This is a genomic window from Cyclobacterium lianum (assembly GCF_900143075.1).
Classification (GTDB): Bacteria; Bacteroidota; Bacteroidia; order Cytophagales; family Cyclobacteriaceae; genus Cyclobacterium; species Cyclobacterium lianum.
Genome location: NZ_FRCY01000010.1, coordinates 1 through 57,247, shown reverse-complemented (window position 1 = coordinate 57,247; position 57,247 = coordinate 1). Strand labels below are relative to the sequence as shown.

The 57,247-nt window shown below is 46.1% G+C and carries 59 protein-coding genes and 1 pseudogene (1 of these 60 cut by a window edge); 27 read left to right on the top strand and 33 right to left on the bottom strand.

Annotated features, from left to right (window positions below; all coding sequences use genetic code 11):
* The 14 genes from BUB19_RS15890 to rnhA form a co-directional block, all read right to left on the bottom strand.
* Nucleotides 1-262 carry the start of an SDR family NAD(P)-dependent oxidoreductase gene (locus BUB19_RS15890; protein ID WP_073095560.1) on the bottom strand. Its footprint begins 518 nt before the window's first position, so 262 of the gene's 780 nt are visible here — the first part of the coding sequence; the start codon lies at nt 260-262; its stop codon lies beyond the left edge, outside the window.
* 142 nt (nt 263-404) lie between these two features.
* Nucleotides 405-1,832 carry an SDR family oxidoreductase gene (locus tag BUB19_RS15885; protein WP_073095559.1) on the bottom strand — a complete coding sequence of 476 codons (1,428 nt, stop codon included), beginning with the start codon at nt 1,830-1,832 and terminating at the stop codon, nt 405-407.
* 216 nt (nt 1,833-2,048) lie between these two features.
* Entirely contained in the window at nt 2,049-3,008 is a 960-nt protein-coding gene (locus tag BUB19_RS15880; RefSeq protein WP_143156067.1) for a hypothetical protein, read from the bottom strand.
* A gap of 40 nt (nt 3,009-3,048) precedes the next feature.
* Nucleotides 3,049-5,826, bottom strand: a complete 2,778-nt coding sequence (locus tag BUB19_RS15875) for a hypothetical protein (RefSeq protein ID WP_073095557.1) — start codon at nt 5,824-5,826, stop codon at nt 3,049-3,051.
* A 493-nt stretch (nt 5,827-6,319) separates the two neighbouring features.
* Nucleotides 6,320-6,706 carry a group I truncated hemoglobin gene (locus tag BUB19_RS15870; RefSeq protein ID WP_073095556.1) on the bottom strand — a complete coding sequence of 129 codons (387 nt, stop codon included), beginning with the start codon at nt 6,704-6,706 and terminating at the stop codon, nt 6,320-6,322.
* Nucleotides 6,707-6,822: 116 nt separating this feature from the next.
* The gene (locus BUB19_RS15865) at nt 6,823-7,908 is read right to left on the bottom strand and encodes a nickel-binding protein (RefSeq protein ID WP_073095555.1); all 1,086 of its coding nucleotides are present in this window, start codon (nt 7,906-7,908) and stop codon (nt 6,823-6,825) included.
* Nucleotides 7,909-8,018: 110 nt separating this feature from the next.
* Nucleotides 8,019-8,753: a hypothetical protein gene (locus BUB19_RS15860; protein ID WP_143156066.1), complete on the bottom strand. Its 735-nt coding sequence runs from the start codon at nt 8,751-8,753 to the stop codon at nt 8,019-8,021.
* A 63-nt stretch (nt 8,754-8,816) separates the two neighbouring features.
* Entirely contained in the window at nt 8,817-9,431 is a 615-nt protein-coding gene (locus BUB19_RS15855) for a hypothetical protein (protein ID WP_143156065.1), read from the bottom strand.
* Nucleotides 9,428-10,639: a hypothetical protein gene (locus BUB19_RS15850; RefSeq protein ID WP_143156064.1), complete on the bottom strand. Its 1,212-nt coding sequence runs from the start codon at nt 10,637-10,639 to the stop codon at nt 9,428-9,430. The genes BUB19_RS15855 and BUB19_RS15850 overlap by 4 nt, the downstream gene beginning before the upstream one ends.
* Nucleotides 10,640-10,879: 240 nt before the next feature.
* A complete protein-coding gene (pncA, locus tag BUB19_RS15845) occupies nt 10,880-11,488 on the bottom strand; it encodes a bifunctional nicotinamidase/pyrazinamidase (protein WP_073095551.1) in 609 nt (202 codons plus the stop codon).
* 22 nt (nt 11,489-11,510) lie between these two features.
* On the bottom strand, nt 11,511-12,050 hold the full coding sequence (locus BUB19_RS15840) for a macro domain-containing protein (protein ID WP_178371512.1): 540 nt from the start codon (nt 12,048-12,050) through the stop codon (nt 11,511-11,513).
* A 45-nt stretch (nt 12,051-12,095) separates the two neighbouring features.
* A complete protein-coding gene (locus tag BUB19_RS15835; protein ID WP_178371511.1) occupies nt 12,096-12,992 on the bottom strand; it encodes an endonuclease/exonuclease/phosphatase family protein in 897 nt (298 codons plus the stop codon).
* A gap of 216 nt (nt 12,993-13,208) precedes the next feature.
* Nucleotides 13,209-13,958, bottom strand: coding sequence for a tRNA1(Val) (adenine(37)-N6)-methyltransferase (locus BUB19_RS15830; RefSeq protein ID WP_178371510.1), 750 nt, complete (start codon nt 13,956-13,958; stop codon nt 13,209-13,211).
* On the bottom strand, nt 13,927-14,394 hold the full coding sequence (rnhA, locus tag BUB19_RS15825; protein WP_073095548.1) for a ribonuclease HI: 468 nt from the start codon (nt 14,392-14,394) through the stop codon (nt 13,927-13,929). The genes BUB19_RS15830 and rnhA overlap by 32 nt, the downstream gene beginning before the upstream one ends.
* 264 nt (nt 14,395-14,658) lie before the next feature.
* On the opposite strand from rnhA, the gene BUB19_RS15820 reads away from it, so the two are divergent.
* Both BUB19_RS15820 and BUB19_RS15815 read left to right on the top strand, forming a co-directional pair.
* On the top strand, nt 14,659-15,774 hold the full coding sequence (locus tag BUB19_RS15820; protein ID WP_073095547.1) for an amidohydrolase family protein: 1,116 nt from the start codon (nt 14,659-14,661) through the stop codon (nt 15,772-15,774).
* A 310-nt stretch (nt 15,775-16,084) separates the two neighbouring features.
* Nucleotides 16,085-16,858: a hypothetical protein gene (locus BUB19_RS15815; RefSeq protein ID WP_073095546.1), complete on the top strand. Its 774-nt coding sequence runs from the start codon at nt 16,085-16,087 to the stop codon at nt 16,856-16,858.
* A 127-nt stretch (nt 16,859-16,985) separates the two neighbouring features.
* Here BUB19_RS15815 and BUB19_RS15810 read toward each other — a convergent pair whose 3' ends face one another.
* Genes BUB19_RS15810 through ubiE form a run of 5 tightly spaced genes read right to left on the bottom strand, consistent with a single transcriptional unit; the run spans nt 16,986 to nt 20,821 of the window.
* Nucleotides 16,986-17,756: a ThuA domain-containing protein gene (locus tag BUB19_RS15810; RefSeq protein ID WP_073095545.1), complete on the bottom strand. Its 771-nt coding sequence runs from the start codon at nt 17,754-17,756 to the stop codon at nt 16,986-16,988.
* Between the two features lie 39 nt (nt 17,757-17,795).
* Nucleotides 17,796-18,557 (bottom strand): M15 family metallopeptidase, encoded by a 762-nt coding sequence (locus BUB19_RS15805; protein WP_073095544.1) that lies wholly within the window; start codon nt 18,555-18,557, stop codon nt 17,796-17,798.
* Entirely contained in the window at nt 18,550-19,311 is a 762-nt protein-coding gene (locus BUB19_RS15800) for an SDR family NAD(P)-dependent oxidoreductase (protein ID WP_073095543.1), read from the bottom strand. The genes BUB19_RS15805 and BUB19_RS15800 overlap by 8 nt, the downstream gene beginning before the upstream one ends.
* 59 nt (nt 19,312-19,370) lie before the next feature.
* Nucleotides 19,371-20,150 (bottom strand): type IX secretion/gliding motility protein PorT/SprT, encoded by a 780-nt coding sequence (gene porT, locus BUB19_RS15795; protein WP_073095542.1) that lies wholly within the window; start codon nt 20,148-20,150, stop codon nt 19,371-19,373.
* Complete coding sequence (gene ubiE, locus BUB19_RS15790) at nt 20,099-20,821, bottom strand: bifunctional demethylmenaquinone methyltransferase/2-methoxy-6-polyprenyl-1,4-benzoquinol methylase UbiE (RefSeq protein ID WP_073095541.1); 723 nt, start codon at nt 20,819-20,821, stop codon at nt 20,099-20,101. Before ubiE ends, porT begins: the two co-directional genes overlap by 52 nt.
* A gap of 116 nt (nt 20,822-20,937) precedes the next feature.
* On the opposite strand from ubiE, the gene yihA reads away from it, so the two are divergent.
* From yihA to BUB19_RS15775, 3 genes are read left to right on the top strand one after another with little or no spacing between them, the layout of a single operon-like run.
* Nucleotides 20,938-21,543, top strand: a complete 606-nt coding sequence (gene yihA / locus BUB19_RS15785; RefSeq protein WP_073095540.1) for a ribosome biogenesis GTP-binding protein YihA/YsxC — start codon at nt 20,938-20,940, stop codon at nt 21,541-21,543.
* 58 nt (nt 21,544-21,601) lie between these two features.
* Nucleotides 21,602-22,063, top strand: coding sequence for a DUF5606 family protein (locus BUB19_RS15780; protein WP_073095539.1), 462 nt, complete (start codon nt 21,602-21,604; stop codon nt 22,061-22,063).
* Nucleotides 22,060-22,371 carry a hypothetical protein gene (locus BUB19_RS15775; RefSeq protein ID WP_245802871.1) on the top strand — a complete coding sequence of 104 codons (312 nt, stop codon included), beginning with the start codon at nt 22,060-22,062 and terminating at the stop codon, nt 22,369-22,371. The genes BUB19_RS15780 and BUB19_RS15775 overlap by 4 nt, the downstream gene beginning before the upstream one ends.
* 12 nt (nt 22,372-22,383) lie before the next feature.
* On the opposite strand, the gene fbp is transcribed toward BUB19_RS15775, so the two are convergent.
* Nucleotides 22,384-23,400 (bottom strand): class 1 fructose-bisphosphatase, encoded by a 1,017-nt coding sequence (gene fbp, locus BUB19_RS15770; RefSeq protein WP_073095538.1) that lies wholly within the window; start codon nt 23,398-23,400, stop codon nt 22,384-22,386.
* Between the two features lie 55 nt (nt 23,401-23,455).
* Here fbp and BUB19_RS15765 point away from each other — a divergent pair, with 55 nt between their 5' ends.
* The gene (locus BUB19_RS15765) at nt 23,456-24,739 is read left to right on the top strand and encodes an aspartate kinase (RefSeq protein ID WP_073095537.1); all 1,284 of its coding nucleotides are present in this window, start codon (nt 23,456-23,458) and stop codon (nt 24,737-24,739) included.
* Here BUB19_RS15765 and BUB19_RS15760 read toward each other — a convergent pair.
* Complete coding sequence (locus BUB19_RS15760) at nt 24,736-25,611, bottom strand: fructosamine kinase family protein (RefSeq protein ID WP_073095536.1); 876 nt, start codon at nt 25,609-25,611, stop codon at nt 24,736-24,738. The genes BUB19_RS15765 and BUB19_RS15760 overlap by 4 nt on opposite strands.
* Nucleotides 25,598-26,089, bottom strand: a complete 492-nt coding sequence (locus BUB19_RS15755) for a low molecular weight protein-tyrosine-phosphatase (RefSeq protein WP_073095535.1) — start codon at nt 26,087-26,089, stop codon at nt 25,598-25,600. Before BUB19_RS15755 ends, BUB19_RS15760 begins: the two co-directional genes overlap by 14 nt.
* A gap of 262 nt (nt 26,090-26,351) precedes the next feature.
* On the opposite strand from BUB19_RS15755, the gene BUB19_RS15750 reads away from it, so the two are divergent.
* From BUB19_RS15750 to BUB19_RS15730, 5 genes are all read left to right on the top strand, one after another.
* Entirely contained in the window at nt 26,352-26,981 is a 630-nt protein-coding gene (locus BUB19_RS15750; RefSeq protein ID WP_073095534.1) for a peroxiredoxin, read from the top strand.
* Nucleotides 26,982-27,081: 100 nt separating this feature from the next.
* The gene (locus BUB19_RS15745; RefSeq protein WP_245802870.1) at nt 27,082-27,768 is read left to right on the top strand and encodes a glycosyltransferase family 2 protein; all 687 of its coding nucleotides are present in this window, start codon (nt 27,082-27,084) and stop codon (nt 27,766-27,768) included.
* 89 nt (nt 27,769-27,857) lie between these two features.
* Nucleotides 27,858-29,792, top strand: a complete 1,935-nt coding sequence (locus BUB19_RS15740) for a heavy metal translocating P-type ATPase (RefSeq protein ID WP_073095532.1) — start codon at nt 27,858-27,860, stop codon at nt 29,790-29,792.
* Nucleotides 29,789-30,376 (top strand): pyridoxamine 5'-phosphate oxidase family protein, encoded by a 588-nt coding sequence (locus tag BUB19_RS15735; RefSeq protein ID WP_084097363.1) that lies wholly within the window; start codon nt 29,789-29,791, stop codon nt 30,374-30,376. Before BUB19_RS15740 ends, BUB19_RS15735 begins: the two co-directional genes overlap by 4 nt.
* A gap of 90 nt (nt 30,377-30,466) precedes the next feature.
* Nucleotides 30,467-31,420, top strand: a complete 954-nt coding sequence (locus BUB19_RS15730) for a sugar phosphate isomerase/epimerase family protein (protein ID WP_073095531.1) — start codon at nt 30,467-30,469, stop codon at nt 31,418-31,420.
* On the opposite strand, the gene BUB19_RS15725 is transcribed toward BUB19_RS15730, so the two are convergent.
* The 5 genes from BUB19_RS15725 to BUB19_RS15705 all read right to left on the bottom strand — a co-directional run bounded on the left by BUB19_RS15725 (nt 31,417) and on the right by BUB19_RS15705 (nt 35,444).
* A complete protein-coding gene (locus BUB19_RS15725) occupies nt 31,417-31,995 on the bottom strand; it encodes a LutC/YkgG family protein (RefSeq protein WP_073095530.1) in 579 nt (192 codons plus the stop codon). The two genes, BUB19_RS15730 and BUB19_RS15725, sit on opposite strands and share 4 nt — an antisense overlap.
* Nucleotides 31,992-33,368, bottom strand: a complete 1,377-nt coding sequence (locus BUB19_RS15720; RefSeq protein WP_073095730.1) for a lactate utilization protein B — start codon at nt 33,366-33,368, stop codon at nt 31,992-31,994. The genes BUB19_RS15725 and BUB19_RS15720 overlap by 4 nt, the downstream gene beginning before the upstream one ends.
* Before the next feature lie 13 nt (nt 33,369-33,381).
* Nucleotides 33,382-34,110, bottom strand: coding sequence for a (Fe-S)-binding protein (locus tag BUB19_RS15715; protein WP_073095529.1), 729 nt, complete (start codon nt 34,108-34,110; stop codon nt 33,382-33,384).
* A 739-nt stretch (nt 34,111-34,849) separates the two neighbouring features.
* Complete coding sequence (locus tag BUB19_RS15710) at nt 34,850-35,149, bottom strand: HigA family addiction module antitoxin (RefSeq protein WP_073095528.1); 300 nt, start codon at nt 35,147-35,149, stop codon at nt 34,850-34,852.
* A 13-nt stretch (nt 35,150-35,162) separates the two neighbouring features.
* Nucleotides 35,163-35,444, bottom strand: a complete 282-nt coding sequence (locus BUB19_RS15705) for a type II toxin-antitoxin system RelE/ParE family toxin (RefSeq protein ID WP_073095527.1) — start codon at nt 35,442-35,444, stop codon at nt 35,163-35,165.
* Between the two features lie 1,033 nt (nt 35,445-36,477).
* Between BUB19_RS15705 and BUB19_RS24375 the strand changes: the two genes are divergently transcribed.
* Entirely contained in the window at nt 36,478-36,753 is a 276-nt protein-coding gene (locus BUB19_RS24375) for a hypothetical protein (RefSeq protein ID WP_073095526.1), read from the top strand.
* 126 nt (nt 36,754-36,879) lie between these two features.
* Nucleotides 36,880-37,113 carry a hypothetical protein gene (locus tag BUB19_RS24370; RefSeq protein ID WP_073095525.1) on the top strand — a complete coding sequence of 78 codons (234 nt, stop codon included), beginning with the start codon at nt 36,880-36,882 and terminating at the stop codon, nt 37,111-37,113.
* Nucleotides 37,114-37,403: 290 nt separating this feature from the next.
* On the opposite strand, the gene BUB19_RS15685 is transcribed toward BUB19_RS24370, so the two are convergent.
* Nucleotides 37,404-38,129 carry an SAM-dependent methyltransferase gene (locus BUB19_RS15685; protein WP_073095523.1) on the bottom strand — a complete coding sequence of 242 codons (726 nt, stop codon included), beginning with the start codon at nt 38,127-38,129 and terminating at the stop codon, nt 37,404-37,406.
* Between BUB19_RS15685 and BUB19_RS15680 the strand changes: the two genes are divergently transcribed.
* Nucleotides 38,130-38,363, top strand: coding sequence for a DUF2905 family protein (locus BUB19_RS15680; RefSeq protein WP_073095522.1), 234 nt, complete (start codon nt 38,130-38,132; stop codon nt 38,361-38,363).
* 565 nt (nt 38,364-38,928) lie between these two features.
* On the opposite strand, the gene BUB19_RS15675 is transcribed toward BUB19_RS15680, so the two are convergent.
* Both BUB19_RS15675 and BUB19_RS15670 read right to left on the bottom strand, forming a co-directional pair.
* On the bottom strand, nt 38,929-39,690 hold the full coding sequence (locus BUB19_RS15675) for an alpha/beta fold hydrolase (RefSeq protein WP_073095521.1): 762 nt from the start codon (nt 39,688-39,690) through the stop codon (nt 38,929-38,931).
* 6 nt (nt 39,691-39,696) lie between these two features.
* Nucleotides 39,697-40,419, bottom strand: a complete 723-nt coding sequence (locus BUB19_RS15670; RefSeq protein ID WP_073095520.1) for a pyridoxine 5'-phosphate synthase — start codon at nt 40,417-40,419, stop codon at nt 39,697-39,699.
* Between the two features lie 136 nt (nt 40,420-40,555).
* Between BUB19_RS15670 and BUB19_RS15665 the strand changes: the two genes are divergently transcribed.
* From BUB19_RS15665 to BUB19_RS15610, 11 genes and pseudogenes are all read left to right on the top strand, one after another.
* Nucleotides 40,556-41,005: a GatB/YqeY domain-containing protein gene (locus BUB19_RS15665; protein WP_073095519.1), complete on the top strand. Its 450-nt coding sequence runs from the start codon at nt 40,556-40,558 to the stop codon at nt 41,003-41,005.
* Between the two features lie 13 nt (nt 41,006-41,018).
* A complete protein-coding gene (locus BUB19_RS15660; protein ID WP_073095518.1) occupies nt 41,019-41,564 on the top strand; it encodes a CvpA family protein in 546 nt (181 codons plus the stop codon).
* Complete coding sequence (locus BUB19_RS15655; protein WP_073095517.1) at nt 41,548-42,150, top strand: anthranilate synthase component II; 603 nt, start codon at nt 41,548-41,550, stop codon at nt 42,148-42,150. The genes BUB19_RS15660 and BUB19_RS15655 overlap by 17 nt, the downstream gene beginning before the upstream one ends.
* Nucleotides 42,151-42,248: 98 nt before the next feature.
* A complete protein-coding gene (locus BUB19_RS15650) occupies nt 42,249-42,914 on the top strand; it encodes a CBS domain-containing protein (RefSeq protein WP_073095516.1) in 666 nt (221 codons plus the stop codon).
* Nucleotides 42,915-42,920: 6 nt separating this feature from the next.
* Nucleotides 42,921-43,796 (top strand): NAD kinase, encoded by an 876-nt coding sequence (locus BUB19_RS15645; protein ID WP_073095515.1) that lies wholly within the window; start codon nt 42,921-42,923, stop codon nt 43,794-43,796.
* Nucleotides 43,797-43,870: 74 nt separating this feature from the next.
* Entirely contained in the window at nt 43,871-44,635 is a 765-nt protein-coding gene (gene porG, locus BUB19_RS15640) for a type IX secretion system protein PorG (protein ID WP_073095514.1), read from the top strand.
* A 71-nt stretch (nt 44,636-44,706) separates the two neighbouring features.
* Nucleotides 44,707-45,450, top strand: a complete 744-nt coding sequence (locus BUB19_RS15635) for an isoprenyl transferase (protein WP_073095513.1) — start codon at nt 44,707-44,709, stop codon at nt 45,448-45,450.
* Nucleotides 45,451-45,535: 85 nt separating this feature from the next.
* A complete protein-coding gene (locus BUB19_RS15630; RefSeq protein WP_073095512.1) occupies nt 45,536-48,247 on the top strand; it encodes a BamA/OMP85 family outer membrane protein in 2,712 nt (903 codons plus the stop codon).
* Between the two features lie 2 nt (nt 48,248-48,249).
* The gene (locus BUB19_RS15625) at nt 48,250-48,780 is read left to right on the top strand and encodes an OmpH/Skp family outer membrane protein (protein ID WP_073095511.1); all 531 of its coding nucleotides are present in this window, start codon (nt 48,250-48,252) and stop codon (nt 48,778-48,780) included.
* 15 nt (nt 48,781-48,795) lie between these two features.
* Entirely contained in the window at nt 48,796-49,374 is a 579-nt protein-coding gene (locus BUB19_RS15620; protein WP_073095510.1) for an OmpH/Skp family outer membrane protein, read from the top strand.
* Nucleotides 49,375-49,494: 120 nt separating this feature from the next.
* Nucleotides 49,495-51,007, top strand: a pseudogene (locus BUB19_RS15610) (IS1182 family transposase); the annotation flags it as partial.
* 750 nt (nt 51,008-51,757) lie between these two features.
* Here BUB19_RS15610 and BUB19_RS15605 read toward each other — a convergent pair.
* Entirely contained in the window at nt 51,758-52,567 is an 810-nt protein-coding gene (locus tag BUB19_RS15605) for a hypothetical protein (RefSeq protein ID WP_143156063.1), read from the bottom strand.
* A gap of 48 nt (nt 52,568-52,615) precedes the next feature.
* Here BUB19_RS15605 and BUB19_RS15600 point away from each other — a divergent pair, with 48 nt between their 5' ends.
* Together BUB19_RS15600 and BUB19_RS15595 are read left to right on the top strand one after the other, a co-directional pair.
* Nucleotides 52,616-53,518, top strand: coding sequence for a lysylphosphatidylglycerol synthase transmembrane domain-containing protein (locus tag BUB19_RS15600; RefSeq protein WP_073095507.1), 903 nt, complete (start codon nt 52,616-52,618; stop codon nt 53,516-53,518).
* On the top strand, nt 53,515-55,116 hold the full coding sequence (locus BUB19_RS15595) for a glycosyltransferase family 39 protein (protein ID WP_143156062.1): 1,602 nt from the start codon (nt 53,515-53,517) through the stop codon (nt 55,114-55,116). The genes BUB19_RS15600 and BUB19_RS15595 overlap by 4 nt, the downstream gene beginning before the upstream one ends.
* A 253-nt stretch (nt 55,117-55,369) precedes the next feature.
* Here the strand turns inward: BUB19_RS15595 and BUB19_RS15590 are convergent, their stop codons facing one another.
* Both BUB19_RS15590 and BUB19_RS24540 read right to left on the bottom strand, forming a co-directional pair.
* A complete protein-coding gene (locus BUB19_RS15590) occupies nt 55,370-55,765 on the bottom strand; it encodes an IS66 family transposase (RefSeq protein WP_073095505.1) in 396 nt (131 codons plus the stop codon).
* 150 nt (nt 55,766-55,915) lie between these two features.
* Entirely contained in the window at nt 55,916-56,080 is a 165-nt protein-coding gene (locus tag BUB19_RS24540; protein ID WP_245802869.1) for a hypothetical protein, read from the bottom strand.
* Nucleotides 56,081-57,247 lie beyond the last annotated feature (1,167 nt).

Below are 57,247 nucleotides of genomic sequence, written 5' to 3'. Positions count from 1 at the left end.
CATTATTGATCAGGTATTGGATGGTTATTTTTTGTTTTGCCACCTCATCGTATACCTCCCTGGCAGCGTTGGGAACTGACAGGTCTTTTTGGATGGTATAAACCTTGATGCCAAACCCTCTTTCCAATTCGGACTTAAGTTCATTTAATTTAGATATGGTTCTTGCCGCCAGGACGAGATCATCACCTTTGGAAGCATGAATTTTAGCGAGTTCCAATCCAATGCCATCAGAGGCACCGGTAATAAGCGCAGTATTGCTCATAAACTTTGATGATCAGTATATTGAATCTCACTAAATCTACGCTTTTTCCCGGAAAAGGCAGTAGCTTCCGCAAGGAAAAGTTTATTGGAGACCTCAGAATAGGGGTTGCCCGTGGTGCTGAGAAACAGGAAATTAAGCGTACTTAAGCAGTTCTGTTGACAATATTCCTGATCATCCCCCCGAAAATAAACCCATGAAAGGGAAAAACGGAATACCAGTACAGCCTTCCCCAAATCCCCAGAGGCCTGAAGGTGGCCGTCTGCACCAACTCGCCCTTTTCAATTTTGAATTCCAACCATGCCTCTCCCGGCAATTTCATTTCTGCATATAGCAGCAGTCTTTTTTGCTCCTGGCTGGCGATAAGCACCCTCCAAAAATCCAGCGATTCACCGGCTGCTATCTCCGTCTCGCTCTTTCTGCCCCTTCGCATGCCTACCCCGCCGACCAATTGGTCTAAAAATCCCCTGATTTCCCAGAGCCAGTTGCCATAATACCATCCCTGTTTGCCGCCGATTTTCCAAACATTTCTTAAAACCTGCTCCTCATTTTCAATGGGCAGCCTGCGGACCTCCACATAGCAGCCGTTTACCGGTACTTCCATATACCTGGTCAGGCCTTTATGCAGCAAGTCAGAGGTTTGGGCATCCTTCCAACTGGATAAAACCTGGTTTTGCTCGATTTTATCAAAAGCCAGCCTGATGGCATCATCATAGCCAATGAGCTGTATTTCCAGGGTTTTGTCCAGGTCATTGGGAGTACAGATCACTTCTATTTTCATGCTGTCAACCAGGTTTTTGGCCAGGTCAAAGGAGGTGGATGTCACAAAATACAGCCAATACGAGGAAATCCGGGGTGTCATCACCGGCACCACCAGAATTCGGCGCTTCAGGTCCCGGATCCTGGCGAAGTGAAGCAGCATTTCTTTATAGGTGAGGATATCCGGTCCGCCGATATCAAAGCTTTGATTGTAGGTGTCTTCCCTGAGAATAACACCTTGCAGAAATTCCACCACATTCCTGATGGCTATGGGCTGGCAACGGGTCTTTAGCCATTGCGGGGCGATCATCAGCGGTAATTTCTCTACCAGGTCACGGATGATTTCAAAGGAGGCACTGCCAGATCCGACAATAATTCCTGCCTTCAGGGTAGTCAGGGCATAGCCACCATCTGATAAAATGGTTTCGACTTGTTGCCGTGAAGAAAGGTGCTTGGACAATTCTTCTTCATTAACAATCCCACTCAGATAGATGACCTGTCTCGCACTGGTTTCCTGTATCCTGTTTCGGAAGTTGGTGGCACAGGTAGCTTCCATTTCTTCAAAATTTCCACGTTGGGTTGACATGGAATGGATCAGGTAATAGGCCAGATCGATATCATCAGGGATATTTTTCAGACTGTCGCTGTCCAGAAAATCCACCTCTGCCAGACTCAGGTTTTTGGAGGGAAAACGGTCTGAATTGAATCTGTTTTTATCCCGAACCGCACATACCACCTCATGCCCGTCCTGCAATAGTGCTGGCAACAATCGTTGGGCAATGTATCCGGTAGCTCCTGTAAGTAGAATTTTCAAGGTTATATTGTCAGATTATGGTTAAGGCAGGAATGATAGCATGGTACCCCTACCAAACAACAGTCGACCTAAGTTGTTTGCGCAAATTGGATCAGCAGTAGGGGTAGCCAAAAGATCTTGATCATGGTCAAAAGTTATCAATTATAATTGATAACCTCAGCGGATTCGTGAGCTTTTTAATGCAGCAGCATTGCGATGTCGGAAAGGAAAAATTCTCTATTGCTCCCTGAAAATAATTTGCCAGCCTGTCCGGTTTAATTTTTCCCGGTCATGATGGAAATGCTTTCGGGCTGCTACTGCAAATTGTTGATCGGACAACACTTTTGTTTCCTTCTCTCCATCCAATCCATTTTTTCCCCTTTTGCCATTTTGCCCATCTTTTTCCTGCCGGGCCTTTATAGCCCTTTGGTTATTCTGGCTTTGAATCTGAACATTTCCACCACGGCGCCGGCCAGGTCGCTCGGGTTCCGGCTTTTTTGATTTCCCCGGTGGTTTTGTAAATACCCATATGAAGGTAGTCCCACCGGTACCACCTTTTCCGCCGGCACCACCGCTACCTCCAGGTGCGGTAAGTTGTACCTGGTAATCTTCATTGCCGGCATGCAGGATCAATTGGCCGCCTTTTCCACCATTACCTCCGTCTTGCCCATCTTTACCAGCGGTGCCCTTACTTACATCTCCGTGTTTCTTCACTTCACTTTTCTTTCCGCTTTTTCCATTGCTGCCATCCCTGCCATCTGTTGCGTCCATTCCGGGAAGGTGAAATTCCACCTCAGCGATGTGTTTGGCGATAATTCTGACTTCTTTGCCAGCCTTACCGGAGATCCCGGTCCGATTTGTATTTGTCGGAGCAGGAAGGACATCCACCTGATTTCCATCGGTACCGAAATAATTGGAAACCATGATTACATCTACTTCCCTCAACCTTATATTCTCTGAAACCAAAATTGTGTCCGCAATGAGGATTACCCGATCCGTATCATCCAAACCTGCCTGGGTATTGATATAATCTGCCAGGTCCTGATCCAGGGTCAGATTGGTTTCTTTCCGGGAAAATTGCTGTGGCACCTCCTGCTTAAGAAGCCTGGGTTCCTCCCCAGAAAAGGTGGCTGAATTTCGAAGCAGGGACAATCCAATTACCAAAAGGAGTAGAGAAAAGAGATATATCCGCATCATGATCTTTGGTTATTTTTTTGCGTTTTCGAAACCTAGTTCATTACCTGAACAATACAATTAAATCCGCTATTTCTTCAGGGGAAAGCGCTGTCTCTTTCGGACCTGTGGAGGCAATCATCCGCATTTCTCCCAGCCTATTGATGACCAGATTCTTCATGTTGGATAGTTCGGTGATGGAAGAAGGGTAGGCAAATTCCAGGTTTCTTTGGTAGGTCTCCTCATCGATCCTGCCATCCGCCACAGGAAGATAGCCATCAAACAACCTGATGTGTTGTTCCGGTTCTTTGAGATTGTTGAGGCTGACAGTAAAAACAAGAGTATTATCTTCCTCAAAGATTTGAATATTGTAGCCCTTCATCACTAACCTTTGCGGTCCATTTTCAAGTCGATCATGATCGATCAAATCTTTTATTTTTTCAAGACCAACTACTTCGTCCAGCAGGTGAGCGGCATAATTTTTTCTGAAATAGGGGTTATGGGAAAAAAGATCCCGGAGGGTAAAAACACCACTATCATCAAAACCGGAAACACTCTCCTCCAACATCTGATCAACGGTAGTGAATACTCCATTTCCGGCCATCAGTGACTGCTGGAAGATGGTATGGTTAATGAGATCCAATGTTCCTTCCAGCTGGTTGATCAGGAACCGCGTACGCTCTTTTGAGAATCCGGGATTATCTCTGATCTCCCCCGCACTCAACAAGTCCCCACGATCATAAGGCTCCAAAAAGGGAAATAAAGTGAGCACATAGTTGGCATAATCCAGCACCGCACTGTAATTGCGGTAATGACTGTCTTCTTTCTTTAATTCGAAAGATATGCTGTCTTCGAGCGGTTTTAATGCATTCTTCAATGAATCAAGTACCCGTATATTTTTCGGCACATAAAGTAATGAATGGACCGTATTTTTGTCCGTCCCTGTTCCGTTCAGGAGTTTGTTGAAGGCATAATCATAAATCCGGTTGGGAGATGCTTTGTTATTTTCTCCTTCCGGTTTACACGCGGCGTACCGGAAAAAAGACGAACGAGACTGCTCGTTGACCTTTGATAATGCTTCTATACAACTCCCACAGGATCCACCCCGAAAGAAATTCTCCAGATCCTCATAATCCGAAATTTCATCCTTTTCGATCCTGTCGGCAAAAGTCTTTGCGGGAAGCCTGCAGAGATCCTGATTTTGCTCCAGAGTTACCTCCAGAACGAGATCCCTGATGCATTCATTTTGGTTGACGATATAATTTAATTTTGTATCCACCCTGCTTAGGCTTTGTAGTATATCCTGGCGGGTTTGGATCAATTCCCTGGAAAGCTGATCTAGTTTTAAATCAATGATATCAAGACGTTGTCCCAGATTTTCTTCAAGGGCAAACAGGTGTTCATGTACATTTTTAAAACCCTGGTTCATATTGGCCTCTAAACCTTCCAGCTGCCTTCTTATTTGGTTGAGCATTCTTAGTTCCGGACCTGGTTGGGGCTCTTTAAATATGCCCAGGGCCGTTAAGCTGGCCTTGGCCCAGTTTCCGGCAGTGAAATTGCCGACTATATCGGTAAGTGCCAATCCCAGGTTAATGCTCTCTTCAATTTCAGAGGGGCAGTCCCTGCTCTGGCAAAATACGGTGAGGGCCTCCTTGCCCACTGCTCCGACTCGCCCTATGAGCTCAGTAGCTTTGACGATATCCTGCTTTTTTTTAACGACTCTCAGATTCTCCAACACGGTCTGCCGGTCCTCTTCTCCCATAAGCACACTTATGGCACTATTTTTATCCTCAAGTGCCTTAATCTTTTTGTTGATGGGTGAATTTTCGAAAATTTCATGGATTTCCTCAATTCTCTCCTCTTCAATCATCGCTTCAAACGACCTGGATAAAGCGATGATCCTTTTGTCGATTTTCACCATCCCCTCATGAATCGCATTGGAAACAAATAAGGATTGCTGCTGTAATGCGGTGATATTATCCACTTTGGTGTCAATAGCACTCACAAACTCCTGAAGATTTGACAGGGCAATGGTATTTTCCTGTTGGTAATGCAGGATTCGGGCCGTGGTGTTGATGATATGCTCCTGGTTTTCGTTTAACTCCTGAAAATTATTGATCACGGTTGCTTTCACATCAGAAACCGCGGCATTGACCGTGGCCGACAGGTTGTCGATTTCAAGGATGACCCCTTCATAATTATCCAGAGAGTTTTCCTGAGCATTTTTCACATAGGCCCTCGTCTGGGCTTCATCAAAAGCACCCAAAGCATCCGCTTCAAGAATCTGCTCCTGCACATCGCGATCATTTAGTACCTGCTCAAACACCGCCTCCGCACAGGTTACATTCCCGGAACAATGGTCCTCCACAATGGAAGTAGCCGTTTGTTCAAAGGTTTCGCGGACCTTAAAATCTCTCTGGCGGGCAAATTCCTGAGCATCCCTCTCAAAAAAATGGGCTGTTACCTTTTCACTAAGCCAGCCACTGGCTCGTTCTACAGGTTCCCTCACGGAAGAAACCCTTCCCAGCACCGGTGATCTCAATGCAAAGCCTGCCAATTCCTCCACTCCATAATTAACAAAGGTTTTCAACGCCTCATTCTTCCACCCAGGGTCGCCTTGTCTGGAAATCTCATTCCAGTATTCCATTCTATCAACGAGCTTTTCAATAAGCAAATCGGCTTCCTCCCCGCTGGGTTGGTTTTCCTGCTCAGAAAGTAGATATTGTAGGGTTTGGAAGGAATGCTGTGCCGGCAGCTCTTCCTGCGCTCTTACGGATTGGACACTGAAGCATGTCATACCCAATAAAAGAAAAAACCTGGTTATTGTGAGTACGTTATTCATCTTCTTGTTATCCGTTTTGTAAAAAGAGTTTCTTTCTACCCATTCCCAAGAAATTAAACTGATATTAAAAATGGCAAAATCTCCCTCCACTGATGTGTTGATAGGATGTTTAGACTGGTTTGACAGGATACCATCTCCTTTCTTAAGCCCATGCCCTACCTGCTGTTATTATTCAATAGATTGGAAATTAAACGAAAGACTCAGGTAGAGGCTGTCGGTATTTGCGCGTCAAGCCAGAACCAATTGGCGAACGAAAGGCCAGGGCCTGGTAGAGCCCACACGATTTCTTAAACTGAACAATCATTTCTCAGTCAATGGCACCAATCTTGACCAAGGTGAAAGATCAACGATACTCCCCATAATATGGGGAATACCTAAACCCTGCAGGCTGCCGGTCGCAGATCCTATGAATGCCCCATCAGGTCAGGGCTGGGCATTACCTGAACCTACCCGGATACACCTTAAAGAAATCCTGGTCTTTCCGAAAGGAAAACTATAACTTCATAATTTGCTCTTTCAAGGAATAAGCTATGGCGAGCACATCCTTTTTTGATTGTTCATCGATCCCATGTTTGTCCAGGGTATTCATAATATCATCTGTTGCGGCCATATATTCCGCCTCACTGATATTCATACCTTTGTGGGTGGTTTCCATATCCCGGCCTTTATAGCTTACATTTCCGCCACTACCTTCAGAAAAAAAGTCTACCAGGTGACCTTTTATTTTTTTGAGGTTTTCCGGATCTTCCTTGTAGGGAAGGAACCTTACCTGAATAACCGGATTGTGCATATGGGCTTCTACAATATCATCCACCAGTGAGGCAATTCCTTCTTTTCCTCCCAGCCTTTCATACAATGTTTTCTGTGCTACTGTATCCATGATTATATTGAGCTTTGTTATAAATTTCAATTAGAATCAAATGTAAAAGGATAGCAGTAAGGGTTTTAAAACAATTCATTCAAAAATTTTCAATCCTGATTCACGATTCGTTTGCTTCAGGCAATGGCATTGGCGTAAATGGAAGGAAGAATTCCAAACCTATCCTGAAAGCACCTTGAAAAATAGGAAAGACTGCTAAAACCGGATGAATAAGCAATTTCAGAAATATTACCATCCTGTTTATTGATAAATCTTTGAGCCATTTTCAAACGGTATTCTTTGATAAAATCATTTGGAGAATAACCGGTAGTTTTCTTAGTTTTTCTGTAGAGTTTGGACTTACTCATACCTGTCTTTCTGGCTAACGCATTGATGCCGAAACCGGCATTACAGCCATCCTCCTCAAGGATTTCAATGAGCAGATTAAAAATTTCCTCCTGCCCAGGGTTTAGCGTAAAAATATTGCCTTCAGGCAATGTATTTGAGCCGGCAGCCATATCGGACAACTGCTCACTTACTATTGCTGAAGAAATGACTTGACCAGATTTGGCCATCATCCCTAATCTTTTTGCCAATTTTACGGTAGGCCCAAAAAATCTCTTATCACCAGAAACAGGTATTCCGGCTGCCAAACCTATTTGCAATGGATTTTTGATAGGAATTTTGGATGAATCAAAGTAGTCCTGTAGAAATAATGCACAGCGAACAGCATCATCTATATATTCAAAAGAGGCCAGCAAACCTTCACCCTCCGGAATTACCTCCAGACCCATGTGCCGTTTAAACTCTTTTCGGATTTTTGATTTGATTTTAACGATATGACTACCAAACTCAAAAATCGCCGATCCATCTATAAATACGCCCATTACGCATCTGAATGCAGGATCATTGATGATACCGGCTCCGGATAACCCCTTCTTTACGGGATCCTCTATTCTACCCAAAAAGGACGCTACCAAATCTGGTTCAACTTCAATTACCTGATTGGGAATTAACCCGTGCGCATGATCATGGAGATCCTGCACCGCCTGCTTATTCGGGGCCTCTATCAAACAAAAAGCCATGCCCCTTTCTTCATCAAACCAATAGGTCAATGCCCTGCAATCAAACCTTCCCTGTATCAGCAGGTCTTTTTGATGGGCTTCTGCCACATCTTCTGCTGAAACTCCCGGTATGTCATGCCGATCCATGAAAATTGGCATATTGCATCAGCTTTGGTTGTCTGGTCAAAATAAAAATAACCTGCAATTTTCAAAACGTATTCAGAAAAACCTGCTGCTCCCTATATACCCACATGATTAATTCCACTTAATCAGGGCAGCCTTTCCGGCGCATCATCCCGGAAAATCCTGATTGTTCCCCTGTCGGCCACCCTATCCTGCAGGTCCTCACTTTTCTCCAGCATAATCATGCATTTGGTAACATCTGTCAACTCATTTTGACCGCCTGTAATTTCTACGTAGGTTCCGGAAATGATCCAAATCGCGCTGTAGTCGACAAGATCATATTTCCCATTAGTGATTTTTATGAAGATGGTGAAATTGCTGCCTTGATTTCCCGATACATACCCCATTCCGGATCCACTATCGAGACCTCTGGGAAATTCAGGAAAATCCGGATCCGAAACAGAAAAATAAGCGATGTCGGCTAGAAAAATGCTTTGATTTCGGTCGGGATATATCCTGATTGTTTCCTGATATTTGCCATAGGTGAAACCCTCATTATCCCTATTTCTACTATCGTACAGACAATGGTTTCCTATTGTAAATCCAGGTCCAGACTGATTGTTCCGATTGTAGATAACCGGTGGTTCATTTCCTTCATGGATGACCATCCCCTGCGCCTTAATCCTATCAAAAAATTCATCTACATTCCTTATATTTTGTGGTACGTCAGCAGTAAAAACCCGCCCGAGAACCTCCGCAGGTACATCGTACCTATTTAAAACAGGATCAGGCAAATCATCAAATTTTTCACAATTGGCCAAAATAAGAAGGAGCAGGCTCCAATACATTGGCCGGAATCGGAACGTTCCTATGTTTTTCATCGGTTTTCTTCTATTTCAGTTGTGATATTGGGAAACCCCATGCCATTTTCTCTCTGAATCCATCTATCCTGAGTCGGCAGTTTTTTCGGTTAGGCTTTCTATTGTTTTTGCAGTTGTTTTGCCGTATTGCGATACCAATACTTCGATCAAAACCGAGATAAGGGCAACAAAAAATATGATGAATAAGGCATAGGAAGAAATTAATTTCAACCAACTTTCAATAATGGATGCTTCTGTCCACACTTTACCTTTTTCCAGAGGAGACCCAAAACCCTCCATGATAAGATCAGCATCACTTTCAATCTGAGGGTTGGCCAATTTAAAGGTTTTGGCGAGGTTTGTATATTCTGTTCCTTTCACATAATAGGTCACCTCATTGTTAAAATCCTTATAAGCAAAGGTTCTTTCCAAAAAGAACCTGGTGTGCATATACAAATTCACCACCAAAGCTGTGAATAAAAAGAGACACACGATTTTGATGTTATTTTTGATTCCCTTTGACCATTTGCTTTTCAATAGGAAAGAAACGAGCAGATTTACCGTCAAACCAAGTATGCTCGCTATTCCAAAATAAAGCCAAGAATATTCTTCTATTACCAGAAAATTAGAAATAGCTCCGCCAAACAGTCCAAACATCACTGTCACCAATGCGGCCCGATATTGCAATAATTTAATCACTCCAGTATGTAAATAATAACCTTAGTCAATTCATTGTGTGTTTCTTTTACCGGGTTTTGAAAGGCCTGACCAAAATGGATCAGTGGGTTTTGAATGGGTACTTCTTCGTCGCCGTCCTTCACTCTAATAAAATATTTTCCATTACCCAACAGGGCCGTTCCGTAAGAGGCATTTCCCTGAATGGTATGGAAACTTTCTTCTCTGTCTTTCAAGGCTGGTGAAGCATAAGCGATTTGGTACCTATTTTCTACCTCCCTCCCTTTGGTAATTAATTCCCCATCGGCACCATATTTATAGACAGCAAGGGCAAACCATTTAAGATCTGCATTTTCCCGGGCATCCTTAGCATTCGAAATGCGATTGTAAATCAATTGATCATTGAAAGTTTTACCGGCAGATGCCAAGAACAAGCCCCAGTCTGCCGATTCTTCATCTCCTTTACCGGTAACTACTTGCATTTGAGCTGGATTGGGATCAGGATACAACAAATCCTCCATATCGGTTGCAATGGCTTGTAAAAGAGCCAGTTTATCGGTTGACAACTCCCGGGTATCAATGGCACCATCTACCGTTTGATCGGCAACTGTGATCAAATCTGTCATCAACTGGTCTTTAACTACATTTCTGGACTCTGTCAACCGTTCCGGTGCGGTAAGCAAACGCTCTAAATTATTCAGGACCTCAAGGAAAGCCTCTTTTGGGGCATTTCGATGAGTCGTTTTAAAGGTCATGCCACTGAAAGCATCCAGGATGGATTTAAATTCATTTATTAATCCTTGCAAATTTTCCGGCATGATGAAGGTAGGAGGGGGTACAGCAACCGCTACCTTTCTCAGGTCTTCCGGAATTTCGGGAAATTCCGGTTCGACCAGCTTCTTTTTTTTGCGCATCAAGTCCTGTCCACGAAGCCCGGGATTGAGCGCATACATCAGGTGCAGTGCATCGGGTGTAGGCATGATGTTCTCTCGCCATAAATAATCCTGAAGATTATCCCTGACCGGTATTTTTGGTCCCCTGCTTTTAAGGTAAAGATAAGATCCAGCCGCCACTAACAAACCGCTTCCTCCAATTACGAAGGGCGTCAGGTTTGAATCCTCAGGGTTTGGGCCACTAGTCGGTGGCCGCTGACCAAAAACCATCAAGTGATGAGTAAGCAGAATAAGCATAAAAAAGCAGGCGCTTAACGAAGAGTTACTTGGCGTTTTCATAATACTCTGCTTTAGCTCAGGTATGAAAAATGTATCGCTTATCTAGATGTAGTTAGTTGATTATTAGAGTAATATAAGGTAATAAAAAAAACAGACAATTGAAATCACCGACAAAAATTTTTCAGAATAATCCTATATCCCCTGAGAAAGATAGGTTGAGGAAACGGCGATACTCCTGCCGGGTAGCTTTTGACTGCTGACTCACCACCCCGAACACCGAAAAAACTTTGGTTTCAGGAATTAACCAAGGGATTTGCTATCGACGGACTCCATTCCCAATGCCTGGAGTTCCTTTTCCATTGCTGCAAATTTCGTCGGATCCAGCGCCCTCGTTGCATCAGCGATCAATTTGACCTTAAATCCTTCCTTCAGGGCATCTTTAATCGTAAAATAAACACAAACGTCTGCAGCTAATCCGCAACAATAGAGCACCGGATTTCCCTTTTCCTTCAAGTAACCTGTAAGGCCTGTACTCCGTCTATGCCCGTTGTCATAAAAACCGCTGTAACTGTCAATATCCGGATCCATTCCTTTCCGGATGATCGCCTCAATGGGCTTGATATTTAACTCCGGATGAAAATCTGCTCCTGGTGTTCCCTGCACACAATGATCCGGCCAAAGGATTTGATCCAGACCCTGATGCACGATTTGTTCAAAGGGCTGTTTTCCTTTGTGGTTGGAAGCAAAACTCATGTGGTCTTGAGGGTGCCAGTCCTGTGTGGCCATTACCAGGTCAAAACGGTCCATCAGACCGTTGATGAGCGGAATGATTTCCCCACCACCAGGTACCGCCAACGATCCTCCCGGAATAAAATCGTTTTGTACATCAATAATTAGCAAAGCTTTCATTTTTTAGCAATCTTTAGTCTGTTTATTCCCGGCGCAATAAGGCCATCTGTTTCTCAAAAACATTCATCATATCCTGATCGAAAAGCACAATTTTTATTCTACGCAGAAATTTTAATTCGATAAGGGTATCCAAAATCGTATTCAGAGCAACCTCAGCGGCTGGTGCTATCGGATAGCCAAAAATACCGGTTGAAATGGCCGGAAAGGCTATAGAGGTAATTTTTTGCTTATCTGCCAGCAGCAAAGCATTCCGGTAGCAATCTGCCAATAAACGGTCAGATGGCTTATCCTTGCCGTATACAGGCCCCAGACAGTGGATTACGAAGGGATTGGGAAGCCTCTGCCCACTTGAAATCACAGCTTCCCCTGGCTTGATTGGAGCCATGGGGCGGCACTCGTCCGCAAGACCGGGACCCGCTGCCCGGTGAATGGCACCGGCTACTCCTCCGCCAGATTCAAGCTGCGCATTGGCCGCATTCACAATGGCATCTATGCCTGGCTGCTGACTAATGTCTCCCTGGACAAGTTCAATATCTATATTGTGTCTGGTAATTTTCAGCATGTTACTTTTTGACCTTTTCTTTAGCTATACCCCAGGCCTGGCATTTCAGGGATCGCAAGGTGTCATTTTTGCCACAACTGGCCAGTGATCCGCGATAAATACACCATTTTCGATAATTTTCTCTACCTGATAGGTAGACACCTGAAAGTTTGGATCGACGAAAATATAGTCTACCGCATGGGGCGGCCTCTCCTGCCAGTTTTCTTCAAAGCCATTTCCGGTGGCCCCGTCAGAAATCACCCTCTTCGCTACAAATTCCGCGCTTCTCATCTGCAATCGCTCGCTTAACTTCTCCCTGAGGTAAATATAGGGTTCTTTTCCATAACGGGGGTGGTCTTTGCGGATGTTAAAATCACCGGTAGCAATGGTCGGAGATTCTCCGGCGATTTCTGCGATTTTTTCACACAGCAAGTCCACACCTTTAAAACGGGATTCCATACCCTTATTGTCAAAGTGAGTATTGAAATGAAAGATCAACTTCCCGCTAGTCCTATCTTTCAATTTGGCCCAGGTGACGATGCGGGGAAGCTGAGCATCCCAGCCCACACTTCCCGCTACATCCGGGCTTTCTGAAAGCCAGAATGTCGCATTTTCCAACAATTCAAAGCGGTCCTTGCGGTAAAATATGGGGTTGAATTCCCCGCCGGCCAAACCATCGTTTCTACCCCTACCTACAAAACCATAGGCGGGAAGCATGGCCGCCAAATCCCCGAGCTGCCGCTGGGTTACTTCCTGAAAACCGATAAGATCGGGGGCGCACTGGTTAAAAAAGGAACGCACTATAGGTATCCGGTTTTCCCATTTGTAAGCGCCGTCTTCCGGATTGTCATAGCGAATGTTCAGGTTCACCACCGTCAGTTTGGGGGAAGGCCGGACTTCTGCAGCCTGTGATCCCAGTGCAAAAAGCAATCCGATCAGAAAGTGGGTAGCGATGCCAATCATGGCATCCAATTTACAAAAAAGTAACCGAACCGGAAATACTCCCATATTCGGACGGGAAACTCCGGATATTCAATTGTTGAGCCATTGCATTTGGAGGCAGCGAACCTAGGATCGCTAAACCCTGTCTATCGCATGGCTTCTGGTTGAAGTGCGCTATACCGGCAAACCTTTGGTGGTCATGCTCAGGGAGTTAAAATCCGCCGATCAGGCTCCCTTTCAAAAATCAAGGAGAAAATCTTTCAGCAAATTACGGTAATCGATGTGAAATCCACCAGATGCCTCCTTGAGGATAATTTCTCCAGAAGGCTTTGGGCACCTGTTTCCTTTGCCGAAAGAACAAATTTGCCTGCGAGGATCTACACCTGCCCTGTCCCGTATCAGGTATTCCTGTTGAAGAACAAAGCCTGATTGCTTTGCCAGCGTTTTAAACAGCCGCATCTCTCTGACAGGCAGGATCAACCAAAACAAGCCCTCTTCGGTCAAAAGCTGATCTACTCCCAGTAACAGGTCCTTTTGGGACAGTTGGTCATCGTGGCGGGCCCAGCTTTTTTGAGTATCCGGAGATTTGAGCTGGCCGGAGAAAAAAGGAGGATTACTGACTATCAGATCGTATTTCCGGTCCCGGGTGAGGGCATAGTCCTGAAAGGCTGCATGATCGATCTCCAACCGATCCCTCCAGGGGCTGTCCCGGAAGTTTTGCGTCGCCTGAACAAACGCTTGCGCTTCGATCTCTACGCCATGCACCCTGGCCTCCGGAAATCTTTGTGCCAGCATCAGGGCAATCACTCCCGTACCCGTACCGATATCCAGGATCATTTTCGTTTTATCCAGATGAGCCAAAGCCCCCAACAAAACGGCATCCGTACCCATTTTCATGGCACAGCGGTCCTGCTCAATGCGAAATTGTTTGAATTGAAAATAGCTGTTTGCCATGTCAGAACATGCCCTGATTTCTTTCCGCCTCATAGCCCTGATCCACCTTGAGCGCTGCTCCACTGGCAGCAGCCACTGCCAACTCGTCACAGCGCTCGTTTTCCCTGTTGCCATCATGGCCTTTCACCCACAGAAATTTGGGCTTGTACTTGATGTGAAGGGGAATGTATTTTTTCCAGAGGTCGACATTTTTTTTGTCCTTGAAGCCTTTTTTCTGCCAGCTCCAGATCCAGCCTTTCTGAACGGCATCAACCACATATTTGCTGTCTGAGTAAACAGTGACCGGAAGTCCCTCCACTTTCAGGGCTTCCAGGCCCCTGATCACCGCCAGCAACTCCATGCGGTTGTTGGTAGTCATCCTGTACCCTTCTGAAAGCTCTTTTCTGAGGTCCTTATAGAGCAATACCACTCCGTATCCGCCATTTCCGGGATTGCCCTTAGAGGCCCCATCTGTATATATTCTTATCATAAGTCATCCAAAATTCAGGATTATTCCGGCATACATGATTTAAATTCTTGCCGAACTTTTTTCCAAATCCCTATAATCTGGCCAAATATCCTAAATAATTGCCGGGGAAGAAAACTTTAGCTTTTTTGGTGTTTGGCCGGTCATTCCAGATTTTTTCAATATCTTATACCGTAAATTCAGCTTATTTTCAGAATTGAATGTTAATTTAACGGTCTTATTCATCTTTGCTTATTCCAAACGGTAAACGATATCAACCGCTTCCCCATGAAATTATCTTTTCTTCTATTCCTGGTCTTTTGTCTGAGTTCGACTGGCATTTATGCCCAGGAAATGGGTTTTGAGGAATATAATCCCACCTCCACCCTGGTAGTCCCTGAAAATCCGGTAATGCGGGCCAAATTTCCCTTTGTAGATATCCACAGTCACCAATGGAACGTCACACAAGAACTGATCCACAGGCTGGTATCCGAAATGGACGAGTTGAACATGGCCACGATGGTTAACCTCAGCGGAAAGGGTTTTGCCCGTAGCCGGGCAGAGATCGATGCGCAGGAATACCTGAACTCCATGATCCGGCGGTTCAATGGGGTGGCTCCAGGTCGTTTTATCGTTTTTACCAATCTGGGCTTTGAAGGATTTGGCGGTGAAGGTTGGGTGGAAAAGGCAGTAGCTGAATTGGAAACTGATGTGAAAAACGGGGCCAATGGACTAAAGATTTACAAAAGCCTGGGGCTTTCTGTCACGGATATCAATGGAAATAGAGTGCCTATAGACCATCCTGATCTGGATCCCATCTGGGCCAAATGCGGGGAACTGGGAATACCCGTTCTGATCCACGCGGCTGACCCGGCTCCCTTCTGGGAACCCATGGATGCCCATAACGAGCGCTGGCTGGAGCTGAAAATCAATCCCAATCGCAAAAGAGGCCCCGATAATCCGGCTCCCTTCGCGCAGATCATCGCCGAACAACACCATGTCTTCCTCAAGCATCCCGGCACTACCTTTATCAATGCCCACATGGGCTGGATGGCCAATGACCTGGCCAAAGCAGGCAGGCACCTGGAGCAATATCCCAATGTCAATTTTGGTATAGGAGCAGTAATTGCCGAGTTTGGCCGGCAGCCCAGGATGGCCAGGGAGTTTTTCATCAAGTATCAGGACCGGATTTTGTTTGGGAAAGATGCCTACAACAAGGAGGAATTTTATACCTATTTCCGGGTTTTGGAGACCGCCGATGAATACTTCCCTTACTACAAAAAATACCATGCCTTCTGGCGCATGTACGGGCTGGATCTTCCGGATGAGGTATTGAAAAAAGTGTATTACAAAAATGCTTTGCGGATCATCCCCAATATGGATGCGAGTTTGTTTCCGGACTGATCAGTGCTACCTACAAGTTGTGATTTTCTTTCGACATTGTTTACTGCTGCCCTTACGCAATTCACAAATCTTTTGCCGCAAAAGTGTTCAGATGGTAACTTGTACATACCTTTTTTTAGTCCAAATTTTTTAATATCTTCAATATCAATTGTAAAAAAAAGGAAAACAAGTACAAATGATGCATAAATGGCACCATATGGGCCTCGCATTACTTGATTGTTGATAGGCAAACCTACACATGATTAGGCAGATAAAAACTTAGGAAACCCCAATTTATTTAGCGGCGGATCATAAAAAAAAACAGCCCAAAATGGGAAGGATACATCTATTTGAGTTTGAAGACCAAAAATGGTTTCCCACTTTGTTAAGAAACTACCTGACTGATTTTTTACAATTCTTATCAAACAAGTCAGGAATGTATAAGCCCATTATTCCGATCCTGGTAGAATTATTAAGGAAAAACCAAACAGACACAATTATTGACCTCGGATCAGGCGGGGGTGGTGGGCTTTTAGGGCTGAACAGGGAATTAACGAAAAAGGTACCGGGGCTAAAAGTTATCATGACGGACTATTTTCCTAATTTAACCGCTTTTGAACTAAGCACAAAGCTTGCTGATAACTTTGATTATGAGGCAAAACCCGTTGACGCCAGAAATGTCCCTTCAGAATTTAAAGGACTTAGGACTTTATTTCTGTCGTTTCATCATTTCAAGCCAGCTGATGCCAAATTAATTTTACAAAATGCGGTCGAGGCAAAAAGTGGTATTGCCCTGTTTGAAGCACAAGAAAGAAGCATCCCAAGTATTATCGCAATGCTATTTTCGCCGATAACCGTTTTATTGACAACTCCATTCATCGCTCCTTTTAAATTGAGCAGAATTATTTTTACTTATCTGATTCCAATTGTTCCTATTTGCGTCCTTTGGGATGGGGTAGTCTCTTCACTTAGGACCTACTCCTTACAAGAAATGGAAAACCTTATTGGTGAATTACAGGGGTCCGGAAGATATAACTGGCAATTGGGAAAAATAAATTCAGGACCTTTAAAACTTTTGTATTTAACCGGAACGTCAAAGTACTAACCATCCTTACCAAGATATTTTGGACCTGGGCGATGACATGTTAATTTACAAACCTTTACCTGCCTGAAAATTGGTTCATAAAAAAACCCTCAATAGAGGGTTTTTTTATGTAAATCTTTGCTCGTTTCTAAAAAGGCCTGCCCAAAGCTGCATACCAGATCCCTCCATACAGGTGATCCAGGAAATCGGCATCTTCAAAGGCTTCCTCCACATGGCCCAGGCCCGTGTAGAAAACCCTTCCTCCATCATATTCATGGTACCAGGAAATGGGGTGCACGGCACCCATGCCCATTTTATCGCCGTTTCGCTCTCCTACCTCGTAGGAAGTCTCATCCAGCTGGACCAGAATATTGACATCTTCGTTGAAATTTTTGAACTCATACCACTCATCGGTGCGCAGCCATTTGTCATTCAGGTGGTAGGTGGCGGGATGGTCCCGGTTGACGACCTGCATCCGGGCGGTCTGCTGCTGGGGATGGTGGTTAAACTGCCCGCCGATCAGCTTGGTATACCAGGGCCAATCATACTCCGTATCGGTAGCACTGTGTACTCCCACCACACCCTTGCCGCTTTGCACAAATCTTTCAAATGCGGCCTTCTCTTCGTCATTAAAAATGGTTCCGGTAGTGCTCATCAGGATGATCACATCATAGCGCTCCAGATTCTTGTCATTGACCTGTCCGGCATCTTCTGTGGCATAAACCTGAAAGCGGTGCTTCTCGCCGAGTTTTTTTATGGCAGCCACCCCTTCAGGGATGGACTGGTGCCGGAATCCTGCGGTTTTGCTGATTACCAATGCCCGGAATTGCTGGGCCTGGCTGATGGCAGGCATGAGGATCAGGGCCAAACCCAAAGCGATGATGCCTATGGATTTGAGTTTATTGTTTATGAATTGCATAGGTTATGTAAATTATTTTAAAGGGCGATTATACAATTATTATTTCACAATCTCGAATTTCTGTGCGGCAACTTTTCTGCTATAGGCATTAAAATGCCACCATTCTGAGCCTATGCCGGTAAATCCCGCAGCCAGCATGACTTCTCTCAGGATCTTTCTGTTTGCAACCTGCTCTTCACTTATCCTGCCGGCTGCCAACATTTCCTCTTCCCGATCCGGATAAGCCGCATAGCCAAAAAAATCGTAACCCGTGCCCATATCCAAGGGCTCCCCGCTGGCAGCCACAGCAAGCGTGAGGTCCACCGCTACGCCATAATTGTGCAGACTGCCCACCTTTGGATCGGCTACATATAGGGGTTTCAGGCTATCGGGTTTGTCCAGCTCGTCCCATAGGATTTGTTGCACCGATTGTGGCCGCACTGCGTCATAGATCAGAAAAGTAAGCTCCGGATTTCCGGACTTCAATTCCCTGTAGGCAACTTCCAGCATTTCCGCCACCTCGGGCTGCATGTAGCAGCGGGTTAGCTCTCCATATACGTCTTTTCCGAAAAAATTATCCTCCGTCGAATATTTCAACTCCACATACACCTCTGGAATGCGCTCCCGGATATTTACCAGACCGGAATTGATGAGCCGCCTTTCCAACTCGCCGGTATCGGGAGGATCTATCCTAAAGGCCGTGGCCGTCGAATCCTGCAGGCTGGTAATCGATACCTCTTCTGAAACCCGGAGGTTTCCACGATTGTCGCTGTTACAAGCCAGCCCGCAGAGCAGCAGCAAACAAATCTGCCCCCTATTCATGATCCTTATTCAGCAAGGTAGTACTGGCCTGGGCCGTGGGCAAAACAATCACATCAGCCAGCACCACATGTGGCGGCCGGGTGATGGCAAAGCGCACCACATCGGCAATGTCCTCTGCTTTCAGGGGCTGGAAGCCTTTGTATACCTGTGCTGCCTTGTCATCGTCGCCCTTGAAACGGACCAGGGAAAATTCGGTGTCCACCAGTCCGGGATTGATGGCCATGACTTTGATGCCATAGGGGTTCAGGTCCAGGCGCATGCCTTTGGTGATGGCGTCTACGGCATGCTTGGAGCCACAGTAAACATTACCTTTGGGATATACTTCCTTCCCGGCAGTGGAGCCAATATTGATGATTTGCCCACTTTTTCTCTCCACCATTCCCGGAATGATTTTTTTGGACACGTATAGCAGTCCTTTTACATTGATGTCCATCATGGCGTCCCAGTCTGCTTCGCTGCCCTCATGTATAGGGTCCAGACCGTGAGCATTACCAGCATTGTTGATGAGCACATCGATAGACTGCCATTCTTTGGGAAGGGAGTCCACCGCTGCGAATACTGCCTCCTTATCCCGTACATCAAAGACCAGATATTGGTATGGCGTATCGGAAGGCAGTTCGGCTTTAAGTTGTTCGAGTCTTTCTTTTCTACGGCCACAACCGACAATGGCAAAGCCTTCCTCGGCCAGGTACCGGGCACATGCTCTGCCTATACCGGAGGTAGCTCCCGTGATGAATGCTATTTTCTTTTCCATGAGGGAATATAAAATTTTTCCCTGTGGATTAAAAACGCATTACCACGCTAGAGGCCGTTTTACTGAAAATTCAGGTAGAGGGTAATGGATTTGCGCCGGATATCACTGATCGCGCCGGCCAGGCGTTCGTCGGAATACCCGGGCTGGTACAGGTTCATCAAACCGTGGGAAAAGCGGATTTCGGGGGAGAATTTAAAGTATTGGAAGTAGAGGTCAAATCCCAGCCCCATTTCCACTGCCAGATCCCGGCCTTTCAGGACCACCGGGTCTTCGTTGGCCTCTTCCTGGTTTTTGGTTCGGATCTGTCCATTCAGGCCCCCGACAAAAAACATCCGCGTATTGTTGAAGCGCTCGGACTTGTATTTCACCAAAAGTGGAAATTCTACCAGGGTTTCCTCTGTGAGCAGGGGCACGGTACTGATGCCTATCCCATTGGGAGAGTTGCCATCATCGGTAAAAAGCTGCAATTCCGTGCGGTATTCGTAGAAGCCCACTTTCGGGGTAAACATCAGGTTAAGCTGGTCATGCAGCCTGCCTGTCACCAGAAAACCCAGGGCAAAGCCCGGAGAAAATACCGGCATGATGGCCCGCACATTTTCTAAGCCCGGGTAAGCGGGATCCATAAAATTGTCCGAGTACTTGATCCTGAGGCTGCTGTTGTGGGCAGCAAGAAAAAATCCATAGGAGAGGGCCTGGTCATCACTACCTGAGGCATTAAAGATCAGACTTTTTTGCTGGGCCTGCAGGGGCAATACCTGAATGATCAGCAGAAAAAACGCTATCAGGCTTATTTTATGCCGGTATATATGGAACTGATGCCAAATGTGAGTGTTTTGCATTGCGTTTGTTTGAAACCTACCTTCTCCAGAACGTCAAGAAAATCCCTTCCATCCGGAAATGCCTTTACCGATTCGGGCAAATAGGTGTAGGCAGACTTGTCTTTAGAGATCATTTTACCAATTTGAGGTAAAATATATCTAAAATAAAAGGAATAAGCTTGCTTCATCGGGAATTTTTTGGGTTTCGAAAATTCCAGAATAACCGTTTTTCCGCCCGGCTTCAATACCCGGTGCATGTCTCTTAGCCCTTTTTCCAGATTTTCGAAATTCCTGACACCAAAAGAAACGATCACGGCATCAAACTTATTTTCCTCAAACAGCAACTTTTCAGAATCGCCCAATTGGAGGTCTATGATGTGATCCAGTTTCTTTTCCTTCATCTTCTTCCTCCCCTCCCGGAGCATGCCCTCAGAGATGTCCACGCCGATTACCTTTTTAGGCTCGAGCGCAAGAGCCTCAATCGCAAAGTCACCCGTACCGGTGGCGATGTCCAATATTAGTGCCGGCCTGTCCTTTTTCAGCATGCGAATGGCCTTTTTTCTCCAGACGATGTCTATACCCAGGCTCAGGAGATGGTTCAGCAGGTCGTACTTTTTGCTGATATTGTCAAACATGCTGGCAACCTGCTGCTTTTTGCCTTCTTTTTGATCTTTGTATGGAACTACGGACATGGCTTATCTTTTCGCTACAATATTACTAAGTAAACCCGAGCAAAGGAAAAATGTTAATGATTTATTGGCGGGCCCCTGTTTGCAGAAATTGCTTACCTTTGCAGTAAAAAAGGGCCATGTTGAAAAATGCACGCTTCTTAACCAGCAACACCGACCACAGGAAATGCCCTCCGGCAAACAAACCAGAATTTGCTTTCATAGGCAGGTCAAATGTGGGCAAGAGCTCGCTGATCAATATGCTGACCAATCACAAGCACCTGGCCAAAATTTCAGGCAAACCGGGCAAAACCCAGTTGATCAACCACTTTGACATTGATGGCCGTTGGTACATGGTAGATCTGCCAGGATATGGTTTTGCTAAAGTAAACAAAAAACTAAAGGCAGACTGGGACAAAATGATACGGGCCTATCTCACCGGGAGAGAAAACCTTACGGCTGTTTTCGTCCTGATAGATAGCCGCCACAGCCCTCAAAAAATTGACCTGGAATTCATACAATGGTGCGGCCAACTGCAGTTGCCCGTGGTATTGCTATTTACCAAGGCTGACAAGCAGTCGCATTCCAAAACCTCCCAAAATGTACACCAGTTTCTGGATGAAATGGAAAAGTTATTTGTGGAATTGCCCGAATTTTTTGTTACCTCCGCCGTTACTTTTGAGGGAAGGGATGAACTAATCGGTTTTATTGAGGAAAATGTAGCCGAATATTACGAAGGAGAATGAGCCGCTTGGCCAATCCTGCGGAAACCTTATATTTGCAGCCTGAAAACAAACATGAAACATGGAGTTTAAAGACATCGCCACCGTATCCGGAAAACCGGGTCTGTATAAAATATTAAAACCAAGCCGTAGCGGGGTAATTTTGGAATCCCTGGATGATAAAAAGGGAAAGCTCGTCGTGGGTGCTGCACAGCGGGTATCTCTTTTAAGCGAAATATCCATTTACACGCTTACCGAGGAAGGAGCTACTCCCCTGAAGGAGGTGCTGGTCAAAATCGAAGAAGAATTCGGGGGAGACACCGGCCTCGAAGGAGCCGACAAGGACGAATACCAGGCCTTTATGAAACACATACTGCCTGAATTTGACGCCGATAGGGTTTATGCCTCCGATGTCAAAAAACTGATCAGCTGGTACCATATCATCCGTAGAGAATGCCCCGAAGTGCTGGAAGCATCCTCTGAAAAAAATGCCTCCGATAAAGACAAGCCGGAGGAGGACAAGCCGGACGAAAATAAATCGTGACCGAAAAGGAAACCACTTCCCAGATACAATCCGGAGCAGCCGATCTGGCAGATCTGCTGCAGTTGCCCGATATTCCCAGGGTGAGGGACCGGCAAGGACTGGTAGAAGCCATTCTCCCGCTGATCAGCCAGATGCTCAACAGGGATTTTGAAAAATTGCTCCAGCTCTGTTACCGGCTGGATCTGGGAGAACAGAAGCTGCAGGAGATCCTCACCGAGAGCCCTCCGGAAGATGTTAGCCACAACCTTTCGTCTGCCATCGTGGATCGCCAGCTTTTAAAGATTTATTTTCGCAACAAATACCGCTGATACAGTAAGTGCCTAATTTCCCAGGGCTTCCTCCAACTGTTTTACCATATTTTTTGATCCGATAAAAAGGGGAGTTCGCTGGTGCAGGCCCTCCGGAGAGATATCCAGTATTCGCTGCCGGCCGTCTGAGGCTGCTCCTCCTGCCTGCTCTGCAATAAAGGCCAGCGCGTTTGCCTCATACATCAGTCTGATTTTTCCCTGCCGGGCCTGAGCCGTTGCGGGGTACAGATAAATGCCTCCCTTCAACAGGTTTCTGTGAAAATCTGCCACCAGACTACCGATGTACCTGGCAGAAGCTCCCCGTCTTTTGCATGCTTCCAGATAAGAAAGAATGTTGGTATTGATATGGGGAGTAAGGCCTTCATTGATGGTATAGATGGCACCATCCTCTGGCATTCTCATTTCCGGGTGAGACAGAAAAAACTCGCCCAGCGACCTTTCGTAGGTGAAACCATTGGCGCCATGACCCGTGGTATATACGAGCATGGTGGAGGAGCCGTACAATACATACCCCGCGGCTACCTGTCCGGAACCGTTCTGCAATACATCTTTTTCCTGAATGGGAGATCCCACGGGAGACAATCTGCGGTAGATGGAGAAGATAGTGCCAATGGAGACATTGACATCAACATTTGAGGAACCATCAAGTGGGTCTATGGCCACCACATACTTTCCTTTGCTATTGTGCAGGTCAATCACCAGATCTTCCTCCTCAGACACCACGGCGCAGACTTCGCCACCTTTGGTCAGCGCCCGGGTGAAACGCACATTGGCTACCACATCCAGTTTTTGCTGCTCCTCTCCCTGCACATTGGTTTGGCCGAAGGCTCCGGTCACATCCGAAAGTCCCGCCCGGCTTATTTCTCTGGAAACGATCTTTGATGCCAGGGCGATATCCCTTAAAATCTGAGAAAGCTCACCGGTAGCATAGGGGAAGTCGGCCTGTTTGCTTTTGATAAACCTGTCCAAAGTGACCCCTACTTTATAAGCAAGGTTTCCGGTATCTTGTTTGTAAGGCTGTGTCTTCATACCTTTGAAGGTAATTCATTATCATCAATTTATTCCCTTTTTCTAACCATTTTTCATGATTCAACCCCTGGTTTATAAGTTTGGAGGGGCCTCTATCAAAGATGCCAAGGCCATCAAAAATATTGCTGCGCTGTTAAAAAAGCGCTGGACCAATGGACTGGTCATGGTCATTTCAGCAGCAGGAGATACAACCGACCGGCTGGAAAACCTCATCGATCTGGCCCTGCAGCAGAAAAGTTTTGACAAGGAATTGATCCAGTTGCTGGACTTTCATGAGGATATCTGCAGGGGTCTGTTTCAGCCGGGACATGGCATATTCGCCCGGGTGGACAACCAATTTGCCCAGTTGCGCAGAACGCTGGAAAACCTCGCCATCAAAGAGGACAGTGACTTTTTCTACGATCAGGTGATCGGATACGGCGAACTGATTTCTACCCGTATTGTACAGGAATACCTCTGTGAATCCGGATTGGCCTGTCTCTGGCAGGACGCCCGCGAATTGGTCCGGACGGACTCGCAAACCAAAATGGCCAAGGTAGACTGGGCGCTCACCATGCAGTACTGCCGGCGGGCGTTGTTTCCCAAACTGGAAAAATATCCGGTAGTGACACAGGGTTTCATAGGTACAGACCTACTGGGAAATACCACCACGCTGGGCAGGGAAGGGTCGGATTTTACTGCTGCCATCATGGGTGTAAGCCTGGGTGCCTCAGCGGTCACCATCTGGAAAGATGTGGCCGGAATACTCAATGGAGACCCGGATATTTTCCCGGATGCAGTCAAGTTTGAATACCTGGATTTTGAAGAGGCCGCTGAAATGACCTATTACGGTGCGAAAGTGATCCACCCGAAAACCATCAAACCCCTGGCCAAACATGGCATTCCCTTATACGTGAAATCCTTTGTCAATCCGGATGCGCCCGGTACGGTAATCGGTTCTTTCGGGCAGGCGCCCAGAATACCCATCACCATTTTTAAAAGTCAGCTCACCCTTATCGAACTGCGCATTCTGGACCTGTCCATGATCGGGAGTTTTCATTTTGAAATGATTTATGAGGTGGCCAAAAAATTGAATTGGCGCATACAGTTGGTGCAGGCATCCGCCGCCCATATTTCTATTCTAATCAATGACATTCCGGTGACAGCGGAGCAACTGGCAAAACCCTTCCGGGAAATATTCAGGGTGAAAAGCAAGGCCGGGCTGAAAATGATCACGGTGAAAAATCCTACGGATGCCGAGCGAACCCATTATCGGAAAGTGGCTGAAAACCTTCTTCTCGAACAAGATAGTCCGGAATTGATACAATGGGTCTATGAGGAATATTCTCCGGAAGCTTAGCCTGCAAAGCGCTTCAATGTCTTTTGTATCCCTGATAGGTAGGCTTTTCCGAACAGGTTGAGGTGAACCAGGAGGGGATATAAGTTGTAGACCGGCATTCGCTCCTCAAAGCCCGGTTCCAGAGGAAACACGGCCTGATAGGCTTCATAAAACCCGGAAGTAAATCCTCCAAACAGGCGGGAAAAGGCCAGGTCCATTTCTCTGTGTCCAAAATATACTGCCGGATCAATGAGCGCCGGCAATCCGCTGGCATCTGTCATCACGTTCCCGGACCAAAGGTCGCCATGCAGCAGTGCCGGTTTTTCGGATGGAAAAAACTCCTGCAATCGCTCATATATGGACCGAAAATACCGAAGAAAATCCTGATCTACCAGACCCTTGTAAAGGGCCAACTGCAGTTGGGGCTCCAGCCGGTTTTCTATGAAAAATGCGGGCCAGGAATCAGTCCACCTATTTTTTTGGGGAAGGATCGCTATATAATTGTCTTTATCCAGGCCAAATTGCCTGCTGGTACACATGTGCAGTTCGGCCAGGCCCTCTCCCAGCCTGCTGGAATAATCCGGTTTGGGGAAGGCACTGCTGATCCAATCCATCAGCAAGTAATGCCTGTCTTCAAATTGCCCCTGCGCCAGCGTCTCCGGCACGTAGAGGCTGCAGTTGTCCCGTAACCAGCTCAGGCCTTCACGTTCTCTGGGAAATATATCGCTGTCTTCTTCAAAGTTGGTCTTTAAAAAAAATGATCCTTTTTCTGTATTCAGGTATATCGCCTGATTCATGTTGCCCGCGGCGACCAGGCGATAGTTCAGGATGCGGTTGTTTCCGCCAAAAACCGTCAGGGATATGTGGTCAAATAGTTCTTCAGGCGCTTCCATTGAGCTTGTGTTTGGTCTCAAGCTCCCGGATCAATCCGTCCAGGGATTCATCCAGTATATCGAACACCTTTTGAAATCCGTCTGCTCCTCCATAGTAGGGATCCGGAACGTCTGGAAACTCCGGGTTCTCCTGAAACTCCCGCATCAGATGGAGATTTCTGGCAGGAAGATTTATCTGTGCGGAAAGCTTTCTGATGTTTTCCAGATTCGAATGATCCATGGCCACCAGGTAATCAAAATCCCTGAAATCTGTACGGTGGAGTTGGCGTCCGCGGTGCTTCATGGCTATTCCATTTTCGCTGGCACATGCCTGGGCGCGTTCATCGGGGAGTTCGCCGATATGATAGTCAGAAGTACCGCAACTGTCGGCGACAATCAGGTCTCTATAGGGTTTACCGGAAATTTTATGGGTAAATAAGGCTTCAGCCAATGGCGAGCGGCAGATGTTTCCCAGGCAAATAAATAAAACCTTAATCATATGGTCGCTTAGTTTTGAAGGCCTATTGTCGGACAAACACAGTTATCAAAATGTTAATTTATAAAAATGAAAGCACTATCCATATGAAACTCCCTAAATATTCACTAATTTTGCGGTTTGAAATAATTTTCGGATATCCCGGTATAGCCGAACTAAAAATCAATCCGGGTAGTTGAAGAAGTATCGTTGGAAATTAGAAAAAAAACCATACAATTTTCTATAACCACTCTTTAAATTATCTGTAAACATTAAAATCTATTTTATGTCATTAGTTGGAAAAAAAGCACCTTTATTTAATGCACCTGCTGTAGTGGATGGAGAAGAAATAGTAGAAAACTTTTCTTTGGAGCAGTACATTGGAAATAAGGATGTTGTTTTCTTTTTCTATCCCAAGGATTTTACATTCGTATGCCCCACGGAAATTCTTGCTTTTCAGGAAAAGCTGGAAGCCTTCGAAAAAAGAGGGGTGGCAGTAGTGGGCGCCTCCTGTGATACAGAGGAGTCTCACCTGGCCTGGCTGAACACGCCAAAGGAAGAAGGTGGAATCCAGGGAGTAACTTATCCGATTGTAGCCGACCCGGTAAAGACCATCGCCCATAATTTCGGCGTTTTGGCTGGTGACTGGAACTACAATGAAGAGGGAGAACTGACCTACGAAGGGCTTCCTGTGGCCTACAGGGCTACTTTCCTTATAGATAAGGAAGGCACCATCAGACATGAAACCGTAAATGACCTGCCATTGGGAAGAAACATTGATGAAATGCTCCGGCTGATCGACGCGTTGAGGCATGTGGAAAAATTCGGAGAAGTTTGCCCGGCAAACTGGGAAGAAGGAAAAGAAGCCATGACGGCCAGCAGAGAGGGAGTAGCATCATACCTTTCTAAAAATTAATCCGCAATTACCGGAAAGAGTCCAGGCCCTGTCATTCGATAGGGCCTTTTTTATTTTTCAGGCATAAACGACGGATAGCGGTAACTTTTTTTTGAAATTGATGGTTATTTTAGACGTGATGTCAAAGGTACCTGAAGTTTCTGTATTGATCGCTACCTTCAATACCCCGTTCCAGCTACTCAGAAGAGCCATTTATTCCGTTTTTCAGCAGACATTAAGAAATCTCGAAATTGTTCTCGTAGACGATGGCTCCACCAATGATCCTGGACAGCAGCTCGAAGCCTTCTGCCGGAAACATGAAGGTCGTATCCTTTTTATGCGTCAGGAAAACAAAGGCCAGTCCCAGGCCATCAATCGGGCGGTTGCTGTGAGCAAGGGGAAATACCTGTCTGTGCTCGATGCGGATGACGAATACCTGCCCCATCACCTGCAAAACTGCAGGAGCCAGATGGAAAAATTTGACCTGATTGCCTCCACCACCCAAACCGTGATCAACGGGCCTGAAGACTACTTTGTGCCGGACAGGCACCAGACCGGCAGACTGGTCCATGTAGATGACTGTATATTGTTTGCGACTTTATTTGGAAAGCGGGAGGTATTTGAGCAGCGGAAGTTTTCTGATGGCTATGGTGCTGATGCCGATTTTTACGATTGGGCTTCCAGGCACTTTCGCGTCGCAAAATTGGACTTGCGTTCCTACGTTTATTACCGCAACAACCCCGACAGCACCTGCGGAAAAATGAAAGTCAAATTGGGAAATAAAGATGACAGCCCGGAGGCCAGGTAATTGTACAGCCTTCTTGCGGGGCTTTCTTTTTGCAATTTCTGTGCATGGTTTTTAATTGTACATTTGACCAGAAATAAATTCCTTAGAAAATGGAAGCCAATTCCTCAGAAGTTTCCTGCTGCGATTCATCACAAACAGAAAAAACGAAAAGTGCTGCCAGATGGACAGGTATCCGCAATACCTGGGGAAGCAGCATCATAAGTTTGATTGCATTGCTAATCGCGGTCGCAGGCGAGCATTTTTTCCCTGTCCACACTGCCGGAATCAGTCTGTGGGTGCCGGTGTACCTGCTGGCATACATATGGGTAGGCTGGCCGGTACTGAAAAAAGGATGGGAAATGATCCGGCAGGGAGAAGTATTCACCGAATTTTTTCTGATGGGTATCGCCACGCTCGGAGCTTTTGCCATCGGCGAATATCCGGAAGCGGTAGCGGTGATGCTCTTTTATACAGTAGGCGAATTGCTGCAACACCAGGCTGTAAGCAAGGCGAAAGGAAATATCCAGGCACTGCTGGACATCCGGCCGGACCGGGCCAGGATAATCCGTGATGGAAAACGGGTATGGGAAAAACCGGAGAATGTAAGGGTAGGGGAAATTATGGAAATCCGGGCCGGTGAAAGGCTGGCCCTGGACGGCATATTGCAGGAGGAAGCCGGTAATTTTAATACAGCGGCAATTACCGGAGAAAGTATGCCTGCCTGTTACCAGCCGGGAGAAGAAGTCCTGGCAGGAATGGTCAATCTCGAAAACCTCCTGACCATACAGGTATCCCGTTCGTTCCAGGAAAGCTCCCTTTCCAAAATCATCCGTACGGTACAACAGGCCACGGCCAATAAAGCCAAAACAGAAGCATTTATCCGCAGGTTTGCCCGGGTTTACACGCCTATTGTTACCTATCTGGCCCTGGCCTTGGCGGTATTGCCCTACTTTTTTGTGTCTGACTACCAGTTTAGCGACTGGCTCTACCGGGCTTTGGTTTTTCTGGTCATTTCCTGCCCCTGCGCCCTGGTGATTTCCATACCCCTGGGCTATTTCGGCGGCATCGGTGCGGCATCAAGAAAGGGCATCCTTTTCAAAGGGTCTAATTACCTGGACCTGGTCACCCGGTTGACCACAGTGGTTTTTGACAAAACCGGCACACTTACCAAAGGCGTTTTTTCAGTAAGCAAGGTTGAAAACCTGGAAGCGGCTGATACAGACTGGATGCGATTGGCTGCCGCTCTGGAAGTAAAATCCAACCACCCCATAGCCAGGGCACTTGTGGACTACCTGGGAGAAGATACCTATCCGGTCAGTGAATTGAAAGAGCATGCCGGGCTGGGTCTCGAAGGCCGGGTACAAGGGAAAATGGTCCTTGTTGGCAACAAGGCTTTTATGGAAAGAATGCATATCTCAGGACTTTCTCAGCTGCCGGCAGCCCAGAAAACCACGATTGCCTGTGCTGTAGACGGGCTGCTTTGTGGTTTTTTTGCACTTGAAGACCAGGTCAAAAATGATGCGGCCGAAGCATTCCATGAGTTGAGACAGCTGGGTATTGCTGATCTGATCATCCTTTCCGGAGACAAACCGGAGGTAGCAGACCGCCTCGGACAGACACTCAGCGCCAAAGAAGCCATCGGCGGCCTCCTGCCCGAAGAAAAACTTACCTATCTGGAAAAATTGAAACGCAAACCTGAATCGGTGATTGCTTTCGTGGGCGACGGCATCAATGATGCGCCGGCACTCGCCGCTTCCGATGTAGGCATTGCCATGGGTGGCATGGGCAGCGATCTGGCCATAGATACGGCAGATGTGGTGATCCAGACCGACCAACCTTCAAGAGTACCGCTGGCGATCCGCATAGGCAGGACCACCCGGCAAATTGTCTGGCAAAACATTGGCCTGGCTTTCGGGGTTAAAATCCTGGTTTTGATTTTTGGCGCCTGGGGGCTGGCCGGAATGTGGGAAGCCGTATTTGCGGATGTAGGTGTAGCTCTGCTGGCCATCCTGAATGCCATTCGTATCAACCACATTTACAGATGAACAAAAATAGCATGCTTTTCTCAGAGGCAGATGCATTGGAAGAAATCCAGAGTACCCTGATGCGGGAATTGCGCCGGGCAACACTTGACCAAAAGCACCCCTTTCGCTTTGTCAGCATGGCTACCCTCTCGGGAAGCCATCCCGGCCTGCGCTACCTGGTATTGCGGGACCTGGACGAACAGGAGCGCTTTTATTGCTATACGGATAGCCGAAGCCATAAGGTCCATCAACTCAGAAAAAATCCAGCACTCAGTCTGTTGTTTTACCATCCCAATAAGCGCTGTCAGGTAAAGGTACAGGGCCGGGCGGTCATTCATCACCAGGATGAGGTCAGCCAGATACATTGGGCGAAGGTGCAGGGTGAGGCCGAAAAATCCTACCAGGCCACAATTGCTCCCGGCACAGCAATCGATGACCCGAAAGAGGCACATAGCTGGGATACCGGTAAGGCGGATAGTCAATTTGTGGTCCTGGAAATCCGACCGGAAATCTTCGAGTGCCTGCAACTGGACGGGATTCGCCACCTGCGGGCAATTTTCAAAAAATCAGGAGATAAATGGACCCACAATTGGCTGGCTCCCTAATGATCACCTCTATTCCGGGATTGTCGTTGAAAAATAAAAGTAGTATCTTGACTTCCTGTTTTATCAGTTACTATCAATTATTCAATAAACATGCACAACAGAAGAGATTTTATCAAAAAAACCGGCATAGCCACCGCTTTTTTAGGTTTGGGCTTGGGAAATCAGGCCTTCTCCCTCCAGCCAAGAGCCTCCCTCTACAAAATATCCCTGGCCGAATGGTCGGTCAATAAGCTGCTTTTTTCCAATAAAATGGACCACCTGGACTTCCCTGTACTGGCCAGAAAGCACGGAATCCATGCGGTGGAATACGTCAACCAGTTTTTTATGGACAAGGCCAAAGACATGAGCTACCTCAGGGAAATGAAAAGCCGGGCAGAAGGCGAGGGCGTAACCTCGGTTTTGATCATGTGTGACCGGGAAGGACAGCTTGGCGCTGCTGATGAGGCGGAGCGAAAGGAGACGGTAGAAAACCACAAAAAATGGGTGGAAGCAGCTAAATTTCTGGGCTGCCATGCCATTCGGGTAAACGGATATTCATCCGTAGCATACAGCAAGGATAAAAAAGCATTCAGCGAATCCCAGAAACTCGTAGCGGATGGCCTGAGACAACTTTGCGAATTTGCCGACACCATGGACATCGGCGTCACCATAGAAAACCACGGCGGTTTTTCCAGCAATGGAAAATGGCTTTCTGGGGTAATGAAGGCTGCCGATCATCCCCAAGCAGGTACCTTGCCTGATTTTGGCAATTTTCAGATCAGCCCCAACGATGGTGATCCCATTTCCTATGATTCTTACAAAGGGGTTAAAGAGTTGATGCCCTATGCCCAGGGTGTAAGTGTAAAAACGACTGTCTGGGATGGCAAAGGTAACCAATATCCCCTCGATTACGAAAAAATGATGCGCATCGTACTGAAAGCGGGCTACCGATCCTGGTGTGGCATTGAGTACGGCGAGGCAGGACGCGAATGGGAAAGTATTGTGGAAGTCAGAGAGCAACTGGAAGCCACCGAAAAGGCGCTTCAGGATTCCTTCTCCGCTTAATCCATCAGAAAAACAGTCATGCTGCGGGGACCATGGGCTCCGATCACCAGTGACTGTTCTATATCAGCGGTCTTTGATGGTCCGGCAATAAACACACCGTATCCAAAATCCGAAATATTGATCGATTGATATACCTCATGCATATTGCCCAGCAACCTGTCTTTTTTCAACAAAACGATCAGGTGTTGGGCAATAAATGGGAGGGCTCTGTGCTTCAACCGCGTCTCGGGAAGCCAGATGGCAGCGTTTTCTGCTACTCCCCACTCTCCTTCCAGAATGGCCAGTTCTACATGTTCCAGATCGTGAGGATCTTCCGCCAGTTCTATGTCAAAATTCCCCTCCACGGCAGAGGAAAGGGAAAGCATCATTTGGCTGTCGTGAAAATGCATGTTTAGATAGCTCTGGATCTCGGCTACGTTTTTTACCTCCAGGGCCTGACCACCGTTGGATTTGATGCTGTTTTTATACTGCTCCACCAGGTCGCCTTCAACGGGATACTCCGGATGCTCCGGGAGGGGAAGCTGATCAGGTTTATTTTTCGCAATGGCTGCCAGAATGCTTTCTTTACTGCTCATTTTTTCCTGTTTTTTTGGTACCAGTCCTTGAAGCTTTCCTTGGGGACTTCCGGAAGCTCCCGGTGTTTGCCCCAGGCATTGAAACTGTTGTAAACAAATCCTCTGGGGCTGATGGAGAGGGACTTCCTGGCCATTTTGCCCATCAAATCAAATAGCCTGGGCTTGGACATTACCTGCCCACCAAAGCGCATGGCCCATTTTTTTGAAGGTTCTGAGGGCCCTTCCTTTGTGATGACCTGCCGCCATTTGTACAACTGCTCGTGAATGTTGATTTTTACCGGACATACATCCGAACAAGATCCGCATAGCGTGGAGGCAAAAGGCAGGGTACTGTGTTTTTTCAGGTCCATACCGGGCGAAAGTATGGAACCTATAGGGCCAGGTACAGTGGAGTTGTAGCTGAATCCGCTGCTCCTTCGGTAAATGGGGCAGGTATTCATACAGGCCCCACAGCGGATACATTTCAGGGAGTTCCTGAAATCCTCCCTGCCCAATTGTTTGGTCCTTCCGTTATCTACCAGGATAAGGTACATTTTTTTATCCTTCCTGGGTCGGTGAAAATGTGAATTGTAATTGGTGATGCTCTGGCCGGTAGCACTCCTGGCCAGAAGGCGCAGAAAGACCCCAAGATCGGCCGCCCTGGGTATCAGCTTTTCTATGCCCATGCAGGCAATGTGGATGTCAGCCAGATGGGTACCCATGTCGGCATTGCCCTCATTGGTGCAGACCACAAAGCCACCCGTCTCAGCGATGCCGAAATTTACGCCGGTGATCGCCGCATGTGCCTGAATGAATTTTTGCCTCAGGTGCTGCCGGGCTGCCTCGGTCAGGTACTGGGGATCGTCGGCTCCCGCATCGGTACCCAGGTGCTTGTGAAAAATATCGCCGATCTCCTTTTTCTTCAGGTGTATGGCCGGCATCACGATATGGCTGGGTACCTGTTTGTTAAACTGTATGATTCGTTCTCCCAGATCGGTATCCACCACCTCATATCCCTTGTCTTCCAAAAAATGATTCAAGCCACATTCCTCTGTCAGGATAGACTTGCTTTTTACGAGCTGCTTCACCTGGTTTTCTTGCAGAATACGGAGTACGTGTTCATTGTGCTCTTGTGCATCTTTTGCCCAGAGCACTTCTATGCCATTGGCTTTCGCATTTTTTTCAAACTGAACCAGCAGGTTATCCAGATTGGAGAGTACATGGTCCTTGATCTGGGAAGCCAGCATACGGAGCTGTTCCCATTCCGGGATCTTCTCCGCCGTGGCATCTCTCTTGCTTCTGACATGCCAGAGCGTATCGTCGTGCCAATGGCTCCTTTCAGTATCTTTTAGGAAGTCCGCTGCTGCGGCAGCGTGGGTCTGAGGGAGTTTCATTTGGTATCGGTCTTTAATTTTTCGGTGAATGTCCATTCAGGATCTCAGCAATGTGCATGACCCTGATGGGTTTCTTTTCCCTGCGAAGGAGGCCTTCCAGGTGCATGAGGCAGGACATGTCTGCGCCAGTAATTACCTGCACCCCTTGCTGTTCGTGGTCTTTGATCCGGTCTCTTCCCATTTCTACAGAAACTGCCTCCTCAAACACTGCAAAAGTACCTCCAAATCCGCAGCATTCGTCCTTTCTTGTCAACTCAACCAGATCAATGTCTTTTACCATTTCCAGTAAACTCAGGGGCTTGTTAAATTCCGGAATCATCAGTTCGGAAGGTTTGGCCAAATGAAGACCTCTCAATCCGTGGCAACTGGCATGCAGACCAACTCGAAAAGGAAAGCTGGCATCAAGGGTTTTTACCTGCAGTACATCGGTAAGAAATTCACACAACTCATATATTTTTGGTTCATCTTCTTTGTCTGAAAGAATATGTTCCTTGGCATGCAGGGTACAGCTACCGGAAGGGCAAACCACGTAATCATAATCTTCAAAATTTTTGCGAAACAATCTGGCTGCACCCTCCCCGTACTGTTGGTATCCCGAGTTGGCCATGGGCTGACCGCAGCAGGTTTGTTCCAGGGGGTATTCCACTGCTACGCCTGCCTTTTCCAGTACTTGTAGCGTGGCAATGGCCGCATTGGGATAAAATTGCTCTACGTAACAGGGAATAAATAATCCGACTTTCATTCAGGGCAGGTGTTTTGGCTATCTAACAAAATAAGGTTGCCTTTGTTGGCAACCGCAGTTAAAGATAAGCATCAGAAGGTAATTCGCCAGTATTTACACACCAAACTTTTCCCTTCTGATGTGGGGCAGCTTACCTTGTGGGTAAACCATGTTCAATTAAATCCAGGTTAAAAGTACAATAGGACCCAAGAGGAACCATCCTGCACTGTGCTGAATGAAAGGGCACAGGTAGGGATCTTGTTGAAACTCGAATCTGCTTTTCCTGAAAGAATGGGATCTTTCGTTGTTGAATGTCGTTTTGGGAGGATTAACGGTCCAGGTTATGGTGTTTGTCCCGCAGGGCACGAACCATCGCCGGTGTTGGCAACTGGCTTAAGTTAAAACAATTGGACAATTGTTTTCATTGGAAGAAACATTTTTCCGCAATCTGGCAGCTCAATGAATCCGTACTTCAAATAGAATGACGTAGCTACGTCGTCTATTGGATCAACAATCACAGCAATGGAACCTATTATGTCTTGAGATACGTCATATAATCATTTGATAACGTAATCAAGTATAAGATTTTTAAAGAGCTCTCGTTTTCGGGGGCTCTTTTCCTTTTTTGCATTGACACTAACGGTCAGGGCTTGTGGGCGGCGGGTTCTTTTGAAGCCGTTATCTTTCTCCCTTGACTGATCAATATTAAAGTACTGAACTTATATTTTCCCGGGAACCGCCCGCTGACCCCAAGCTAAGGTTATGCTGCGTGATCTCCAATCTGCTTTATTTTATCAAGTTCAGTTTGTTTTGAAATATTCTCTTCTTCCAGATCGAAATCGTCCTGGAGCCCTAGCCAGAACTTAGCTGAGGTCCCGAAAAATTTTGAGAGTCTCAAAGCAGTATCAGCCGTTATCCGACGTTTTCCTTTTAGGATTTCGCTTACTCTGGTTTGGGGGATAAATGTTTCTTTGGAAAGCCGGTAAGCAGTTATTTCAAGCGGGATTAAAAATTCTTCCTTTAGTATTTCCCCTGGATGTATATTTTTTAATTTTTCCATTTCTTACACTTTATTAATGATAGTCTACAATTTGTGCTTTAAAAGCGGTATCATTTTCCCATTTGAAGATGATTCTCCATTGTTTATTAATCCTTATGCTATAATAGTCTTCCAATTTTCCACTTAACTTTTCCAAGTGATTTGCTGGAGGTATACGTAAATCATCGATGATTTGGGCGTTGTTAATCATCCTTAATTTCCTTCTTGCGACATTTTGTATTTCTCCGGGTAGCTTTCTGGATTGCATGCCATCCCAGATTTTTTCGGTTTCCTTGTCTCCAAAAGATTTTATCACTAGGTATTCTGTTTCACGTTACTAACGTTAAAGGTAAGTAAAAGTTTCCGGTTTGAGAATTTAAAATGCAGCATAACTACTTGCTACCCACACCCCTTGCGGTTACTTCCCTTTTAGTCGGCGGATTTAACTTCCTTAAATATAGAAAAGTCTTGAGAAACACCAACTAACTTTTTCTGTACCATGCATGTTAGCCCCCGAAATTAAATGCCGGTTTAGCCCGGAAAGGGAAATAGTTTGATAGGCCCTTTAAAAAGTGGTTGGAAATGACATTTATCCCTGCAAATTTAAAAATGAATTTTAAATTTGCAGGGATGTTAAAGCGAAGCTTGTATTCGGAATTTTTGTTTTAGGTAACCCACTTTCCCTTTACGGGACTCATCGGATTCAGGCAGGCTGGTAAATCAACCTTTTAGGCAATAAAAATTGGATCAAGCCCTGCAAGTGCGAAATACCAAAGCGATGGGTGTAAGCCCATCGTAAATTGATAGCCGATAAACCGTAAGCCCTGGAACGGCGGGATATTTTTTATCCAGGCCGATTCCTATACCTTAGAACCATTTAAAATAGGTTTGCAAAAAAAGCGAAAATTACACCCATTCGCTGAATGTAAAATTTTATCTCTGGCTGGGTGGGTATGCCTCCTCACCCTTGTATTTTCGATGATGTCAACCTGATGGTACCGACCAAGAACCATCTGCACTGGCTATGAACATCCATTTTCAAAAATCCTTATCCATTTACGCATTTCTAATGCAATCCGGCATTGCATGGGCCTAAAACTAATAAAGAACCGTATTACCCAGATGTTCAACAGATTCATGCCGCATATATCAGGGTATCAACGTTGTAATTATTGGAATGAATAGATTTATACTCAATTAAAAATTATATTGTTCCTATTTGAATAAAATAATAATAAATCACCTTGGTTTTTTTATAATATGCCTAAAAATCAAGTCGATCCATTTGTTTTATTGGGCTTTTAGTTTTACTTCAGAATTAAAGTTTTAAGTTTATAAAAATACTCATCATGAAGCAATTTTACACAGTGAATTCAGAAAAAGCCCAAGGCTCTGGGGGCAATTTTCGTCTTGTTAAATTCAAAATGCGACTTTTTCTCCTATTGCTAACACTTGCCTTTGTCGTTGAAGGCTTTCCCCAAACCGAAGCTGAGGCATTTACTGCAAAAAATGCTGTATACGCTGAATTAGGAGGCAATGCGGGGAGATATGCGGCCAACTATGCCCGTATCTTTCACCAAAAAGGAAAACTTAAGTTGTCAGCCAGTGCTGGTTTTTCGATGTGACGAGACGACCGATCGGAGCTGCCTTACAATACATCCAAATCGGTCCATTGGCTTCCCACATTACCGTTAGAAATTACCGCCCTATTTGGCAGGTCCTCCCATCATTTGGAAATAGGTACTGGCTTTATGACCTATTTAACGGTAATCGGTGAACAAAATCAGAATACTTCACAATTCAGAGATAAAGTTACGTTGGATGCGGTGGTACCCCTGAGGGTAGGCTACAGGTACCAAAAACCTGAGGGTGGCTTCTTTTTCAGGATAGGCTATACACCCTTTATTTCGCTTGATTTCAATAATGAAGGATTCCGAAAATTTATTCCACTTTGGGGAGGAATTAGTTTGGGAAAGAGTTTTTAATTGGTTTTCCGACCGGAACCCTGACCATCCCTTTTATTAAGACAAAGCGAAAAACGTGATTAAATCCGGAAGCTCTCCTTGGCTGGGTGTGCAACTACATCCCTTTTATCATATTTTTAACGCCAGCGAGGCATTTGTAATGCCGCATCCATTGGACATACCGTTTAAAAATCTTTCCCGGAAACATGTACGTTTAGCCATTGCAAATGGCTTTTTGGCGGCTTTTTTCTTTTTACGATAGCAATGATAGCAGGGTGAAGTGACCTACTTCACCCGGTAGCGGTCTTCCTTTAAGACGCTCCAATCAAAAATACCGCCGGTATCTTGTGCAAATCCGGTTTTTCCTTACGCCAGTCCGCTACCTTTTTGGTTTGTATGTTCTCTCCCTCTCCTGTCAGCTCACTGGCAATGCAAAGCAGGGTCTGCGGATTCAACTGCTCCAGCAGGTCTTCCAGCAACCGGTTATTTCTAAAGGGCGTTTCCATAAACAGTTGTGTGGTGTTTTCCACGATCACTTTGATTTCCAGTGCTTTGATGGCCTTGATCCGGTCCTTCCGCTCAATGGGTAAATAACCACTGAATGTAAAGGACTGTCCGTTAAAACCGGAAGCCATCAGGGCCAGAAACATAGACGAGGGACCGGGCAGGGGCACTACCCTGATGCCCAGCTCATGGGCCCGGGCCACCGCTCTGGCACCGGGATCGGCTATACCCGGGCAGCCGGCTTCTGAAATTATCCCGGCATCCTGACCTTTCAAAACAGGATCCAGGAGTTTCCTTACCTGAGGGTCAGGTGTCTTTTTGTCCAGCTTTTCCATGTGGACCTCATCCAGGTTGACCCCCAGTTTCAGGCTGCTGATATATCTTCTGGCCGTGCGGAAATCCTCCACCAGAAAGTAGCGGGTAGCTTCCAGCACCGACTTGACCTGGGGCGCCATGACCGCATCAGCGGTACCGGCGGCCAAAACATTGGGGATAAGGTAGAGGATTCCTTTAGAATGCTTTATTTTTGACATATGGAAAACGGATTACCTGGATTGGCAAAAATACTGATTTTTACCGGTCTCCTGCTGCTTCTCGGCGGACTCTTGCTTTGGGGCCTGAATAAATACCCCGGTTTCAGGGGGATGCCCGGAGACATGGTGTTTAAAAAAGAAAACTTTAGCTTTTATTTTCCCCTGGGAACAAGCATTCTGCTTAGTTTGCTGTTGACCTTGTTCCTTTATTTGTGGAGAAAATTCGGGGGATGATGGGTCAAGAAAATGAAGATTGACATTTAAATACACAAAGAGTGCAGGCCCGACAAAAAACCGGGGGTGCGGCAGGATTACAGGGGAAGGATTTTTTTGTCTTGATTTTTTGGTTCTTTTGCCTTGATGCAAAAGAACAGATAATTAAAGAAATAATAGTTGATTTCAAGGCATAATCCTGATACAACGAACACCTCTATATTGCAAAGTACCCATCGTCATCCCGATTGCTGCGTCTAAAAACGTTAGGTCACGCAATGACGGGTTCTGGCGTCACTGCGAGGGGGCCAGCCTGAACATTACAGAATTTCATAAAACGACCTGGCTCCCGCGGCAGTCTGAACGGGTACGTGGATACCCTTTCGATCCTATTCCCAGTTCCCGATGGATTAATGCTGCTGCTCCGATTCAGATTGCTCCCTTTTTAGACTGAGCCTGCCGAAGTCCGACAGGCTCAGGGACCAACTGTGCTCGCAATGACGGAGAAGATACGGCACCCGCGGCAGTCTGAACACAGACCTGGGCGCATTTCCGATCTTGCTGGATGTTTTTCAGACAAAAGAACCTAAGCGTCAAGAAAGGCCTTCAAAGTGGCCACTACCGCATCTGGCTGCTCGGCATGCAGCCAGTGGCCCGCATTCTTGATGTAAACCAGGTGATTTTCCGGAAAGATCCTCTCGATATCGGCCTTGTCCTTTTCCTGGATATAATCTGAATTGGCCCCTCCCATAAACAATACGGGATTTTCGAAAGGCTTTTCCGAATCGATGGCTTCACCTACATTTTCTATTTGTTGCGTGATCACGGGCAGGTTGATCTTCCAGGCGAATCCCCCCTCCGACCTGGTCAGGTTTTTCAGCAAAAACTGCCGGATACCTCTCTCAGCAATGTATTGGGCCAGTATATCCTCTGCCTCCTTCCGCGATTTCAATTTTTCCGGATCTACGGCATTCAGTGCTTTCAGGATCGTTTGATGGTGCACCGGGTATGCCCTGGGGGCGATATCTGCCACAACTAATTTTTTAACCCTTTTCGGGTACATCAGGGCCATTTTCATGGCTGTCTTTCCCCCCATGGAATGGCCCAGCAGGTACACGCTTTCCAAACCCTCTGCATCCAGTAGTTCCCGGAGGTCCTCCGCCATAGCTTCATAATTCCATTCCTCCGAATGGGGAGAATCTCCGTGGTTGCGCTGGTCTACAAGATACAGGGTATAGTCTTCTTCCAGGTTTTTAGCTATTCCCATCCAGTTGTCTGCGGAGCCAAACAGCCCATGGAGTATGATCAACGGTTTTCCCTGTCCGCTTTTTTTAAAATTGAGTTGCATGGTCGTTTAGTTTTCTGTTTCCAGTTGTCTGCGGTACATCTGTATGGTGTTTTCCAGGCCATAATACAAGGCATCACAAACCAGGGCATGGCCGATGGATACCTCATCCATAAAGGGTATTTTTTCTGCCAGAAATTTTAAATTATGCAGGTCCAGATCATGACCGGCATTGATGCCAAGGTTAAGCTCCCGGGCCAGATGGGCCACTTGTACATAAGGGGCCACCGCCATTTCCTTATCCCGGTGATACCCGCTGGCATAGGGTTCCGTGTACAGCTCCACCCGGTCGGTGCCGGTGGCTTTGGCCGCTTCAAAGAATTTTGGTTCGGGATTGATGAAAATGGAGGTTCTTACTCCGTATTCATGCAATTCTGCGATAATATCCCTGAGCATGTCCTGGTGCTTTAAGGTATCCCAGCCGGTATTGGAAGTCAGGGCTTCAGGCGGATCAGGAACCAGGGTAGCCTGTGCAGGCCGGGCAAGGCGGATAATCTCCATGTACCGCTGATCCGGATAGCCTTCAATATTGAATTCCGTCTGAATGCGGTCCTTGAGATCCATTACATCGGAGTACCGGATATGTCTCTCATCCGGTCTGGGATGCACGGTAATGCCCTCTGCCCCGAAACGCTCAGCATCCAGGGCTACCTTCACCACATCCGGATTGTTGGCGCCGCGGGCGTTTCTTAAGGTAGCGATCTTATTTATGTTAACACTTAATTTCGTCATGTTCCAAATATCAGCTAATTTTGCACTAAATTAAATATATTGCTTCAACATTGGTAATACCGTCAAAGTTAAGGCGTTTTTAATTTTATACCGGCACCGGAGAGCCATAGGTATCCACAAGCTAAATGTCAACCTCATGAGTTTAAAGATCAACATAGAAAAAGAAATCAAACAGGCCATGCTGGCCAAAGACAAGGACAGGTTGCGCGCCCTGCGCGCCATCAAGTCATTGATCATGCTGGAAGAAACCAAGGGAAGCGGAGAAAAGGGCTTGTCTGAAGCAGAGGAAATCCAATTGCTGACCAAGGCCGCCAAGCAACGCAAGGATTCCATTGAGATTTTTGAAAAACAGGGGCGCAAAGACCTGGCAGCATTGGAAGATTCCGAATTGCAGGTGATTCAGGAATTTCTGCCCAGGCAGTTGACCGAGGCGGAGCTGGAAGCGGAGCTGAAAGTCATCATTGCCGAGACGGGAGCAGAAGGACCAAAAGACATGGGTAAAGTCATGGGTGTTGCTACCAAAAAGCTGGCTGGAAAGGCTGATGGCAAGGTCATTTCCCGGAAAGTAAAGGAAATGCTGAATTAAGCGCTGACCGGATTTGAGCACCATAGACATCATCATATTGGGCATGCTCGCTGTAGGAGCATTCAGCGGCTACAGGCAGGGCTTGTTTATCGGCTTGTTGTCTATCCTGGCGTTTTTTATCGGCATTATCCTGGCCTTCAGGTTCATGCACTGGGGGGCGGAAATTCTGGCTGAGCGGGTGGAAAGCCTCACCTTTATGCTTCCTTTTGCAGCCTTTATACTGATCTTTCTGGCAGTCACCATTAGCATCAGAATTTTGGCTTTTATGGTAAAAAAGGCACTTGATTTAACCATCCTCGGTACTTTTGATAGTTTTGCAGGCGGTATACTGGGCATTGCCAAATGGTCTATAATGATCAGTTTGTTGATTTGGGTGGCCCATTCCTTTGAATTTGATGTGCCTGAGGAAATGCAGCAGGGTTCGGTGATCTATCCGCTCGTGGTGCCGGTCGCACCTACTCTGGTCGGCCTCCTGGATGATTACACACCGGTAATTGATGCGGCCATCGCTACCATCAGGGAACTTGTAAACACCGCGGGCAGTGATCCTTCTAATTGATAATTTTGATTCATTCTCCCATATCCTGGCAGATTACTTCAAAAGGACAGGTGAACCGGTCATGGTGGTACGCAATGACGTTTCCCTGCATAGCCTGACAGCTTTGAATTTTTCAGCGCTGGTACTATCCCCTGGCCCGGGACGACCGGAACAGGCAGGCAATCTGATGTCCATTCTGGCATATTACCATGACAAAGTACCGGTGCTCGGCGTTTGCCTGGGGCATCAGGCCATCGGATTATTGTTTGGGGCCCGGCTGCAGCGAAGCCGGCAAACCATGCATGGCAAGTTGTCTCAGGTACGTCAACTAAAGCAAATACCCACTCTGGAAGGTCTCCCTGAGCGGTTTCAAGTAACGCGCTACCATTCCCTCGAATTGACTGATCTTCCAAAGGAACTCGAGGTGGTATTGGAAACAGATCAGGGAGAAATCATGGGCATTGCACACCGGGATCTACCCCTTATTGGCCTGCAGTTTCACCCGGAAGCCCATCTCAGCCAATATGGTGAACGTATGATTCTCAACTGGGTAAATGCCTATGCCCGGTACAAGCAGACAAATCTGATCGAAGAAATTGAAAAATAGCAGGTATTTTTTAAATAACAGCTCGATTTTTGCTTAATTGAACAAAGGAAGGCAGGAAGGCGTTTTATTTTACGAATCCTTTTAATACCTTTAACTATATGCGGGCAAATGACTTTATCAATAACCTGATCCCACCCCTGAAATTTACTGACAGGGTAAAGCTGGCGCTGTCCTGGATGGAAGAGATCAGGACAGATATTTTGCCTGTGGTCGAAAAAGGAACTTTCAAAGGCTTTATCACCGATGAGATCATCTACGAAATCAACAATCCGGATCTCAGCATAGCTGAGGTCGAACTTCTGGCAAGTTCGTGTGTGGTGCAGATGGAAAAACACATTTATGAGGTGCTGAGAATTTCCTCCGAAAATCAGGTAAGCATGGTTGCCGTTCTGGACAAGGATAATAAATACCTGGGAGTGGTTTCAGAAGAGGATGCCATCACCGCCTTCACCGACACCATTTCCATCCAGTCTCCCGGAGGCGTGCTGGTCTTATCCATGTTTATGACCGACTACAGCCTGTACGATATCGCGCGGGTGGTAGAGTCAGAAAATGCCAAGGTGCTGAGCAGTTTTATTTCCACCGATCCCCTGGATGACAACAAAATAAAGGTCACCATCAAAATAGACCAGATGGAACTGAGACACATCAAAGCTACACTGGAGCGCTTTGGCTATAAGATTATCGACCATTACGAGGAGGAAGGCGGCATCACCAGTGATCAGGATCGCCTCGGCAACCTGCTGCGATTTTTAGATATTTAAATATACATGAGCGTTTTACTTCACGGCATCAATATTTTACCGGAGTTTCAAACCTACATACAACAATTAGTACACGTTTTACAAAAGCAGGGAATGCGGGTGCTCATCACCAGGAGCCTGCACCATTGCATGGCAAAAGGGCGGAGACGCAGTTCACTGCCACCTGTACTGGCTAGTCAGCAGGAGATCGCCTCACTGGATTTTGTACTTTCCATAGGGGGTGATGGCACGCTTCTGGACACCATTTCCCTTATCGGAGCCAATCAAACCCCCATACTGGGCATCAATACCGGCAGGATGGGTTTCCTGGCCACCATTGCCAAAGAGGAGATAGAATCAGCTGTAGAAGATCTGCTGGTGGGAAAGTATTCTCTGGAAAACCGAAGCCTGGTGCATCTGGAGTCCAGTATTCCCTTATTCGACGGCATGAATTTCGGTCTCAATGAGTTTACCATTCACAAGAGGGATACCTCTTCCATGATCACGGTGCATACTTATATTGACGGAGATTACCTGAACAGCTACTGGGCAGATGGCCTGATCGTTTCCACTCCTACCGGTTCTACGGGTTATTCCCTGAGCTGCGGAGGTCCCCTGATTTCCCCGGTGGCAAAAAATTTCGTGATCACACCAGTAAGCCCCCATAACCTGAATGTGCGGCCGATTGTGGTTTCGGACGATAGTGAGATCTCCTTTAAAATCGAAGGGAGAAGTGAAAAATTTCTGGTATCTTTAGACTCCAGATCCACCCCTATAGACGCCTCTGTGTCGCTTAAAGTGAAAAAAGAGAAGTTTTCCGCCAGGCTGGTTAAGTTCCACAATTACAGCTTCTTTGACACCCTGAGGCAGAAATTGAACTGGGGATACGACATGAGAAATTAGTTTTAACAATATTTAACCCTGCATATACTGCGATGGGTTTTTTATTCGTTGGGTAGTTTATAAATTGCAGCGACTTGAACAAAACCAGGTTTTATACAAAGTGTCTTTCCGTAATCCTGGGCGTTTTGGGTGTCATCGGCACCGGATATGCCCAGCAATACGAGGTAGGACTTGGATTGGGAGCAGGGAGCTATACCGGAGATATCATCCGGACCATAGATCCCACCCAACTGGGTATTCAGGGAACGTTATTTGGCAGACGAAATTTTGACAATGCCTGGAGCTTAAGGGCCGGGATTTCTGTAGCAAGGCTCAATGGAGCAGACAGCATCCGGCCTATAGATCCGGTAGCTCTGGCCAGGGATGCCTATTTCCGTGGCACCATGATCGAACTGGGAGCCACCATGGAGTTTCATTTCCTGGATTATCTGAGCCATCAGTCCAATACCCGATTTTCGCCTTTTGGCTTTTTTGGTCTGGGCTATGGGATGTTTTTCGGAGATGGACAGTCCTATTCGGCAGACCCCCAGCCAGGGAGCTATTCGGTGGGTACAGCGCTGATACCATTCGGCATAGGTATCAAATACAAATTGAAGGACCGCTTGTTCCTTTCTGTAGAGGGAGGGGCCAAAGCCACTTTCTCGGATGCCCTGGATAAAATCAGCATGGATCCGAATTATTTTCAACGCTTCAGAACCGACCCCGGAACCGGGGAGCAGGTACTGGACCCTGCCACCCTCAATTTTGGCAACCATTCCGATCGGGACTGGTATTACTTTTTAGGTGTCACCCTCAGTTATTCCTTTCACCAGATCAAGTGCTACAACTACAATAATTGACCGCAGGATAGAATTTTTGAAAAAGAAGTGTCATTTTTGTATCTCAATTCCAATCAGTAGCGCACATTTGAATGAAGGAAGCGATCGATAAGGGGAATATTCCCAAACATATTGCAGTAATCATGGATGGTAATGGACGCTGGGCCCAGAAAAAGGGTGCCATGCGGATCTTCGGACACCGAAATGCGATTGCTGCAGTGAGAGATGCGATAGAGGGATCAGCGGAGCTGGGAGTAGAGTACATCAGCTTGTATGCCTTTTCTACCGAAAACTGGTCAAGGCCAAAGGAAGAGGTGGATGCCCTCATGGAGATACTGGTACAAGCCATTACCGATGAGGTGCCCACCATGATGAAAAACAATATCCGCCTTGCCACGATAGGGGATACCGATAGCCTGCCCGAGGCGTGCCGGGAGCACCTGAAGCGCGGTAAAGAGGAAACCAGAAACAATACCGGTATGACCGTGGTACTTGCCCTGAGCTACAGCGGCCGCTGGGAAATCAATCAGGCGGTAAAAAAAATTGTCAGAAAAGTAGTCAGTGGAGAAATTACGGAGGAAGATATCAATCAGGAATTGATCGCTTCCTGTCTGGACACTGCAGGCATGCCGGAACCTGAGCTATTGATCCGCACCAGTGGTGAAGTCAGGATCAGTAACTTTATGTTGTGGCAGCTGGCCTACACAGAATTGTACTTCACCGAAGTATTGTGGCCGGATTTTAGAAAACGCCACCTGCATGAGGCTATCCTGGCCTATCAGAAGCGGGAACGGAGATTCGGCAAAACGGGCGCCCAAATAAAGCCCTCCATTTGAGGTCAGGCACCATTATCATCCGGGATTTCCGGATGGGTTCAATCCATCAGCCCGCTGGGCTTCGGATTAAAATTTATCGTTTGAAATGAGAAAACACTTACTAATAATCTACTTGCTGCTGTTTACCGGAGTGGCAGAGGCCCAGATCAGATTGGGGCAGAGCCGGTATACCCGACAGGAGCCGGTGGATATAATAGATCTGGATTATTCCAATCCCAAAACCTACCGGATCGCCGGGATAGAGGCGGTGGGATTGAGTACTTTGGACGAAACAGCCATCATTTCCCTCGCAGGCTTGCGTCTGGATGACGAAATTACCGTACCCGGGGATGCCATTTCCGGCGCATTGAAGAAGCTTTGGGGACAGGGGATCATCGGTGATGTGAAAATTCTGGTAACCAAAATCGAAGGCGATGACATTTACCTGCTCCTGGACCTGACAGAAAGGCCCCGTTTTAGCCGGGTGGAGTTTTCCGGAATCAACAAAACACAGGAAGGCGAGCTGAAGGATAAAGTCAATATCCGCGGAAGAGTGGTAAGGGACGATGTCCTGAACAATGCCCAGAGAAACATAAGGGATTATTTTGTCGATAAGGGCTTTCTCAATGCGGAAGTAAAAGTCATTCAGGAAAGAGATACCACCCTGCCCAACAGCGTAAAGCTGCGCTTTGATGTAGAGAAAAAGAGCAAGGTAAGGATCAACGAGATCCGTATCTCCGGAAACGACAATATCACCGCACCCCGGATCAAGAAAAAAATGAAGGGAACAAACGAACACGCCAGAGTGTATATTTTCAAAGACCTGGTATCCCGTTTGCTCAACCTGACCGGTAAAAACCTGGGAGATGTGATCACCAAAAGAAATCCGGTCACCGATGACCAGGTAAGGGAATACATCAACAAGAATTTTAAGCTGAACTTTTTCAATGGTTCCAAATTTGTCCGTAGCGATTACCGGGACGATAAAAACGCCGTCATTGACTTTTACAACAGCCGCGGTTACAGGGATGCGGAGATCCTCTCGGACAGCATCTATCGATTTGACGACAGCAGGATCAATATAGACCTGGACATCGAAGAAGGCCGCCAGTACTATTACCGCAACATCACCTTTTCGGGCAACTACATCCATACCGATGAAGAACTCCAGGCCAAACTGGGAATTTTCAAAGGAGATATCTACAACAAGGAAAAACTGGACAAACGTCTGAATTATGATCCCCAGCAGGGTGATGATGTCAGCTCGCTTTATCAGGACAATGGTTACCTGTTTTTTACCATTGATCCTGTCGAAGTGAATGTGCAGGCGGATTCCATTGACATAGAAATGCGGATCTTTGAAGGACCGCAGGTGACGGTAAACTCTGTTTCCATAGAAGGCAATGAGCGAACCAGCGATCATGTGGTCATGCGCGAAATCAGGATTCTTCCGGGCCAGAAATTTGACAGAAGTGCGCTGGTAAGAACCATTCGTGAGCTTTCCCAGATAGGCTACTTCAACCCGGAAAACATCGAACCAGACATGCGGCCCAATTTTGAGGACGCGACCGTGGACATCACCTTTAAGCTCGAGGAAAGGCCCAATGACCAGATCGAGCTGTCCGGTGGATGGGGAGGTCTGTTTGGATTCGTAGGCACGGTAGGCCTGACTTTTAACAATTTCTCCATCAAAAACATCAAAGACTTTTCGAAGTGGAGACCATTGCCGGTGGGTGACGGGCAGAAGCTCTCGCTGCGGGTACAGGCCAACGGGCGTAGCTTTCAGAATTACAGCATGTCCTTTACCGAGCCCTGGTTTGGCGGGAAAAAACCGAACGCCCTGAGCTTCAGTTTCAACCATTCCGTACAGCGGCAGATCGATTTCTTCAACCGCAATAATTTCGGTCAGGAGCTCGGATCCTTTAAAATCACCGGCGCCACCATTGGTCTGGCCAAAAGGGTGACCTGGCCGGATGATTATTTTCAGGTCAGCAACAACCTGCAATTTCAGGTGTATGATTTCGACGAATACGGCAACTTCTTCGGTCTGAGCTACAATACCGGTACGGCCAGAAGTATTGCGCTCAATACAACCATTGCAAGAAACAATATTGACAATCCCATTTATCCCAGGTTTGGCTCGAATATCACGCTGAGTGCTTCGATGACTCCGCCCTATACTTCCATGAATAGGGAAATCAACCAGGAGTCTCCGGATGAAGAGAAATACCAGTGGCTGGAATACCACAAATGGATGTTTGACGCCTCCCTGTACACACCGGTATTCGGTTCGAACAAACTGGTATTGAGCGCGCGTACCCACCTGGGCTTTGTCGGCTCCTACGGAGACCGCATCGGCATCATTCCTCTGGAGCGTTTTGTGCTCGGTGGCGATGGCATGAACATGATGAACTTTGCGCTAGGTCAGGAGATCGTTGGGCTGAGAGGCTACGAAAACCAATCCATCACCCCAGGCAGGGAATTCCGTGGACAGGCCAATGCCCCAATACCCTATGGTGGTGTGGTGTACAACAAGCACGTGATGGAGCTGCGGTTTCTGGTTTCGCCCAATCCCTCAGCTACCATTTTCCTGCTGGGCTTTGCTGAGGCCGGCAATAACTGGGGCAACTATGCCGACTACAATCCGTATGACCTGAAAAAATCTGCCGGCTTTGGTGCACGTATATTCATGCCGGCCTTTGGCCTGCTGGGCATCGACTGGGGCTATGGATTTGATGGAGTACCCACGCTGAGCAATCCTAATCCCGGACCCAGTGGCGGCATGTTCCACTTTACCATCGGGCAACAGTTCAGATAATTATGGAAAAATCCCTGAAATTGTTACTTTTGCTTTCCCTTTTTCCCCTTGCCCTGATGGGGCAGAAGATGGGCTACGTGGATACCGAATATATCCTGAACAAGCATCCGGATTACAAAAAGATCCAGGAGGAGATAGAGGCCCTTAGCCTGGAATGGCGAAAAGAGGCACAAAATTTGGAAGAAGAGATTCAGCAGATGTATAGTGACCTTCAGGGAGAACAGGTATTGCTCACTGATGAAATGTACCAGGAACGTCTGGCACTGATCAGGGAAAAACAAAAAGAGGCCAGGGCCTTCAATAACAGGATATTTGGAGAAAATGGGCAGTTGTATCAGAAACAGTCCGAACTGCTCCAGCCCTTGCAATCGACCATATACGATGCGATTGACCGGGTTTCCAAGAGAAATGGGTTGGCTATTTTATTCGACAAGGCATCAAGTCCCACGTCTATAATTTATACAGATCCAAGACATGATTACTCGGATTTTATCATAGAAGAATTAGGTTTAGAAGAAAACAATCAAAATTAACAAAGTTTAACAATTATGAAAGCAAGAATCATCCTATCAGCAATAGCCATCTTTTGCTTTGGATTCATGGGCAATGCACAGGACATCAAGATCGGTTATACCAATGTAGATTACATCATGAGCCTGATGCCGGAGATGGAACAAATTGAAGCTGATATCCAAGATTATAGTAATCAACTTGGCCAGCAACTGCAAACTAAGAGGCAGAATTTTGAACAGCAGGCACAAGCATTCCAGCAAACTGCTGAAACCATGACCGAAGAAGCCATGAATACCAGGCGGCAGGAATTAATGACCATGCAGCAGGAACTTCAAAAATTCCAGAGTGATGCTCAGGCATCTTACGACAGGAAACTCACGGAATTACTGGAGCCAGTACAAACCAAGGTTTACAATGCGATTAATTCGGTAGCCGCAGAGAACAATTACACCCATGTGTTGGCTGAAGCAGCTGGGCAGGCACCTGTATTGCTTTACACCAAAGATGACGATCCATTTACCGATTTGGTGTTGACTAAATTGGGGCTTGAGGCACCAGCAGGAGGACAACCTGATCCTTCCATGCCAGGTGCCGTGCCGCCGTCAGGACAATAAACCAGAGAGGGTAATTCTAATTAAAATTATAAGAGGCTGTCCGAAAAGTCTGGCAGCCTCTAATTTATTAGTTGTTTTTTCTCCAAAAATGGTATTTTGGAGTTGAACAAAAAAGCAACTATGGCCAAGTTAGTTTTTAAAAACCAAACCGGCAAGTGTCCTGAACTCTTCCCGGTCAACATTTTTGACAGAATTGCCGACAACCATCCCGTACGCTTGGTGGATTCGGTCGTGGACTAGCTGGATATCAGCGAAATAATAAAGATGTACAAAGGAGGCGGCACCTCCGCCTACCATCCCAGAATGATGATCAAAGTGCTGTTTTACAGCTACTTGTCTAACGTATATTCTTGCCGCAAGATCGCTAAGGCAACTTACTGAAAACATCCATTTTATGTATATAGCGGGCAATTCCACGCCCGACTTCAGGACCATCAACGACTTCAGGGGAAAGATATTGAAGGACCACATCCAAAGGCTATTCGCCGAAGTGGTGAAAATGCTTGTCGGGATGGGCTATGTGAGCCTTGATGTGCAGTACATCGATGGCACTAAGATCGAGGCAAGATCCAACCGGTACACCTTCGTCTGGAAGGGTTCGGTAGAGAAGTACAAGGAAAAACTGGAAGCCAAGATCGGTACCGTTCTTTCGGACATCGAAAGCAGCATTCAGTCTGATAATCAGGAAATCAACAAAGAGGAGCTTCCCAGGAAGATCAATTCTGATGAACTGCGGGAAAAACTAGCCGAGCTGAACAAAAAGCTGAAAGAACCTACCAAAAAACAGGGAAAGGAACTGCGGAAGCTCCAGGAAGAGCATCTCCCCAAGCTGGAAAAATATGAGCAGGACCTCAAGACGATGGGCCGGAGGAACTCTTACAGCAAGACCGACCGGGATGCCACCTTCATGCGGATGAAGGACGACCACATGAAGAACGGGCAGCTAAAGCCCGCCTACAATGCGCAGATATCCACGGAAAACCAGTTCATCACACATGTTTCCATCCACCAGACACCTGGGGACACCACTACGCTGAAAACACATCTGGAGGGGTTCGAAAACGCCTTCGACAGACAGAGTACCGAAGTGGTGGCCGATGCTGGATATGGCAGTGAGGAAAACTACGAAATACTTGAGAAAAAGGGGATTACACCTTACGTAAAGTACAATTACTTCCACAAGGAGCAGAAAAGGAAAACAAAAGAAAACCCCTTTCTTGCCCAGAACCTGTTTTACAATGCGGAGAAGGATTTTTATGTATGCCCGATGGGCCAAAGGATGGAAAAGACGGGGACCGGCAAAAGGGTTTCGGCAAACGGGTATGAATCCCGGGTCACATACTATCAGGCACGGCAGTGTGAAGGCTGTCCGCTCCGGGGGATGTGCCACCAGGGGCAGGGAAATCGGAAAATTGAAGTAAACCACCGCCAGAACGAGCTGAAGGCGAAGGCAAGGGAGCTACTGACCAGCGAGAAGGGACTTATCCACCGCAGCAATCGCCCGATAGAACCCGAAGCGGTGTTCGGCCAGCTGAAAAGCAACAATAAGTTTAACCGATTCACATTCAATGGATTAGAAAAGGTAACAATGGAATTTATGCTGATGGCACTCGGCCATAACCTAAGGAAGCTCATGGCAGCAGCAGTCTTTCCAGCTAAAATGGTCTTCACATCTTCAAAACCGATTTACATAGCGGTACTTTTAGGCGAAAATGACCCTTTTAGTTTATTCGTGCTACGAAATATTGGAGATTCAAACTTTTCGGAATATTCCGGAAAAATAGCCACATAAAAAAGGCTGCCCTTTTCGGACAGCTTCGTTGATGTAGGATGATGGGTTCCCGTCAGCCAAGATTTGAACATCATATTTACCCGATGCATCTGCTTGAAGTTCGCTCCCTTCTTTCCTGATTTTTCTCGGACCAGATTCGGGAAATGGGCCTCCAAAACCCTACAGTAACTCCAGCAGTCAGTCTTTACCTGTGCGACTTAATCGATGTGATCTGTCATAAACCCTCCAAGATTGACCTTTGATAGTGTCTTTAACCCTTCCGTATCAACGGGAAAAACCTCCCGTATTCCTTTCTATTTTCTATGCCCACCACCATGTTTTTCTTTTTTCCCTCATCCACATTTGGTGAACTGACTGTCAAATTCATTAATTCCCGTGCAATCCTGAGTGTGTCCACAATTTTTACAAATATATCGATCCTTCCACTTCATTTCTGCCAAAAATTAAAATATGATCTATCATTGGAAAACCTGTAATTAAATTCGAAAATTGATAAAGGCTCCTATACTTTTTTCCATACATTCGGCGTTTAACGGCAATATAGTCCTGTTTTTTTCATTTAAAAATCATCTTATTCAATAACTGCTTTTCTTATTGAAAACCAAGTAAAAATGTAAACCAAGCTTCCCCATTTCCTGAAAGCAGTTTTTCCCTAGACATATCCATGACCGATATCACACCTTTCTTGCCACGCTTTTGATATATGTCCCACCAGAGCATGGACCAGAAAAGTGAAGCATGTGGAAAAAGTTTTTCTTTAATGGGCTGTATCTCCTCCCAAGTAAATTCAATAAATTTCCTATTTCTAATCAACTGCATCCATCGACTTTGTTTTCCTTCCATATACCTCATGTAAGGAACTCCGTTTATTGAAGTAACTTTTAAACTAAGCTCTCTGATCAGCAAGTCCCTCAAAAACACCGCAAAACCAGTCCTGATTGCCTCCCACTCTAAGTCCGCAGAATCTTCCACATAAAACCAGAAGTTCCGGCCCAACTCGTAGAAAAACAGGTGGTCATGCCGGCCGTTTACCACAAACTCCCTATAGATCAAGTCAAATTTAGCTTTCGTAATTTCAATACCCTTGCGACCTATCCTACCACATCCCCGCCCACAGGAAGACGGAACGATTGCCACAGGCAATTTATCGGTTTTCTGGGGTGGCGGTAAAGGCTCCCTACCAGAAATTTCCACAGCTAGCATATAGGCATTGTCATAGGTTTCTAACATAATTTCTAGCGAATCTACCTTATAATCCTCCTTGGGATATAAAAGCATCACCTCTTGGCCTGACAGAACCTTCAAGGCAGAGGTTTCCCCCGAAAAGTGCGTATACAGTGGCTCAACCTGCCCACATCTTTTGTAAGAAACGAATAAAATAATAAAAAATGAAAGGAACAAAATGCCCCGATTTTTGGAATTAGACATTATTTTTAGTTAATTAATGGTGTGAATAAAGTAAAAAAGAAAGATATTATCAAATGGTGCGCAAAATTTTTGTTATCCGGTACGGCTCTCTATTTTGTTTTTCGTTTGGTAGACCCACAATCCATTTTTCTGGCGGTGTTTTCCTCCCACCCCCTATACCTATTACTAGCTTTGTTAACCTTTAATATTTCCAAGATCATCTCCGCTTTTCGCCTGAATCTTTTCTACAGGGTTGCGGGCATTTGCTTAACAGAATGGTATAACTTGGTACTCTATTACATTGGCATGTTTTACAACCTTTTCCTCCCCGGCAGTGTAGGCGGTGATGCTTACAAGGTGATCCTTCTCCGGCAGAAGGGTGTGGGTGCTACAAAGCCGCTTTTGATGGCCACCTTTCTGGATAGAGTCAATGGCCTAACCCTGCTGGTACTGCTCACATTTTGCCTGATGCTTTTCAGGGAGAACCTTCCCAGCATTCCCTACTTTCATACCTTGGCCTGGACCGGGTTACTGCTCACTATACCTACCTATTGGCTGGTAAAACGATTGGCCTTCAAAAACTTTATGGGAGTACTTTTACCTACCCTCCACCTCTCCCTCTGGGTACAGTTTGGCCAACTTTTCTGTGCCTATCTAATACTAAAGGCACTTAGCGTTCAAGTTGGGCACCTAGATTACCTAATCCTTTTTATGGCCTCCTCCATAGTGGCTGTCCTCCCTCTAACAATTGGTGGGATTGGTGCCAGGGAGTTGGTTTTCCTATATGGTTACCAGGTTCTCCAAATAGAGGAAAGCATTGCGGTGGCCTTTTCTTTTCTCTTTTTTTCCACTCTGGCAGTGTCTTCTGTCCTAGGTCTGGCCTTTTCCTTCTGGTCTGTCGCTACCCCTGAAGGAACGCCTCCCCCTCAACCACTAGAAAGGTGAGGGATTGGGTTTGGTATCTGTTTTTCGGTTACCTTCTGCTGGGCATTTGGTTATCTACCGACTACGGCATCAGCACGGATGAACCCATACAGCGAAAGCACGGCATAGTGGCCTTCGAATACTTTAACGAGTTTACGGGCTGGTTTCCGGAGGTATCTTCCCTAACAGGAGAACATTTGCCATCATACGACCATCGTGACTATGGAATGCTTTTTCAGACACTTGCATATGGGTTGGAGCTTGCACTTGGCATTGACAACAGCAGGGATGTGTTCCGGCTTCGGCACCTCATGGTTTTTGTACTTTTCTGGTGTACTTGTGTTGTATTTCACAGGATTTTAATTCGTAGATTTAATTCGAAATATCTGGCTTTGTCAGGGGTGTTGATGTTGGCGCTAAGTCCACGAATCTTTGGGGACAGCATGTATAACCCAAAAGATATTCCTTTGCTTTGTTGGTTTGTTTTTGCCTTTTATACTCATATCCGCTTACTGGATGATAGAGACCAGTATGGTCCAGTTTTACACGGTTTGGCCTGTGCATTGGCAATTGGCAGTCGGGTAGTGGGGATTGTGTGGCCGCTACTCACCTTGGGCTATTTGGTGCTGCATATTCTTTCCAGAAGAGGAGAGAAAGGTTACGTTGCCCTTGTCTTTAGGCGGATTGCTCTATATATTCCCTGCGTGGTTCTTTTCACGATTGTGCTCTGGCCGGTTTTATGGGAGGATCCGGTTGGCAGTTTTATATATTCCTTCAATAGCATGAAGCAATTCCGATGGTACGCAGAGATGTTATATATGGGGGAAATGGTTCGGTCGACGGCTTTGCCATGGCATTATATTATTGTTTGGATTGCGGTTACAACTCCCCTGTCCTTTCTTGGAGTTATGGTGGTGGGGTTAGGAACTGGGATATCATCAATCTTTGGAAGTAAGCTAAAGTGGATTTCGGAACAGTATCTGGGAATGGATATGGTTGCATTGGGGGCATTTGCCATTCCACTAGTTTCCGTGATTCTGCTTGATTCGGTGCTGTATAACGGCTGGAGGCATTTGTATTTCGTATATCCTTTTCTGGTGTATATGGGGGTGTTGGGGTTACATGTGCTGATTGCATTTTGCAGGAAGAAAAGGCATGTATTGGGAGTTCAACTATTTTTTGTCACATCGCTTGTCTTTGCAGCTTTTGACCTAGGTAAAAATCTTTACTTCTTGGCCCGATACCACCCGCACCAGAGTGTATATTTTAATGCGTTGGCTGGTGATGTGGAAAGCAACTTCGAGCGGGATTATTACGGAGTCTCCTATAAAAAGGGACTGACTTCTTTGCTTGAATTATATCCTGAGAAGACACTTCGAATTTACAGCCGTGATTTTACAGGTAAAATCAACACGATGAACTTTCCCCGCACAGATGCGAAGAGGTTGATTTTTGTTGACCGTATCGAAGATGCTGAATTTTTCATTACGCTTTTTAATTTCCGTACCAAGCAGCAGTATATGGAATATCTAGATAAAGTTTTCCCTTATGATCAACCAGTAGTTTTTGAAATTCGTGTAAGTGGATACAGGTTGTTTCAGGTTAGTTGGATTCATTAAATTAGACGAGATTTTGCCTTAATTTCTCGTTAGATTTGTCTCCGTTCGAGGAACACAATAGATTTAACTAGGAATTATAGCTGGGAATGATTATTGGTCCTTATTGATTCTATATTTCTTCCATTTACATGGAAGGATTTGGTAGCGGTCCTTTTGTTTGTGGGACTGTATTATCTCAAAACATCCCTGAGCCATTCAAACTCATTTACCTTGTTCCTTTTGCAGCTCGCCAAGAAAGAGTACATTGCTGCAGTCATTTCTGGTATTTTATGCGATCCCGCAAATAAAAAGGCTTTGCTGCCAACAGCAAGATGCCTAACTGCATTTCAACAAAATCATTGTCAATTTCAATTTGCCCATGCAGTACGTAGGCACTCAATCCTGAACATCTTTTATATGCATGGGTGATGGCTTTTCCCATAGGGCTTTCGGACCTGTAGCTGTACTGATTTTCCTTCAGCCACTTTCCCAGCCTTTCCAGGATAGGGGATGCGTGTTCTTTTCTTTCCTTTGTCCTCTGCTCCCAACCGATTTCTTCCCTTCTCATTTTGTCTTCCAGTACATTGACGAGTTCCATCTCATCGAGTATATGGTTTACATGCCTTTGGTCGCCTTTGAGTCCATCTATAAACTTGCTGGCATGTGCCATACAAAAAGTCAGATGTATATGCTCATGTCCCCATAAAAGGAATGATACACCGGTAACCGTCCGTCTAGATGATCCTTTTAAAGTGTGTAAACATTTCTTTGGGGCCGGAATTGTCCCTGCCTTTTCTGTTGTCAAAGAGTACCAGGCGATCTATCGGCGCATATTAAAGCCACATGTAACCTTGATGGATTTAATTTTTATTGTTCTTATCGCGAGCACTTTTATCGGTGTCTCGTCTACTTGAAGATACTTTTGGTTGGTGACCATCAGGCGGAGCAGTTCCCAGAGCGGTGTGAGCTGTTCCCATCCTATCATCACCCAGTTGGAGGCGCTTGAGGCGGGGATACTTACGCCCATCTTGCTTTACTTGTCCAGTTGCCTGTGCAGCGGCATTATGCGATTACAACGTCTTATTCAAACGATTTAATTTAGATGCTTTTACCTTAATTTGCATACGCATTTTATGGATTTTTATTATTGTCGTCCGACTAAATCTATTTTTTGAAAAATTATATTGGATTTGGCTCTAATTTAGTCGGCATTCCGATATTATCAAAAACACCCCCCTACCCATTTACACCATTTATCCAATTGCATATTTCCAACTTCTTTTTTAAACAATGACTTACAGTAATCCTCTGTTTTGTTCAGGAAAAGCTTCAAATCCACCTATGAGCACAGATTCTTTGCGGTAACTTGTACCAAAGTTGAGAAATCCACCGCCTGTTTTATCTTTTTGTGGAAGATGGTGAAAATCAGGGTCAGGATCAATGGCATTTCATATCTGTGATTTAATTCCATTCTCACTAAACAACAAAAATTATTTCAGATCAAAATTTTACTTTTTCTGCTTGAATAATAGCTCAATAGTTCATCTGTTTTTAAACAATAATGATATTGTAAGAGCGATATGCTTCACCATTTTGTGGGGAACCTAAGTTTTTCCCCGCTTATCGGGTCCCGGAAAGTCATCAATCTGAGTTTAACTGTCCGAGTAATTTTATCTTACCTATATGCAATGGTTTAAAGGTCCCGAGATCAAAATAATTATATTTGTCAAATCCTTTTTCGGAATATGGGAATTGCTCCTTTTAGAGGCATAGTCCTTAAAAACTCGTTTGCATTAGTAGATACCCGTTTTAGGCAGACAAAATAAGGTACCCCTTCAGAAAGGTTGGTCTTGATTAAAGCCTTCATCCCGCCTTTTATCTTACAATCGATTGGATTCCTGACTGCACCATTTATAATATCATTGAAAAAGAAAAAATACTAAAATCAAATAAATCGACATCCCCGGCACTCACTTCACCACCTATCGGAAGATGCAAGGTCTTGATTTTTGTTTTATAATAGGGCTTCTTTCCGAACCCCTAAAATACTGACATAGAATGAATTAAATAGACATAATTTAATTCAAAAACCCCGAAAATAGTCGCTTTTAGGCTTTTTCCGGGGTTTTCTTTTTTGTATTTTAACGTTGCT

What these genes read in the sequence shown, in the direction of transcription:
- BUB19_RS15880 (WP_143156067.1), bottom strand. Translation starts at nt 3,008, where the DNA reads ATGATGCGGATATATCTCTTTTCTCTACTCCTTTTGGTAATTGGATTG.
- BUB19_RS15875 (WP_073095557.1), bottom strand. Translation starts at nt 5,826, where the DNA reads ATGAATAACGTACTCACAATAACCAGGTTTTTTCTTTTATTGGGTATG.
- BUB19_RS15870 (WP_073095556.1), bottom strand. Translation starts at nt 6,706, where the DNA reads ATGGATACAGTAGCACAGAAAACATTGTATGAAAGGCTGGGAGGAAAA.
- BUB19_RS15865 (WP_073095555.1), bottom strand. Translation starts at nt 7,908, where the DNA reads ATGCCAATTTTCATGGATCGGCATGACATACCGGGAGTTTCAGCAGAA.
- BUB19_RS15860 (WP_143156066.1), bottom strand. Translation starts at nt 8,753, where the DNA reads ATGAAAAACATAGGAACGTTCCGATTCCGGCCAATGTATTGGAGCCTG.
- BUB19_RS15850 (WP_143156064.1), bottom strand. Translation starts at nt 10,639, where the DNA reads ATGAAAACGCCAAGTAACTCTTCGTTAAGCGCCTGCTTTTTTATGCTT.
- pncA (WP_073095551.1), bottom strand. Translation starts at nt 11,488, where the DNA reads ATGAAAGCTTTGCTAATTATTGATGTACAAAACGATTTTATTCCGGGA.
- BUB19_RS15840 (WP_178371512.1), bottom strand. Translation starts at nt 12,050, where the DNA reads ATGCTGAAAATTACCAGACACAATATAGATATTGAACTTGTCCAGGGA.
- BUB19_RS15835 (WP_178371511.1), bottom strand. Translation starts at nt 12,992, where the DNA reads ATGATTGGCATCGCTACCCACTTTCTGATCGGATTGCTTTTTGCACTG.
- BUB19_RS15830 (WP_178371510.1), bottom strand. Translation starts at nt 13,958, where the DNA reads ATGAGGCGGAAAGAAATCAGGGCATGTTCTGACATGGCAAACAGCTAT.
- rnhA (WP_073095548.1), bottom strand. Translation starts at nt 14,394, where the DNA reads ATGATAAGAATATATACAGATGGGGCCTCTAAGGGCAATCCCGGAAAT.
- BUB19_RS15820 (WP_073095547.1), top strand. Translation starts at nt 14,659, where the DNA reads ATGAAATTATCTTTTCTTCTATTCCTGGTCTTTTGTCTGAGTTCGACT.
- BUB19_RS15815 (WP_073095546.1), top strand. Translation starts at nt 16,085, where the DNA reads ATGGGAAGGATACATCTATTTGAGTTTGAAGACCAAAAATGGTTTCCC.
- BUB19_RS15810 (WP_073095545.1), bottom strand. Translation starts at nt 17,756, where the DNA reads ATGCAATTCATAAACAATAAACTCAAATCCATAGGCATCATCGCTTTG.
- BUB19_RS15805 (WP_073095544.1), bottom strand. Translation starts at nt 18,557, where the DNA reads ATGAATAGGGGGCAGATTTGTTTGCTGCTGCTCTGCGGGCTGGCTTGT.
- BUB19_RS15800 (WP_073095543.1), bottom strand. Translation starts at nt 19,311, where the DNA reads ATGGAAAAGAAAATAGCATTCATCACGGGAGCTACCTCCGGTATAGGC.
- porT (WP_073095542.1), bottom strand. Translation starts at nt 20,150, where the DNA reads ATGCAAAACACTCACATTTGGCATCAGTTCCATATATACCGGCATAAA.
- ubiE (WP_073095541.1), bottom strand. Translation starts at nt 20,821, where the DNA reads ATGTCCGTAGTTCCATACAAAGATCAAAAAGAAGGCAAAAAGCAGCAG.
- yihA (WP_073095540.1), top strand. Translation starts at nt 20,938, where the DNA reads ATGTTGAAAAATGCACGCTTCTTAACCAGCAACACCGACCACAGGAAA.
- BUB19_RS15780 (WP_073095539.1), top strand. Translation starts at nt 21,602, where the DNA reads ATGGAGTTTAAAGACATCGCCACCGTATCCGGAAAACCGGGTCTGTAT.
- fbp (WP_073095538.1), bottom strand. Translation starts at nt 23,400, where the DNA reads ATGAAGACACAGCCTTACAAACAAGATACCGGAAACCTTGCTTATAAA.
- BUB19_RS15765 (WP_073095537.1), top strand. Translation starts at nt 23,456, where the DNA reads ATGATTCAACCCCTGGTTTATAAGTTTGGAGGGGCCTCTATCAAAGAT.
- BUB19_RS15760 (WP_073095536.1), bottom strand. Translation starts at nt 25,611, where the DNA reads ATGGAAGCGCCTGAAGAACTATTTGACCACATATCCCTGACGGTTTTT.
- BUB19_RS15755 (WP_073095535.1), bottom strand. Translation starts at nt 26,089, where the DNA reads ATGATTAAGGTTTTATTTATTTGCCTGGGAAACATCTGCCGCTCGCCA.
- BUB19_RS15750 (WP_073095534.1), top strand. Translation starts at nt 26,352, where the DNA reads ATGTCATTAGTTGGAAAAAAAGCACCTTTATTTAATGCACCTGCTGTA.
- BUB19_RS15745 (WP_245802870.1), top strand. Translation starts at nt 27,082, where the DNA reads ATGGTTATTTTAGACGTGATGTCAAAGGTACCTGAAGTTTCTGTATTG.
- BUB19_RS15740 (WP_073095532.1), top strand. Translation starts at nt 27,858, where the DNA reads ATGGAAGCCAATTCCTCAGAAGTTTCCTGCTGCGATTCATCACAAACA.
- BUB19_RS15735 (WP_084097363.1), top strand. Translation starts at nt 29,789, where the DNA reads ATGAACAAAAATAGCATGCTTTTCTCAGAGGCAGATGCATTGGAAGAA.
- BUB19_RS15730 (WP_073095531.1), top strand. Translation starts at nt 30,467, where the DNA reads ATGCACAACAGAAGAGATTTTATCAAAAAAACCGGCATAGCCACCGCT.
- BUB19_RS15725 (WP_073095530.1), bottom strand. Translation starts at nt 31,995, where the DNA reads ATGAGCAGTAAAGAAAGCATTCTGGCAGCCATTGCGAAAAATAAACCT.
- BUB19_RS15720 (WP_073095730.1), bottom strand. Translation starts at nt 33,368, where the DNA reads ATGAAACTCCCTCAGACCCACGCTGCCGCAGCAGCGGACTTCCTAAAA.
- BUB19_RS15715 (WP_073095529.1), bottom strand. Translation starts at nt 34,110, where the DNA reads ATGAAAGTCGGATTATTTATTCCCTGTTACGTAGAGCAATTTTATCCC.
- BUB19_RS15710 (WP_073095528.1), bottom strand. Translation starts at nt 35,149, where the DNA reads ATGGAAAAATTAAAAAATATACATCCAGGGGAAATACTAAAGGAAGAA.
- BUB19_RS24375 (WP_073095526.1), top strand. Translation starts at nt 36,478, where the DNA reads ATGAAGCAATTTTACACAGTGAATTCAGAAAAAGCCCAAGGCTCTGGG.
- BUB19_RS24370 (WP_073095525.1), top strand. Translation starts at nt 36,880, where the DNA reads ATGACCTATTTAACGGTAATCGGTGAACAAAATCAGAATACTTCACAA.
- BUB19_RS15685 (WP_073095523.1), bottom strand. Translation starts at nt 38,129, where the DNA reads ATGTCAAAAATAAAGCATTCTAAAGGAATCCTCTACCTTATCCCCAAT.
- BUB19_RS15680 (WP_073095522.1), top strand. Translation starts at nt 38,130, where the DNA reads ATGGAAAACGGATTACCTGGATTGGCAAAAATACTGATTTTTACCGGT.
- BUB19_RS15675 (WP_073095521.1), bottom strand. Translation starts at nt 39,690, where the DNA reads ATGCAACTCAATTTTAAAAAAAGCGGACAGGGAAAACCGTTGATCATA.
- BUB19_RS15670 (WP_073095520.1), bottom strand. Translation starts at nt 40,419, where the DNA reads ATGACGAAATTAAGTGTTAACATAAATAAGATCGCTACCTTAAGAAAC.
- BUB19_RS15665 (WP_073095519.1), top strand. Translation starts at nt 40,556, where the DNA reads ATGAGTTTAAAGATCAACATAGAAAAAGAAATCAAACAGGCCATGCTG.
- BUB19_RS15650 (WP_073095516.1), top strand. Translation starts at nt 42,249, where the DNA reads ATGCGGGCAAATGACTTTATCAATAACCTGATCCCACCCCTGAAATTT.
- BUB19_RS15645 (WP_073095515.1), top strand. Translation starts at nt 42,921, where the DNA reads ATGAGCGTTTTACTTCACGGCATCAATATTTTACCGGAGTTTCAAACC.
- BUB19_RS15635 (WP_073095513.1), top strand. Translation starts at nt 44,707, where the DNA reads ATGAAGGAAGCGATCGATAAGGGGAATATTCCCAAACATATTGCAGTA.
- BUB19_RS15630 (WP_073095512.1), top strand. Translation starts at nt 45,536, where the DNA reads ATGAGAAAACACTTACTAATAATCTACTTGCTGCTGTTTACCGGAGTG.
- BUB19_RS15625 (WP_073095511.1), top strand. Translation starts at nt 48,250, where the DNA reads ATGGAAAAATCCCTGAAATTGTTACTTTTGCTTTCCCTTTTTCCCCTT.
- BUB19_RS15620 (WP_073095510.1), top strand. Translation starts at nt 48,796, where the DNA reads ATGAAAGCAAGAATCATCCTATCAGCAATAGCCATCTTTTGCTTTGGA.
- BUB19_RS15590 (WP_073095505.1), bottom strand. Translation starts at nt 55,765, where the DNA reads ATGGCACATGCCAGCAAGTTTATAGATGGACTCAAAGGCGACCAAAGG.
- BUB19_RS24540 (WP_245802869.1), bottom strand. Translation starts at nt 56,080, where the DNA reads ATGATAGGATGGGAACAGCTCACACCGCTCTGGGAACTGCTCCGCCTG.